Genomic DNA, 57,671 nt, shown 5'->3' with positions numbered 1-57,671 from the left:
ATCGCTCTCGACGGCATAGAATTCACCCAGGAATCCAAGGGTGTGACAGAGATCCGCAGAGCGATGGCTGAGTATTCCGATATCAAGGTGAAAACCTTGATCCTGGATAAAGCCGCAGGCATGAAAGTGGATATGGAAGCGCCGTTGCAGGCAATAGATTTTATGGAACTCCGGCTCCAGACCTCTCCCAATGAGCTGCAAAATCCGGCTGTAGTCGATTCAATCATAAAACTATATTACACCCCTGGCTTGGAACTGCGTTCCGGCATGAATCTTTCCCAGATTCGCGATGAAAAGCTCGACTTCATTAAAGCCTCTTATGGCAAAGGCACCAAGTGGTATCAGGATAATGTTAAGAATGCAGACCCCGCAATGCCTGACCTGAGAGCGCAGCTGAATATCATCCGCGATGCCTATGAACAAATCCGCATCCGCCATTACAACAACCTGATCGACTCTGCCTCCAACAGGGACAAACAACTGTACGAGTCTCATATAGTGGCGTATCAGCAGTACACTGAGCTTTTCACTAATACCTCGGAACTTCAGACTTTCATTGACAGTAACAGACAAACCGAAGTGCTGCTGGCCAGCATTTTGGCTGAAAAACGCAATGATGTTGAAAGCTATAGCAACGCCGCGATGAAGCTGACAAAATACAACGAAGATTATCAGGGAAACCCTGATTTCTTCAATAACGAAGGCCTCATCTACAAATACAATCAGCGGATATACTCGCTCTCCAAACCCGCTCCGAAAGATCAAGCTTCCCACACCCAGTACCGGACTTCAGCGCTCAGGTTCTACGATGTGTTGAAGGCCTCCCAGAATCCGGAAGCCAGAAAGGGGGCACCAGCCATTCTGATGGACCTGGCAGCGGTTGAAATGCACCATGGCCATCCGGAACAGGCCAAAGTACATTACAACACAATTCTGGCAAGTGGGATCGATATCGATCGGGCAACCAGCAGAAGCATCTACCTGAACCTGGCCAAGATAGAGGAGGATGCCGGCAACTTCAGTGAAGCGGAACGGATGTACATAGCCGCCAAAGGCTTCTCTGAAAATACCGCCGACGCCGCTGAGATCGAAAACTTCGTGAGATTGCAGATCCAGAACAATTATGAACAGGCCGAGAAGCAGGGTGACCATAAGACCGTTGCCACTGAGCTGATCCGTTTGGCGGACAAATTTACCAATGAGCCGTCCCGCAGCCAAGGTTACCTGTTCCTAGCCTCCGAAGCATACATCAAAGCCAGGCTCTACCCTGAAGCTATCGAACTGAAAACGGATCTGGCCGCTGTAAAACCCTCCATGAATGAGAAATATGCCCTCTATGAACAGAGCTGGAACATTGCCCAAAACCAGATTAAAGACCCCGTCAGAACCAGGAACCTGAAAAACGAATTCATTCAGCAGTTTCCAGAGAGCAACCTCGCCTTTGCCCTTAGGGTAAACCTCATTGAGGAAATGCGCAAGGACCCCGCCCAGCGTGGAAACGCGGCTGCGGCTTACATCGACCTGCACAAAGACGTGCGGGCCGGACGCATTGACAGCGGCGACATAAATCCGGAAGAGATATATCTCTGGGCTGTGGAGATCTACAGCAGTGAGAAGAATCAGGATAAAGTAGTGGAGACCCTTACCTACTTCACCCAAACCTACCCCAAACACAAAGAAACTCCCGGCTTCCTCACCATCCTGGCTGATTCTTACCTTGCCCGGCAGGATCAGCAGCGTTTTGAGTATTACGCGCGCGAACTATATCTGAATGACAAAACCAAATCCGAACGATATCTGACGGTTGCCAACCGCAAACTGGGAACACTGGCACAAGAATTTGATGCTGCTTACGCAGCCAAGAATTGGGACCTGGCCTTCCAGAAAAGGGACGAGTTCAAACGCCAGGAAGCTGAGTATCGAAAAGAAGGTCTGCCCGTGGAAAGCGCCAAAGCTTATGAAGCCTTTGCCTTCGCTGAATCCGAACACTCCATCCTGCAAGCACGCCAAGCCTTCCTGGATGGATTCGACCGCCAAATGAACAGCATCGAAAAAGGAAATTTCCTCACCGCATCAGCCAACAAACTGCTGCCCGTGAGTGCCGGCACCACCTGGCAAAAACACCTCTTCGGCGGAACCCAAAACCTGGTTCCATCCTTGCAAACCAAAGCCGAACTCGAGGTTGCAAAGATTGTTAAACTGCTTGATCAGCAGGAAGCTGACATCCTGGACAACGAACGTCGTCTTAGGGCGCTCAGCTTGATCTGCCAGATCAATGACCGTGCTGCAGAAGTTGTGGAAACCCAGATCAATAAATACATCCAGGTAGCCAATGAACTTGCTCCCTTCCGCGACCGCAAAAGGGTCAGCGAGCGTGAGTTTGACAAAATGGTCAACACTGATATCAAACCACATTCTCAACCCTATATAGATGTGTTTCACGCCAACTCGAGCCTGATCTACCAGGATATCTACAACAAGTATTTCACAGCCGGTTACTACGACAAGTACACCACCAAGGCCGAAGATAAACTTATCGAACGCAACCTGTTGCCGGAATACACAGAAATCCGGCACACACTGGACAAAACCTGGACCGCCAGACTGGAAAAACCCCAGGGTGGTTCTCAGAAGCTCAACGCATTCGGTTCCCTAACCCTGGATGACGGAAGAATGCTCTCGACTTATAGCGTTCCCTCCCGTCACGAACTAGTTTTGGAACGTGAGTTCGATTTTGAGGTCGCCCCCCTCTTTGCCTATGTTTATCTGGCTTATGAGCAGGACCCCAACATCGTTTTCAACGGCACCAAGATAGATCCGGTCTATATTCCCGTTTACAGGGAAGATTTTGGCACGGTCTTCGCGATCCGCATCGAAGGCGAGGGCTTGAAAAGTGGTAAGAACCTTTTCCGAGGCGTTTTCCCCAACACCGGTGTTTCGGAAGAGCCCATCCATTTCAGCACAAGTTTCTTCTTTGACGCGGCCGAAATGGTCACCACCAGCCCCACCGATGTGAAAACCCTGGTGTCAAATACAGACTGGATAGTGATCGGGAAAGACCCCGCAACAGGAGAGGAGATCAGTTCCTACGCCAGTTTGGCACCGAACTTCGATCTTCCCATGGACAGATCAACTTTCCTGCAAAATACCTCTGCGAAGCCAATCTGGATAGATGAGACGCAGGAAAACCAACAGACACTGGTAATATTTGAAAAGGAATTTGAATTGCAAGCAGGATTTGGGGAAGGTTATCTTGATTTTGTCGCCCCGGACAACGCCAAGCTGTTCCTGAATGGCCAGCCCCTGGGTCCTGTTTACGAACTGAACTACGATACTGAGCCTTTCCTGGTGTATCCGGTGAGGGCCGGTTTGCCCGTTGGCCTTCTGAAGCCCGGCTTGAACAAGCTGCGCATGGAAGTTAGGAACAATTCGCCCAACCGCGGCATGCTCGCCGAGCTGGGCATAACAGTATCCGCCAAGGAGTGAAGAGATGAAAAAGACTTTACTGATCAGCCTCCTGATCCTGCTGGGAACCTCCGTTTGCCTTGCGCAGGTGGACAGTGGCGAAACCGCTGTTGCGGAACCCCAGGAAACAGAATTGATAGAAGGACGCGACCTGCAGATCCAGATCAAGACCATGATGCCTGATATCAGCGTGGTCCAGGTCAAGACCGATACCTATGCTCCGGCGGCAAAATACGATTTCACGATCAGCCTGGCAGCGATTCAGGCTGAAAGCAAAAAACAACTTACAAATTGGAAACAAGAAATATTAACATGGCTAGAGGAGTCAAAATGAATGCCAAGCACATCGTTCTCGTAATCCTAACCCTGGTGATCAGCCTTGGGGCCCTGTCGGCGCAGGTAACACAGCTAACAGATATCAAAACAAGCCCCGTAAACCTTGCCACCATATTTGATGACAGCAATCAGGAAGGTTATTTCGGATACCTCATCCTGTTGGTTTTCATAATCGGTATCGTTTACGCGGTCGTCCGCTACATCCAGTTGTTCCATAAAGAAAAGATCAACGCCCAGAACCTGTACAAAAGCCTGAAAGGCTACATCAAGAACGACCAGATCGAAGAAGCCATCAAGATCACGGAAAAATTGAAGGACACCACCCTCGGCTTCATCTTCTTCAGCGGACTTTCCGTCTATAAGGACGTGCGCAAGACTGCCTCCAAAGAAGACATGAGCGACCAAGTGCAGAACGCACTCGACGAAGCCGTGCTGCAAAAAGTTTACAAACTCGACGCGGGCCTTTTCTGGTTCGACACCCTTGCCCAAGTTTGCACCTATCTCGGTCTGCTGGGAACCATTTGGGGATTGCTGGCAGCTTTCAACGCCCTCAGCCGTCCTGACGTGCTTGACAGCCAGAAGAACATCATGCTTTCTGCCGGCATCAAAACCGCCATCGGCACCACCGCCCTCGGTTTGATCGCCGCCATTCCGCTCACTCTGATCAAAGGTTGGCTGATGGGCAAAGCCCAAAAACTCATCAACGAGATCGACGAATATAGCGTTAAACTAATCAACTTCATCAATATCTCAGCTAAAGGATAAAATCATGGCATACCGTCCTTCAGCAAGAAGGAACCAGCATCCGGTCTCAGATCCGAAAATTCCGGATTTGGTGCCCCTCATGAACTTGTTTCTCACCGTCATCCCATTTCTATTGCTGATGCTGGTGATCACGCAGGTGGCGCTGGTGGCCTTCAACTTCTCTGCCGCCCCTCCCGGCCAGTCCGCGACGGTTGACGGCACGGAAGGCTTGAATAAGGATGTTCCGGAAGTAACCGTAATCATAACGGCCTCGCAGGATTCACTGCTCACCACCATACCTGGTTTCGAGATCAGGGAACCCGGACGCGACCCCGGTATCGTGAAATTGTCTCTTGGACAATATGACTATGTCATGCTCGATGCCGCCCTCAAGGCTGTCCGGGAAAGGTTTCCGGACCTGCTGGACATTAGTGTGGCCCCTTATGATGATGTGAAGTATGACGTCCTGATCAAAACCATAGATATCTGCCGGAGCAACAACTTTGCCAATGTTCACTACAAAGCCCCGCAGGTTCGCTACTACGTGATGGGGGGAAAATGAGCAACGTCATTAAGCCCAAAGACACGAACCGCCGGGTGCGGCGCAAGTTCAAAGAAGGAACTTCGCTGTCCATCATTTCACTGGTGGATATCCTCACCATCCTGCTGGTGTTCCTGCTCAAGAACGTATCCATGGAAGTGCAAAAACTGACCATGCCTAACAACATGACCTTCCCGGTCACCATGGAAAAGCGGGACTTGCTGGAAAACAAAGGTACCACCGTGGTTCAGATCTACCCTGACCGGATACTCCTTGGCGAACAGGGAATCTATTTTGGCAGCCTGGAAGAGTTTGCTTCTGATCCTGATAAACGCACCGAAATCCTCACTTACTTGCAAAGCACTGCCACGGAAATTGTTAAAACTCCCGATGCCGACGGTAATCCGACCACCACAGCCTTGCTCATACAGGCGGATAAAAGCATCCCCTGCTGGTATATAACGGAATTCGTGAGCTTGGGGACCAGTTCTTTCTACGAATACATCTATTTTGCCACCCTCCTGGAAACTGATTGGCTTGAAAAAAGTAAATCGAACACCAGTGGGTAAGGGAGGTATGATGGCAAAGACGATACTGAATATAAGCCTTAATTACCGGGGAAAACATCTGGATACCATCCGCCAGGGATTGGATTTTACCAACAAATGGTACATTGGAACAGATAAACACCTGTTCTGGCAAATCCTGGACGATTCGCAGAAGTTCCCAGTCAGGCATAAGCTTCTGATCAAGCGTGGAGAAGACTTCTATCTGCAACTGCCGGATGGCTCGAACCTGACTTGCAGCAAGGATGGCAATCCGCTGGATGCCAATGCCCTGCAGCAAAACGGCATCCTATCAGGCTCGCTGCTCAAGCTGCGCAACGACCTCAGCGGAACCGCGCAGTTAAACCCTGATTACGACATCCAGTTCGGTTATACCGAGCCTCGGATAACGGTTCTGCGCCCGGAAGAACAAGCTGTGGTGAACAACAGCCTGAAGCCGGCCCCGTTATCTTCTTCGGAACGCACGGAAACTGGACTCATCCTGCTCTTCTTGATTTTTGGCCTCGCTTTCGTGCTGATTTACGACCTCGTGATCAAGCCCAAAATGGACCAGGAAAAAACCCTCACGGAAACTCTGGCGGAACTGGAAAGAGTGCGCAGGATAGAGCCGCAGCTTGGTTTGACCCCTCCGGAAGCAACCATGCCGCAGACCCCACCAGAAGCGCAAGTCAGTGATACCCGTGGACAACAGCAACCCGGCGGAACGCAACCTGCCAGAGGTACCGGCCGGACCACCGGCGGAAGGCAAAGCCAGGGTGTGCCCGATAGAGGCCAGATCTTTGGCACCGGAAGACCCGGAGTAGGAACTCCCGGCCCCAGCAGGCCCCAAACTGCCTATGCCGTCACCGGCTTGCAGAATTTTATCACTGCCCGCCCGGGAGCCAGGGGTTCCGCAACCGGCACCGGCACAGGATCCGGAGCTTCGGGATCCTTCAATCCCCAGGCTTCGTCAGGTTTCTCCGGTTCCTTCGATCCCAACGCCACTTCAGGTTTCAACACCTCAACCTCTGATGTTGGCAGGGTTGCCACAACCCTACCCGGCGGACCCGGATTGACCACCCGGCCTAATGTGCCCACCCAGACTTTCACCGGTGACGCTTCCAGGTTGAAAACCCCTTCCACCGGCCAGTGGCCGGCCGTTCCTTCAGCCCGTGAAGAAACTGAAAGAGTTACCCAATCCGTTGTGAAAGCCCCGGAAATCTCCAAGCTCCCCACCCCGGAAGTGAAGATACCCAAGCCCGCTTCCTCCGTTCCGGACGCCGACATCATCTACAACCAGATCGCCTCCCGAAAAGGCCAGATCGAGCAATCCTACAAGAGAAACGTTGCCATTAAAAAGCAGACCGGTTCAATCACTGTTGTAATGGACATTGCAGAAAATGGCAGTGTTTCGGCCCGTGTAACTTCAAACAGCGCCACATTCACGCAGAGCTTCTTGAACGAGATCAAGAACATAGTGGAATCCTGGCGCTTCAACGTGACCAAACCCACAAAATACCAGTTCAAAATGAACCTCACTCAAGCCTAAGCATAAACGAGAACATATCACAACCCCGCTCCACCGGCGGGGTTTTTTCTGCCTTGGATTATGGATGTTTCTGATTTTCCGATTGGACCCTGCCTCGTCTCTAGCCCTTGATGAATGAAGCCAGAGACTGATAATACACAGGAATTCTGAGAATCGCTCTGGCTTCGCCGTTTGCTCCATCCCATATACATCCCGTTCACTTCTCGCTGACTTCCCGTTTAGGCAGCGGGAACTCAGCGGGAGGCGAAAAGGAGGCAAGTGAGCTGGGGCAAAGGGCGAATTTGCCAGGAACAGAAGCCACGCTGGCAGATTTCCATTGACACAAATGCCCCTGCCCTTAGCCTTTGACTATGTATTACTACACTGTGCATCTGCCCCTGGCCCTCACCCGGGCGTTCCATTACAGCTCCAAAGTGGAGATCACTCCCGGAGCCAGGGTCTTGGTGAGTTTCAACCGCAAGGACATGATCGGCATCTGTGGTGACCGGATGCAGGAACAGCCTTCAGACAAGATACGCTACAAGCCGGTGTTGGAGGTTCTGGACGACGAACCGGTGCTGGGGCCGCGGCTGCTGGAGCTGGCGAAGTTCATGGCGGAATACTATGCCTGTTCCCTGGGCAGCGCTTGTTTCGCGATGTTGCCGGCCTGGCTGGTGCCGGATATTGATGCTGAGGTGAAATGGCTGGCGGCCGATTTTCCTGAGCCTTTCCGGGCGCTGCAACCCGCTTTGGGTGGAGGCGAAACCATAAAGGTCCCGGAACTGCGCAAACAGTTGAAAGGCGTGCCCGTGCTGCATCTAATCGAACAGGCGTCGGATCTGGGTCTGCTGGAGCTTAAACGCAAGCTGAGCTCCAGGGACAAACCCAAAACGGTCAATTTCGTCAGGCTGCTGGACCGCGAGCCCGACTTGGGGTTGTTCCCGCCCAAGCAAAAGGAAGCCCTGCAACTGATTCTGGCCATCCCCAAAGAGGAGTTTCCCCTCTCCGAAATCAGCGAAACCGTATCCTATTCGGTGGTGCGAGCGCTGCAGAAGAAAGGCTTGCTGAGCATCACCCCCAAAAAGGTGGAACGTGAGTTCTTCAGCTTCGACAGCAGTGCCGGGCCCAAGGTCGTAACACTAAATGCAGAGCAGCAGCTCGCGGTGCAGGAGATATCGAGGCAAGCTGAGAAATTCAGGGTTGATCTGCTTTACGGCATTACCGGCAGCGGCAAGACAGAGGTTTACATCCCTTTGATCCGTTCCTGCCTGCAAGAAGGCAAAGGAGTTATCTTCCTGATCCCGGAAATCGCGCTCACACCGCAGATGGTGGAGCGCTTCCAGGGCGAATTCGGTGCCACTCTCGCCATCTCCCACAGCCAATTGAGCGACCGTCAGCGCCTGAACCAGTGGCACAAGATAGCCGCAGGTGAATGCCGGATAGTGATCGGCGCCCGCAGCGCGGTTTTTGCCCCCATGCAGAGGTTGGGGCTCATCATCGTGGACGAGGAACACGAGCAATCTTACAAACAGGACAACAACCCCCGCTACAACGGACGCGACCTCGCCGTGATGCGGGCCAAGCTGGAAGGGGCAAAAATCGTGCTGGGCAGCGCCACCCCTTCGCTGGAATCCTGGCACAATCAGAACATCGGCAAATACACACTTCACACCCTCAAAAGCAGACCGCTGGACATCAAGCTGCCCGAGGTTCGCATCCTTTCGCTGCAGGAAGACTACCAGCAACAATTGCTTTCCGACGAACTTATCGCCGCCATCGGCACCCGCCTCGAGAAAAAGGAACAGGTGATCCTGTTCCAGAACCGACGCGGCTTTTCCTCTTATATGCAGTGCCTGAAATGCGGAGAGCTGATCAAATGCGCCAACTGCGACATCAGCATGTATTACCACCGCGACCGTGAGGAAATGAACTGCCACTACTGCGGAAACGCTTATCCCAGCCCACGCAAGTGTCCCAGCTGCGGCAGCTACACTTTTTCCTACGGCTCCCCCGGCACCCAAAAAGTGGAACAGCTTCTGCGAATTGTCTTTCCCCAGGCCAGGGTGTTGCGCCTGGATTCAGATTCTGCGCGCTGTCAGGACAGCTATAAAACCATGTACCGCCGCATGAAAGACCGCGACGTGGACATCCTTTTGGGCACGCAGATGATTTCTAAGGGCTTGGATTTTCCGGCAGTGACCCTGGTGGGAATCATCAGCGCTGACATCAGCCTAAACGTTCCGGATTTCCGTTCCGCGGAACGTACTTTCCAGCTCTGCACCCAGGTTGCGGGACGCTCCGGCCGGGCAGACAAGCGTGGCGAAGTGATTATCCAAACCTATAACCCCACCCATTACGCCATCGTGCACGCTGGAAATCAGGATTACCAGGCTTTCGCGGAAGAAGAGCTGGAACATCGCCGGCGCCTGAACTACCCGCCCTTCTACAGGCTGGCCAGAATCCTGTTCCAGTGTTCGGACGGGAATCTGCTCGAGCAGGAAATGGCTTTCCTGCAGGAAAAAGCCCTGCTGGCAGCAGCCTCTTTCGGGGCGAATGATCTCTATCTATTAGGTCCGGCACCTGCACCCTTTGCCAGAATTAACAAGCTCAACCGCTGGCATCTGATCCTCAAAGCCCGCACCCCTTCTATCCTGAAGCAAGCCCTGAAGCGGATCTCAGAGCTCTACACCCCGCCCGCGGCCATTCATTCCCATCCAGATGTGGACCCGCTAAACCTGATGTGATAACATCCGCCAATTTTTCCCTTGCCAAAATACTCAAGCGGCAAAAAGTGTGAAAAACAAAGGAGTTCCCCATGACCGATAAAGAAAAGAACGGCTGCAAATGCGGCGAAGATTGCCACGAACACGATGGACTTTGCGACTGCGAAAACGAAGAATGCGACTGCAACACCATCACCATCGAAATGGATGACGGCAGCAGCAAGGATTTCATCGTGCTGGATGTGCTCACCCACGAAGGCAAGCAGTACATAGCTTTGGCTGAGGTCGATTCCATGGAATACGACATCATGAGCTGGGAAGTGGATGGCGAAAACGTTGAACTGAGCGTGATCGAAGACGATGATGAGTTCGATGCCGTGGCAGCCAAATTCGAAGAATTGTTCAAAAGCGATAACGAAGAGCCCGAAGACTGATCTGAAACGGGCAAAGGGAACAATATACAAATAAACGCGTCAGGCGCATGAACAGGAGGTTGAAAAGTGCAGGCTAACCTAATACTAAAGGATTGCAGGCAACTTGTAACGCTGAGGGGAGGCGCTGAACCCCGCACCGGATCTGCGATGAGCGACCCCGGTATCATAGCTGACGGAGCTCTGGCCGTTAAAGACGGACGGATCCTTGCTGTGGGCACAACGGCTGAGATCATGGCCGCGTATTCCGCCCCGGAAGTGGTTTCCGCGGATGGCAAACTGGTTTTGCCCGGTTTCGTGGACTGCCACACCCATCCGGTTTTCGTGCACACCCGTGAGGACGAATTTGCCCTGCGCCTGGAAGGAAAATCCTATGTGGAGATATCCCTGGCCGGAGGCGGCATCCGGGGCACGATAAGAACCACCCGCGATGCTTCTGAGGACCTGCTCTTCGAGCTTGCCGCCAAAAGAATCCGCAAAATGATAGCGTTGGGCACCACCACCGTGGAAGCCAAAAGCGGATACGGCCTCGATACAGCCAGCGAACTGAAACAACTGCGCGTTGTCGCCCGGCTGAACAAGGAATTGCCCGTAACCGCTGTTCCCACCTTCATGGGCGCGCACGAATTTCCCGAGGAATTCAAAGATAACCATGCGGCTTATGTAAAAATCCTCTGCGAAGATATGATCCCCGCCGTGGCTGAGCAAGGCATAGCCCGGTTTTGCGACATCTTTACCGAAGCCCACGTTTTCGGCATTGAAGAGAGCAGGATCGTGCTCAATTGCGCCAGAGACCACGGTTTGTCGCTCAAAATGCACGCTGATGAGATCGAGCCCATCGGCGGAGCGGAACTCGCGGCTGAGCTGGGCTGCGTGTCAGCCGACCACCTGGGAGCCGCTTCCGACGCGGGTATCCAGGCCATGAAAGAATCCGGCGTGATCCCCGTTCTGCTGCCCGCCACGCTCTATTCGCTGGCCAGCAAGAAATATGCCCGTGGCCGCCACATGATCGATTGTGGCCTGCCGGTGGCCATCGCCACGGATTACAACCCCGGAAGCTGCAACTGCGACTCGCTGCCTTTCACCATGAGCCTGGCCTGCCTGCAGATGGGCCTGAATCCCGTGGAAGCGCTCTGCGCCTGCACCATCAATGCCGCCCACGCCCTTGGCCTGGGGGCAGAGACAGGCTCGCTGGAGCCGGGAAAACTGGCGGACTTCTGCATCTGGGACATCCCTTCCCTGAACTTCATTCCCTACCATCTGGGATCATCGTATATCACAGCAGTTTACGCCAGGGGAAAGCTGGTCCACACCTCTTCAGAATGAACGGCAATAGCGGCGAAAACGCTTACACCATCATAGAAACCCTGCACAAATCGAGGCAGTTTTGCGTCTATAAAGCCCGCAACTATTTCAGCGGCAGAATAGTAACCATCAAAACCAACGAACAGCGCTTCCGGAGCGACGCTGACCAGGTGAGCCAATTGCGCGACGAAGCGGAAACCGGCCTCCGGCTGAGACATCCAAACATACGTGAAACCATAGGTCTGTTTGAGGATGGCGGCACCGTTTACATGGTCAGCGAATACCTTGAGGGCGATCCTCTCAACGATATTCTGCGCATCCCGCGCGTGGACATCAGCTACAGCCAGGCCATCAAGTGGACCCAGCAGTTGCTGGACGCTCTTGAACACGCGCACAAACACCTTATCCTGCATCTGAACCTTAACCCCACCAACATCATCATCACATCGGACTATGACCTCAAGGTGCTGGGCTTCGGCAAATCGCCCCACGCGTGGAAAAATGCCGATCCCGAGCAGCACGCTTTCCATCCCGTGCTTTTCACCTCCCCGGAAGTTTTTTCGGAGAAAAATCCGGACGAACGCTCGGACATCTGGTCCGCCGCTGTGATTTCCTGGCTGCTGCTGCGGGGCAGACTGCCCTGGGAACTGGACCGTCGTGACAGCCCCTCCATCCAGAAAGAGCAAATATTAGCCCAATACCCGCTCAGTCCAGACCAGCCTGGAAGGCACATCCCCCCCTGGCTCTTCAGTATTCTCAACAAGGCTTTGCAGCCTAATCCCGCCAGGCGCTTTGCCAGTGCCGCGGAAATGAGGGAAGCGATCGCCAACCAAGAGGAAGTGGCTCTCGAAATTGACGGAGCCGGGCCTGCATCATCAAAACCAGGGGCAACCTTTCCTGGCGACAACCAATTCTCCCCGCTCGGCGTTCCCGCTATTAATTCTGAGCCTTCCCTGTCTGATACCCAGCCAGGAATCGGCAGACAGTCCCGGGGTGTTGACCCCGAGCCGGTCAAGCGTCCCGGAGATGTTACAGTTGAAGGTCCAGCCCATAAAATCCCCATTAAAAGCGAGGCTGCCTCTGCGGAAATCAAGAAACTGCAGAAAACCTTCCGTGTGCTGGGAATCATTTCAGCCTGCATCTTTGTTTACATTATCTTGAAATACTACGTGATCAGGGATGGGGCGATTTTCAGTCGCGCCCGGGATGGCGACTCTCCAGCACAGGTGGCCGACGCGAAGCAGAAGGTGGCAAACGAGCCACTGGAAATGATCTCAGTCCTGGGAGAAACAGCGGTCATCGGCAACAACGGCCCCGACGCCAAAAGCGACGAGTATCCGCTGCTGCAGGTGAAGCTGTCTTCGTTCATGATCTCACCCCGTGAAATCACGCGTGAACAGTGGGCCATGGCCAATCCCGGCTACAAGGTTTCCGGTAATGACAAGGACCTGCCCGTCACTGGCATCACCTTTGATGAGGTGGTGGCTTTCTGCAACGAAAAGAGCCGCCTTGACAATTTGGAGCCCTGCTATGAATATCTTGGCAACGGCGTGAGTTGCGATTTCAACGCCAGCGGATACCGCCTGCCTACTGAAGCGGAGTGGGAATACGTCGCCAAAGCCAGACGCACAGATGCTTTCACCCCTTACAGCGGTTCCTCTGTCGCGAATGTGGTGGCCTGGTATTCCGAAAACAGCGGTGGCAGCCTCCATCCCGTTGGCCAAAAACAACCCAACCAAATCGGAATCTACGACCTCAGCGGAAACGCGGCGGAATGGGTCTGGAACTGGTATTCGTCCTACGCGAGCGTAACGGACCTGGCTTTTGCCGGACCTGAACAGGGCACCGACAAAGTTATCCGCGGCGGTTCGTTCAAAGACCCCGCTGAAAATATCCGCGTCACCTCACGCGCCCACGGCAAACCCTATGCCAAAGCAGATCATATCGGCTTTCGCGTGGTGCGGAAAAAGTAAGTCTTTCATTCAAACCGGATAAGCAAAGTCCTTCGGTCCTCTTTCCGGTTGAGCGTCAGCATTCTCTTGATTTGATGGTGAGCCATAAGCCCACCCCAATATCCTGCCAGTCAGACCCTTAGCGCCTGCGTCCATCCCTCTCCCCCGCCCCTCGCCAAATCCTCGCATCAAATGCGGGCATCATGCGGGAGGCACATCCCAGGCACAGGATAGGGCCTTAACAGCCAGATTACATCCCTTCTCCTCAGCAACTTCACACCATCGCTATCGTCTATCGTTCCAAAGCGTTATCGACCCGATTTGAAAGAGAGCCAAAAGCAGTCTGCGCCAAACCCGGGTTGCAAATATGCCCGGCATTAGGCCGGGCTTGTGATATAGGGCCAGGTTCATCCGCAAGGATGCTTCAGAATCCGGTGGGAATTTTGCGCTTTTCGTAAAGCATGATAATGCGTTGCTGGAGCAGGTTGTCCAGAGGCAACACCATGTCTCGCAGAGCGTTAATCTTGATCCCGGCAGGATCGTAAGCCCTGGGTTCATTTGCGGAAGCTGCTTTCAGCAGTTGCTCCGCCGCGTCGTTCCAGTGGTTGATGTCCGCCGTGGCGGGTGAAATCCATCCCAGTTCGTAAAAGAGGCGCAGCAATTCGCCGCTGAGGTTGGAACGGGCGGGGTTTTTGAACCTGGTGATGCCTCCGTTGTTGCTCAGCGCTGTGCCCTCGATTTCCAGATATGAGGGGCCCGGAAGCAACAGGTCAGCTTCGGAATCGGGGTCCGCGAACTGCTGGATTTCAACCCTGAAGCCTGGACAGGTGGCCATAGATGTTTGAGCGCCCCAGGCAAGCAAAAAGTCCGTTTGTTCCGGCAGGCTAAAATCCGGTTGCGTCAGCAGCAAGCCGCGGTAGTTCTGGTAATCCGAGGTTTCCAACACGTTGCCCAGAGCCGGATCGACCTTGTGGGCGGCGTTTAGCACCCTGGCAACGCTTTGCTCGCTGATCCTGTTCAGGTTATAGACAAAGAGCTGGCGTGGCGATGGGCTGAGCGAGTCGATAGAGGAATGAACGCTATCCGCAAACATCAGAGCTTTGGAGCCGCAACTGGCCACGCTGACAAGCCTCTTGCCCTGACGCTGTTTTAGGCGCAGAATGGTGCGCAGGGTGTGGCTGATCTCTCCCACCACCACATATTCATCAAAGCGGTCGAGAATTTCGTAGGGCTCGAGATTGGGCTGCCAGGGCAGAAACTCACTGCTAAACAGGCGGTAACAGGGATCGGCGTGAAGGGCGGTGCCTGTGTTTTGAGCAACTCTTCGCAGGATCAGCATCTCTTCCAGGCAGATATGCGGCGAAAGCTCGAAGCGCCTGCTGTTTGCGGATTCGAACCTTTCACTCAGCAAATCCAGTGCTTCGCGCCAGGTCAGTTCCTTCCAGACGCCATTTTCCCATGCCAATGGCGTTTTCAGACGGTCAGCGCCATACAGGGCCTGCCAGCCGAAACGGCCTTTGAAGCAGAGATTGCGGTCGTTGAAGCCGGGCTTGCTGTCGTCAGTGCAAATCCGCACGGGGAGGCCGGACTGCGTTTCACAAAGGATTTGGCAGCCGGTTCCGCAAATGCCGCAGCTTTGCAGGGTGCTTTCTTTCGGCAGAGGATTCAGCTTGTAATTCAGATTCCTCTCCGTCAGCGCGCCCACCGGGCAAACGGCGATGCATTTGCCGCAACTTTCGCAGTTCGTCTGGGTTAGCGATTCGCCAAATTCCGGGGCCACCTCAGCCGTGTAACCGCGGTACATATAACCCAGCACCGCGGCGCCCTGGATCTCAGTGCAGGTGCGCACACAGCGGCCGCAATTAATGCACTTGTTGGCGTCGCGCACTATGTAAGGGTGGCTGTAATCGATGGGATGTTTGTTGATGCTGCCAGGGAAGTGGAGGGCGTCGACCCGGAAATCGGTGCAGTATTCACGCAGCTTGCAGGTTTCATTCACCTGGCAGCCGCATTCCAGGCAGCGCGCGGCTTCGGCTTTGGCCTCGTCTGCGTCAAAGCCGGTTTCCACCTCGTTGAAAGTGCTTTTAGCCTCATCCAAAGGTATCTCTGGCATCACTTTCCGCGCGATCATTTCGAATTGGGCGAATTCTTCCTGGGATATATCTTGCACCTTGTGGCCTTTCTTGGCGTCGAAGCGGAAGTGATCCGCTTTGATTTCCTCGCCCGCCAGATAGCGGTGGATGGCTTCCGCAGCCAGACGCCCGTCGGCTATGGCCTCGATGGCTGTAGCAGCCCCGCGGCGGAAATCGCCCCCGGCAAAAACGTTGGCCAAACCCGTGTGCATGGTGCTTTCGTCCACCATGACCGTTTGCCAGCGGCTGATGGGAAGTTCTTTTCCTTCCACACGGTTGGCTTCCTCAGCGAAGATATCAATCTCCGGCACTTGGGAGATGGCGGCAATGATGGAGTCGTAACTTTCGGTGAAAAACTCGCCGGTGGGTTCGGGACGCCTTCTTCCGCTGGCATCGGGTTCTCCGAGCCTCATCCTTTCGATCTTCACTTCACGCAGGGCACCGTTTTCACCGAAATACTCAACCGGGTTGCAGAGGTAGTGGAAAACCACACCTTCGTGTCCGGCAGCCTCTATTTCAAAGGGTTCGGCGGGCATTTCAACCTTGGTGCGGCGATAGATAACGCTCACCTCGCAACCGAGGCGAATGGCGGTGCGGGCACAGTCTATGGCGGTGTTTCCGCCACCAACGATGGCCACTTTTTTGCCCAGAACCGGGGTGTTCCCCAAGCTGTGGGCTTTGAGGAAATCCACGCCCAGATAACAGCCGGCGAGTTCTGAGCCCTTAACCGGCATGGGCACTGCTTTTTGGGCCCCGATGGCCAGATAGACGGCGTCGTAATCAATACTCAGCTTTTCCAGCTGTAGATCACGTCCCAATTGAACGTTGTATTCGATCTTCATGCCGTTGGCACACATCAGCTCGATCTCACGGTCCAGTATGTCTTTGGGCAGCCTGTACTCAGGAATCCCATAGCGCAGCCAGCCTCCAGCCGCGGGGGCTGATTCAAAGACCGTGACCTCATGGCCGAGGTTGGAAAGATAGAATCCGCAGGTGAGCCCTGAAGGCCCGGCTCCGATAATGGCGATCTTTTTACCCGTGGCTTCAGCCTTCTCGGGAACGTAGTTCCAGACGTCGCCGAGATCCTCATCCGCGGCAAAGCGTTTCAGCTGGCGGATGGCGATGGGTTCCTCAATGATCTGGCGGCGGCATTCCTTTTCGCAGAAAGCCGGGCAGACCCGTCCTATGGAAAGGGGCATGGGCAGGGTTTCTTTGATCACCTTCACGGCATCGTGATACTGGCCGTTGGCGATCAGCGAAACGTAACTCTGGATGTCCACATGGTCCGGGCAGGCGATCTTGCAGGGGGCTTCGCAATCGGCATAATGGTCCGAGATCAGCAGTTCCAGCGCCATCTTGCGGGCGGCGCGGATGTCCTCGCTGTCCGTGATGATCTCCATTCCGGGAAGCACTTTGGTGCCGCAGGAAGTCACAAATCCGCGGCGGCCCTTCACTTCAACTGCGCAGACCCAGCAGGAGCCGAATGGTTTCAGTTCTTCATCGTGGCAAAGGTTGGGTATCTCGATCCCGTTGCGGCGAGCCAGTTCCAGGATGGTGATCCCGGCTTCGGTCTGCACTTGGGTTCCGTTCAGCGTTACTTCAATCATCTGATTCACCTAGCCTTTGCTGATGGCATTAAACTTGCAGGCTTTGTAGCAGGAGCCGCATTTTATGCATTTGTCCTGATCTATCACATGCGGTTGTTTCACTGTCCCGGTTATGCATTGCGCTGGGCACTTGCGCGCGCAGGCTGTGCAGCCGATGCACTTTTCCGGTATTATCTCATAACGCAGCAAGGCTGTGCAAACGCCGGCGGGGCAGCGCTTTTCCTCAATGTGCGCCAGATATTCGTGTTTGAAATAGCGGAGGGTTGTGAGCACCGAATTTGGCCCCGTCTGGCCGAGGCCGCAGAGCGAAGCTTTGTTGATGTTCACGGAAAGTTCCTCCAGACGGTCGATATCTTCCAAAACCCCTTTGCCTTCCGTGATGCGGGTAAGTATTTCCAGCATGCGCCTGGTGCCAATGCGGCAGAAAGTGCATTTCCCACAGGATTCATTTTGGATGAAGCTCATGAAGAAATGAGCGATCTTAACCATGCAACTGGAGTCATTCATCACAACCAGACCACCGGAACCAACCATGGCCCCAACTGCCCCCAGAGAATCATAATCCAGAGACATATCAAGATGTTCGCGTGTGAGGCAACCACCGGAAGGACCGCCGATCTGAACCGCCTTGAAGGCTTCGTTATTGATCTTGCCATCCTTATCCAGCACTCCTCCACCGATCTCAAAGATGATCTGACGCAGAGTGGTGCCAAAGGGGACTTCTATCAAACCTGTATTGGCAACATGTCCCGTGAGCGCAAAAGTCTTGGTTCCCGGAGATTTGGCAACGCCAACTTTCCGGAAAGCCTCAACGCCTTCCCGCATCACCACCGGCACCAAAGCCAGAGTCTCAACGTTATTGATCACAGTTGGTTTGCCATAGAGACCGCTTTCAGCAGGGAAGGGCGGCTTGGGATTGGGCATGCCGCGCTTGCCTTCGATGGAAGCCAGCAGAGCCGTTTCCTCCCCACAGACGAAAGCTCCGGCACCTTCAACAACGCTGATACGGAAGCTCTTGCCGCTGCCAAAGACGTTGTCGCCCAGAATACCGAGCTCTTCCGCCACGCTGATAGCTTTGCGAATGCGGGTGCAGGCCAGAGGATACTCCATGCGCACATAGACATAGCCCTCATCGGCTCCAACTGCCGCCGCGGCTATCATCATGCCTTCCACCACACTGTGAGGGTTTCCTTCCAGTATGCTGCGATCCATAAAAGCGCCCGGGTCTCCCTCGTCACCGTTACAAACGATGTATTTTTTCTCATTCACCTGTCTGCGGGTAAGTTCCCACTTCAGGCCGGTGGAGAATCCACCACCGCCACGCCCACGCAAACCAGAATCCTGATAGAGTTTGCAGAGTTCTTCAGCGCTGTATTTCTGATAGGCGTCACGAGCAGCAAAATAACCACCGTGACTGATGTATTCGTTCACGTTTTCAGGGTCCAGGTGACCGCATTCTTTAAGCGCGGTGCGCTTTTGCCGGGTGTAAAAGGGAATGTCTCCCGCGCCCTTGCAGTGTCTGCCATCAGCGGGGTTGACATAGAGCAAACGGTCGATCAGCTTGCCCTGCACAATGGTCTGACCCACGATCTCATCGGCGTCTTCAGGTTTCACGTGAGCATAGAGGACGCCATCCGGCTCGACCGTGACCAGCGGACCAACCTGACAAAAGCCCTGGCAGCCGCTTCCCGAGATCAATACATCGTGATCGTGTTCATCATGGGCTTTCAGCTCGATGGATACATCCAGGGAGTGCATGGCAAGGCTGTCCTTCAGGGCACTGTAAATCTTCAGGGAACCATTGGCTATGCAACCTGTTCCGGCGCAGACAACTATGCGTTTCTTGTAGTGAGCAAGGGCTTCCTGATAGTCCTTTTTGATTTGATCCAAATTAAGCATTATCCATCTCTAATAAAGCATCTATAAGCTTGATCGCTCCCATCAGGCTTCCCTGTTGCGGAATTTTTCCAAGATTCCGGGTATGGCTTCCGGAGTGAGTTTGCCAAAGGTCTTGTCGTCTATCATGATCACCGGCGCCAGCGAGCAGCAGCCCAGGCAGGACACTTCCATCAGCGTGAACAGCATGTCGTCAGTGGTCAATTTGCCGTCCTCCAGCTTCAGGTTTTCGATCAACGCGTCCTTGATCCCGTCCGCTTCTGACACGTAGCAGGCTGTCCCCTTGCAAACCCGGATGATGTGTTTGCCCTGTGGTTCCAGGCGAAACATTGAGTAGAAGGTTACCACACCGCAGATTTCGGCAGCCGGCACTTTCATTCGTTCAGATATATATTTGAGTGCCGGTCGGGAGAGGTATCCCTCAAGTTCTTGTGCGGCTTGTAAAAAGGGTATGAGCGATCCCTTCCTGCCTTCGTATTCTTGCAACAACGCGTCCAGCCGGCTGAAGTCCTGTTCCATCGCGACTCCTTGACTTTGATTTCAGTGTCACGCCCAGCGGGACTGTCTTTCCGCGGGCACGAAATGAACACATTTACAGAGAGGCGGTCTTTGTCAAATAGAATGTGGAACAATTCTCAGATGCTTGCTCCATCTTCCTGTCAGACAGATGGTTCAGACCACCCAGGCTGTAGGCGGCTTATTTCAGCAGCAGCAGTTTGCGAACCTGGACATCCTTTCCCGCAGACGCTTTCAGGAAATATACCCCGCTGGGCAAGGCTTCGGCGTGGTCATTCCTTCCGTCCCACTCAAGCCATTGCTGACCCGCGGAGAGTTTCTGAGCGCTGAACTCGCGAACCTTCTCTCCCCGGAGGTTGTAAATGCTCAACCCCATCTCCGCCGGCTCTTTCAGTTGCAGGCCAATCCTGGTCTTTTCGCTGAAAGGATTGGGCGCGATGGCGTCCAGGCTGAAAACCGCCACCGGCAGTTGCGGATCGCTGACGGCGGTGTTCCAATATTCGAAGGCCAGCGTTCCGGAGAGCAAAACAGCGTTGCCGTGCCGGTGCGAATTATCCAGCAGGGCATACCAGTTCTGGCCCGCGGGAATGTCAAAAACCGCGTTGCCGGAAGCAACCGGGCCCGTATAAGAGTAGGCGCTGCAGAAATTGCCCAAATCCAGGAAGATGGCGTTGTCAGCGTCAACCACCAAAAAGGAAACGGTGGAGGGCTCATACACATGTTGGTAATATCTGGCCGGTGCGCCCAGAACATCGATATCGTCCCAAAGCGTTCTGCCGGTAACAAAATAGCCCAGGCTCTGGAAATCCACCGTGAAACGGTAATCCTGCTCCGGATCAGGCGGTGTGGCCAACGCCTCGATCGTTGGCTGGGGCATCGGCGCGGCGATCTGGAACTGGTAATTATAGGTTTCGCCGTTCACCGTGTTTGCCACCAGTTGTGTGTAGGTTCCAGGAATGGCAGGATATTGCCCGAACATGGTTTCCGTCCGGGCACGGTAATCACGGTTTTCGCCCACTTTGAAGCTCACCATGCCGTTGTTGTCAGTATAGGCCTCACAATCGAAGCGGGGCGAGGACTCAAAGATGGCCAGAACCACCCTTGCGGCGTCCACCGGCTGCATGTCTTGATCCACCACCTGAATGTTGATGGTGGCCACGCCTTCCGAATACCGCTCCGTGACCGGCGAGAACAAGCCGTCGGACCTTTCCTCGAACACGCTGCCAAACACCCTGCCCCATCCGTTTTCATACACCAGCGGGTTATTCAGATAGCCGTTCACCGGCTCCCAGGAAACCCAGCCGTCTTCCCAAAACTCGTTCCAGGTGTGGTCGGTGGAGACGGAACTGATATTGGTGCAGGGGATAAGGGCCGTCCGTGCCACGGCGGAACTGAAGTCGGCGTATTCGCCGCAGCGTCCAAATCGTTTGGCGAAAATGCGCACCGGCTGATGCGGGCGCTCGTTGTTTGAGGTGAAACTCATGTTCTGGTTTATCCACCAAGTGATGGCGCGGATGGCGTCTCCGGGTGATCCGTCGCGGTTGAACACGCTCAGGCACTGTGTCAGGGTATCGCAAAGCACCGGATGGACATCGTCGTCGAAGTCGTAAAAATATGAGCGCCAGAATTTTCCCCCATTCCAGGGAGCTGCGATATTGTTGGAATGGGTGCTGTTGTTTTCCACAATGTTGGGATCGATATAGGCCTGGATTTCGTCAGTTATCTTGGGATTCACCAGATACCAGTAATAGATCTCCCTGGGGACGGTTACCTGCTGAAATTGGCCATTAGCGTCCTTTTTCCAGTAGCGGGCGGTGGAATAGTAATCCCCGCCGGTGGCGGCGGAACCCACATCCACTATTTCCACATAGGGCAGTTGGGAGGCAACGGAATAGATCCACTCGGCGTTTTCGGTGAACAGTTCCGGGTAAGCGAAACTGGAGTTCAGATACTGGGGCGAGGCTGTCGCCACGCAGAAAGCGATCTCGTCCACGATGGGGTCCGGCGCGTTGATTATCAGGGTGGAGAAATGCATCCGGGGATAATAGTCAAGCTGCAGCAGCGTTTTGTGCAGTTCAGCCTGGATCCAGGTCGGAGCCTTGGCCACGGCTTGTCTGTAATGCGATTCGTTAACCACACTCCCGCCCGTGAAATAGGGATTGGCAAACTGTTCCTTGTTGTCAAAATAGATGCCAAACTGCTCTCCGGCCGGAAGCACAAAACCCAGCGACATTTCCAGCAGTGGGCACCAGTTCTCGCGGAGCCCGCACCCCGGATTAGCAGGCGCTGGAGCGGGGATAGTCAAAACCGCTTCCGGCTGAACCACAACCACCGCGTCCTCGATAACTATTTCCCGGCTGGTGAGGCCGCGCGGAGCAGCACTCAGAGCGGCCAGGGCGAAAACCAAAAGAATCAGGGCAGGCTTTTTCATCGAATCACCTCGATCAAAATACTCTTATGCTCATAATTATTTCCCGCCCAATGCTGTCAATGAAAAAGGGTTTGAACCAACTTAATGCCTCCTTAGCGCCCGAACCTATCCCTCTCACTCGCCCCTCGCCAAATCCCCGCATCAGATGCGGCCATCATGCGGGAGGCACATCTGGAGCCCAATACAGGGCGTTAACGGCGAGATGGTATAGCTTCAATCCTCCATGGGGAACCATACCGCTTCACTTCCTCGCTATGGCATACAGCTATCAGGGCTAACCCACCATAAATGAAGTTGAGATTTCTGTTTTTATATAAGGAAAACTATGATAAAAAGCATGTTTTACAACATTTCACTTGACATATTTCGGGTCTTGAAGCTGAATGGATTTGGAAAAGGAGTGAGCCATGAACAAGATCATATTGGCCCTTTTAGCCAGCCTTACGTTTACCTGCTTCCTGGGAGCCCAGACCGCCCAGCAGCCCGATGGTTGGGGCACGGTAGCCGCTCCCTATCGCATTGCCAACCTAAACAACCTTTACTGGATCGCGGAAGATCCCGCCCGCTGGAATCTAATCTACCGGCAAACCCAAGATATCGACGCCGCCGAGACCTCCTCCTGGTTTGGCGGGCAGGGCTGGCCCGGCATCGGATACGGCCTGACGCCTTTTACAGGGCACTATTACGGAAACCAGCACACGATCTCCAACCTGCAGGGAAAATACGGCCTGTTTGGCAACCTCATCTCCGCCACCGTCACCGATCTGGAGATCGAAAACGGATCGATCACCACCTCAGCCGGCAGTGCTGCGTTGCTGGCCTATAGCGCCCGGGAAAGCTACATCAGCAACTGCCAGATAAGCGGAATTGTCACCGGTTCCGGACATCTCCAAGGCGGGCTGATCGGAATAGCCTACCCAGGCACAACGATCTATAATTGCGGCTCCACCGCCACGGTTATCGGTACAGCACAGATCCAGCCAGGATTTTATTCACCCGCCCACAGCATGGGCGGCTTGGTTGGCATTTTGGAAAGCAGAGCTGTCCTCGACTGGTGTTATGCCGGAGGCCAGGTCAGCGGAAACGGGGCCGCGAACGTCGGAGGCTTGGTAGGGATGCTGTCGGGTACGATGAGCAATTGCTACAGTACCGGTTCCCTGACGGGTAACGGATATTTTTTGGGAGCCCTGGTCGGTAGATGTAACAATCTGGGGGATTATACTATCACCAATAGCTACTATGACCTTGATGACTACACGATCAACAATGAACATCAGATAACTATAGGCGCGTTGCCGGCGGCTCTTTTCAGTCAATGGCTGTCCTCAAACAGGAGTTTGGATATAAATGACTTTCTAACTCTGGAGAACGGCCGTTACCTGATCCAAGACGAAGAGGACATTTTCCCGCTTATGGCCTTTGGCCAGAATGCCGGCTTTCACTACAGGCTGACCGCCGATCTTGACCTCAGCAGTTTGCCCGGCTATTTCATCCCCCTGCTGAAAGGTGATTTTGACGGCGGCGGCCACAGCATCGCGAATCTGAACATCAGCTCCGGCGCCAGGACCTGCGTGGGTTTCTTTGGCATTGTGCACGACGCTGTGGTGCAGGACCTTCAGATAAGCGGCTGCGATATCACCGGCGGCATGCAGACCGGTGCCATGGCCGGGATGGGCACCTACTATTCAAGATTCAGAAACTGCCAGGCCAGCGGAACCATCCACGGCGGCAACATGCTGATCATCGATTCCGCCGTGGGCGGCCTGATCGGATACGCGGTACTCGCCGTGGTGGATTCCTGCCAGAGTTCCGTGAATATATCCGTGTCGGGAAACACCGTTTACAAGGCTGGCGGCTTGATCGGTATGGCAGAATACAGCGATATCTTGGGCAGCTATTACCAAGGAACGATTGCCAACCTGGGCATCCACGTGGGCGGTACTTCACCCGCGACTGGAGGTTTGGTTGGGTATGCCGACGCGACAGAGATCGTGGCCTGCCACACCCAGGCTGAAGTTTCCGGAGAACTCAGGGTGGGAGGCTTGGTTGGCAAAAACAACAGCCTGATCACCCGCTGCCACAGCTCCGGAACTGTTCAGGGGACCAACGAAGCCGGAGGCCTAGTGGGCTTGAATTATGAAGATGGCGAGATCTCCAAGTGCTGTAGCGACGCGGCTGTTTCTGGCTCAACCCAGTTGGGCGGGCTGGTGGGAGTCACATACGGATCGATAGACAACAGCTACGCCCGCGGAGCGGTGAGCGGAACGAACCAAGTGGGAGGTTTGCTGGGCGCGATCACGGGATATTATTACTCATGGGGTAGCTTGAGTAAAAGCTACAGCACTGGAGCGGTGAGTGGTAGTGGTGCCCAAGTGGGTGGCTTGGTGGGATCCACTTGGAATTCCGGCTACAGCGGTGGAGGCTACTGGGACATCCAGACCTCCGGGCAATCCACTAGCATCGTGGGAACAGGCAGAACCACTGAACAGATGATCTTTCCCCATTCCGCGGACACCTATGTGGGTTGGAACTTCGATAGTATTTGGGCCCCCGACTACCTGCACCAGCGCAACGATGGCTATCCCTACCTGCGTGACACGATACCCGGTTCTCCAGCAGACGATCCCACGGCAATCACTCTAGCCCTAAGGCTCGGCATAAGCCCCAATCCCTTCCGTGGCAACGCCCAACTTCGCTTCAGCCTACCCCAAAGCGGCGACTGCTGCTTGGAAATCTTCAATCTCCGAGGCCAGAAACTACGCTCTTTCCAGTTTCAGGGCATCAAGCAAGGTGACCACGGCGTGGACTGGGATGGGCGCGATGAAAGCGGACGCAAGCTCTCCTCCGGCATCTATCTAATACGCGCCCGATCAGGCGGGGAGAGCAAACTGGCTAGGGCGGTCCTGCTAAGATAAGGTGTCAGGAACAACTTTGGGACACAGGTCAGTCCTATAAGCAAGATCAAACGCTATTCGTAGCGGAGGGCGTCGATGAGGTTCAGGTTCGCTGCTTTGCGGGCAGGATACCAGCCAAAAAAGATGCCGATGACGCAGGAAAAGCCGACGGAGAGCAGGATCGACCAGGAGGTCACCACGATGCTCCAGCCCATGGTTTTGCCCAGGATCACTGCCAGTCCCCAGCCCAGGACGATGCCGATGAGCCCGCCGAGGATGCTGATGGTGATGGCTTCAATGATGAATTGGAGCAATACGTCGCGCTTTCCGGCGCCCACGGCCATGCGGATGCCGATTTCCTTGATCCTTTCAGTAACCGAGACCAGCATTATGTTCATAATGCCGATCCCGCCCACGAGCAGCGAAATCCCGGCGATGCTGGCCAGAAGCACGGTCATGGTGTTGGAAACGCTGTTGGCGGCCTCAGCCACGTCGGTTTGGGAACTCACCATGAAATCTGCGGCGGTGGTGCCGCTGTGGCGGGCTTGCATGAGGTTGGAGATATCTTCCTGAACAATGGGGATGCGTTCTTGCGAAACGGCGGAAACGATGATGGTAAGGAAGCGCCAGCGGTGTCCGATGAGTCGGGTGGAGGTTGTGGTAAAAGGAGCTAGGACAATGTCGTCCTGATCGTTGCCCATTGTGCCCTGGCCCTTGGATTTGAGCACGCCTTTCACGGTGAAGGGGATGTTGCGGATGCGCATTATCTTGCCCACTGGGTCCTCACCCACGAACAGGTTGTCAGCCACGGTTTTGCCCAGCACACAGACCTTGGCGCCGCTCTCCACCTCGGAGGGGTAGAAGAAGTCGCCCGATTCCATCTTCATATCGCGGATCAGGAAATAATCCACGTCCACACCCATGATGCGTCCGCGCCAGTTGTTGTTGCCGTATTTAAGCTGGCCGAAAGTATTGTAAACCGGTGAGGCGTAAAGAACTCCGTCCACTTTGTCGAGGATGGCGTCCACGTCCTCCTCTTCGAGGGTGTTGCCGGAGCCGGCAGCCTGGCGCGCAGTGCTTTGGGTGTTCGTGAAATTGGACATCACGGAGACCACATTGGTGCCCATGGTGCTGATCTGGTCGTCCACCACCTTTTTGGCGCCCTGGCCGATGGCGATCATGGTAATCACGGCAGCCACGCCGATGATGATGCCCAGCATGGTCAGAAAGGTGCGGGTTTTATTGCGGGTTAGGGATTTAAGGGCGATGCGGAGAATTCCGAAAACAGACATCAGGCCACCTCCTCGCTGTCATCTAGGCGGGGCAGCTTCTTCAGGTCTTCAGTGGCATTGCGGGGATCGGGATTGGGCAAATCGGAGATGATGCGCCCGTCGCGGAAAGTGATGATCCGGGTCGCGTATTGGGAGATGTCGAATTCGTGGGTCACCAAGATAATGGTTTTGCCCTCGGCGTGCAGTTTCTGAAAAAATTCCATCACTTCCACGCTGGTGCGGGTGTCCAGATTGCCCGTGGGCTCATCCGCGAGCAGGAACACGGGGTCGTTGACGATGGCGCGGGCGATGGCGACGCGCTGCTGCTGTCCGCCGGAAAGCTGGTTAGGGAAATGGCGAGCTCGGTCATGTAAGCCCACAGTTTCGAGAGCTTTGAGGGCCATGGCGCGGCGGTCTTTGGCATGGATGTTTTTGGAATAGAGTAGGGGAAGTTCCACATTCTCCAGCGCCGTGGTGCGGGGCAAGAGGTAAAAACTCTGGAACACATAACCGATCTTGCGGTTGCGCACCTGAGTGATCTCGGCATCATTCATGGCGTGAACGTCGTAGCCGTCCAGGATGTAGGTTCCGGAGCTGGGTTTGTCCAAGCAGCCGATCAGGTTCATGAAGGTGGTCTTGCCGGAGCCGCTGGCGCCCATGATGGCGATGAATTCACCGGACTGAACGTCCAGATCGATCCCGCGCAGGGCGTGAACCTGGATTTCGCCCATGGTGTAGGTTTTGGTGATTCCGCGCGCGCTGAGCAGGGTTCTTGCCGTCATGCTCAGAACCTTGGCCCCATGCCGGGCCTGCCCTGTTGGAGGGCGCTGTTAACCTTGGCCTGGGAGGGGTCTTTGTAGTTCACGCCGGTGATGATCTTCGTATCCGGATCAAGGGGGCTGAGCACCTCCACAAAAGCGCCGTCGGAAACTCCGGTGCGCACCATAATCAATTCCGGCGTCTTGTCTTTCAGCACCCAGATCAGGGCGGAGCCGCCGTTGCGGCCATTGCCTCCGCCACGATTCACTCCACCGGGCATTCCGCCGGGGGGCATACCGCCGGGGAACCCACGTGGAGGACGTCCGGAAGGGGCTTTGGCGCTGTCCGGCCTCGGATTGTCGCGGGATGGAGCCCTGCCGCCGGGAGCGGAGACCATCACCTTTTCCATAGCTGCTTTGCGGGCATTGGGAATCAGGTCATCCTCCCATTTGAGGCCAAAAAGCTCCCACACCTCCTTGCTGGGGGTGAAGCGGGTGGCGGTTTCAGGGATGCGGATCACGTTTTCCTTGGACTGAGTGATGATGGTCACGTTGGTTGTCATGCCGGGAAGCAGCTTGTGGTCGGGGTTGGCGGCATCGATGATCACGCTGTAGCTGACTACGTTTTGCTCGGTTTCGGATTTCAGCCGGATCTGCTGCACAGAGCCGGTGAACATCTGGCCGGCATGGGCATCCACGGAGAATTCCACCGGCAGACCCACGGAGATTTTGCCGATGTCAGCCTCGTCCACACTAGCCGTGATCTCCATCTGATCCAGGTTGTTGGCAATGGTGAAGAGGGTGGGCGAGTTCATGCTGGCAGCCACTGTCTGCCCTTCCGAAACCTCGCGGGAAACGATCACGCCGTCGATGGGCGAGGTGATGGTGGCGTTTTTGAGGTTCTTCTCAGCGGTTTGCAGCCTTAGCAGGGCGGTGGCCAGATTGAGTTTGGCCTGGTCGAGGCTGTATTTGTCTTTCTGCAGTTCATAGGATGAGATCATGTCGCGGCTGAAGAGAGTCTCGCTATTGTTGTATTCCATGCTCGCTTCGTCACGGGAAACGCGGGCCTTGTTCACTTCAGCTTGGGCGGATTCCACGCTGGCGGCCAGGATTTCTGTATCCAGCCGGGCCAGCACTTCGCCTTTTCTCACCTTGTCATTGAAATCCTTGTAAAGGGTTTTGATGGTTCCGGATACCTCGGTGCCCACCTCCACCAGAACGGTGGGATTGAGGGAGCCGGTGGCGGTAACGACTTCACGGATGGTGCCTTTTGAGGGGCTGTCAATCTTCCATTCGGGTCGGTTGCTGCTTTTGCGGAGCTGGATGAAAACGATCGCCGCCGCGATGAGCAGCAGCGCGATGATGACGTATTTAAGGTATTTTTTCATGGTGTAACCTTTATTACCACTTGCCCTGGATCTTTTGGGAAAGCAGGTTGTTGATGGCTTCCTGGCGGGCAAGGATTTGGTAGCGGTTGTTGTTGTAGGCGATTTCGGAATTGATGAATTCCACGCGGGTCTTGTCCAGTTCCAAAAGCTCGATCAGGCCCAGGCGGAAGCGTTCTTCGGCAATGCGGATCTGGCTTTCGCTCTGAGCCAGTTTTTCGCTGTAAAGCTCGTCCAGGCGGGTCAGGTAGGCCAGTTCCTGGCTGAGGGTGGCATACTGCTGGTTGATCTCATCGATCTGCTGACGAATCTCCAGTTCAGCCAGGCGCTGGGCAAGGTCGCCGCGTTTATTGGTCTGGCCCTGTTTGAACTGGTTCCAGAGCGAGTAGCTGAAGTTCAGGCCCAGGGTGTGGTTGGTGCCGTAGGTATCGAAGTCGAAGTTTTCTCCACCCACGCTGCGGCTGAAGTTGTAGGCCAGGCTCACGCGGGGAAAGTAGTTCAGGAAGTTCTGGGTGAGGCCCAGTTCCCCACGTTTGAGGTCAGCCTTGAGCAGTTTCACCTGGTTGCTCTGTTCAGGGCTGGTCTGAGGCAGGACATAGTTCATATCCGGAGCCAGTTCTGCCAGTTCATAGCCGGCGTCGTCCATCCGGGCGAGGCTGAAGAGCTGGGCGCGCTTGGTGGCGATGGTGTTTTCCAGTTGCAGGATGGAGATGCGGGCGTTCATCACGGCAATTTCGCTTTCCTTGAGGTCGAAGCTGGTGTTCTTGCCCAGTTGGTTCAACACTTGGGCTTGTTCCCACACGCGGGTCTGGATTTCCAGGTTCTTCTGCAACGATGAAAGCTGGCGCTGGGTGCTCAACACGTCCAGATAAGCTGTGAAAACGCCGTAGGCATAGGCGCTGGCGCTGCTTTGACGGGTCAGTTCAGCCTTCTCCGCATCCAGCTTGGCGTATCTGTAGTTGAACCAGGCGTCATCGTTGAGGCTGATCGTTTTGCTGATGGAAAATCCGGCCTGACTGCTCAGGTCAGAAGCCGCGGGGGTGTTTGGATGGTAGAAATTATTGGTGATGCCAAAACTCACGCCAGCCTCGGGCAGCAGGTTCCAAGTGGCGCTGCTGAGGTTGGAGCGGCTGGTTTCGTAGGCAAGCTCGCCGCGCAGCATGCCGTAGCTATTCACCAAGCCGTGCTCAACCAGTTCGTCCAAGGTGTATTGCTGCGCCAGCAGGGCCAGCGGAAGCAACAGCAGGAGGGTCCAAATTGCTTTCATTATCTTCATATATCCTTCAAAATAAAGGTGTCCAGTTGCATCAGGCAGGATAGCCTTCTTATTCTTTACCTATTTCAGAGGCTTTCCCTGCATTATTTATTGGGTGAAACAATCTCTGGATGCACTTTTTTTCAAAGCCGCGATACAGACAAGGAAAATTTCTTGCCGGGAAAGCTATGCTAATTTCTTTGGCATCCAAAGACAAAAATCAAGCTAAGGAGAAATTATGCCCTGCAATCTTAGAAACCGCCATTTTCTGACCCTGATGGACTTTTCGCCGCAGGAGATCGGATTTCTGCTGGACCTCGCGCTGAACCTGAAAAAAGCCAAATACGCGGGAACCGAGCAGCAACGCCTCAAAGGCAAAAACATCGCCCTTATCTTTGAAAAGGACAGCACCCGCACCCGCTGTGCCTTTGAAGTGGCCGCTCTCGACCAGGGCGCGCACGTTACATATCTGGGCCCCACCGGCAGCCAGATGGGCAAAAAAGAATCCGTCGCAGACACCGCCCGGGTTCTTGGCCGCATGTATGATGGAATCGAATACCGCGGCTTCGGCCAGGAAATCGTGGAAGAACTGGCAAAATACGCCGGCGTGCCTGTCTGGAACGGCCTTACCGACCAAGACCACCCCACCCAGGTGCTGGCTGATTTCCTCACCGCCATGGAGCATCTGAACAAGCCGCTGAACGAAATGACCTTCGTTTATGTTGGCGACGGACGCAACAACGTGGCCAACGCCCTGATGATCGGCGGCGCCAAAACCGGGATGGACTTCCGCATTGTGAGCCCCAAAGCCCTGTTCCCGGAAGCCTCTCTGCTGAAGAAATGCAAGGATGTGGCCAAAACCACCGGCGCAACCATCACCATCACCGACGACATCGCCAAAGGCGTGAAAAACGCCGATGTGATCTACACCGACGTCTGGGTCTCCATGGGCGAGCCGGACAGCGTTTGGGCCGAGCGCATCAAGCTGCTCAAACCCTATCAGGTGAATGCCGCCATGATGAAAAAGACCGGTAAGCCCACCACCCTTTTCATGCACTGCCTGCCGGCTTTTCACGACCTCAAGACCACCATAGGAAAACAAATCCATGACAAGTTCAAAATCAGCGCCATGGAAGTCACCGACGAAGTGTTCGAATCGCCCCAGTCCGTTGTCTTCGACGAGGCGGAAAACCGCATGCACACGATCAAGGCCGTGATGGTTGCCACCCTCGGCAGCTGATCACCTCCACCGTATAGAAACAAAGCCGGCGGATCGTTCTGCCGGCTTTATTTATTGATGGATGGCAAATCTATTTCACCAGGGCGATCCGGCGCTGTGCCGCAACTCCATCCTGGCTGGTGCGGATGATGTAAATCCCGCTGGAGACGGCGCTGCCAAAATCGTCCAGGCCGTCCCAGCTATGCACCACGGATTTGGGGCTGTAGCCAACAAAGAGGGATCTCACTTTCTGGCCGCGGAGGTTGTAAATCTCCACCAGCACAGGCCGAGTGTTGTTTTTTAGCTCCAGCCGGAAGCTGGTTTCGCCTTTGAAGGGGTTGGGATGGTTCGTCGAGATACTAATCCCGCCAGCAGGCGCCAAGCCGGGGTCTTCAGCAGGGCTGAAGGTTTCGCCGAAATACTCCGTCAGCACATAATCAATGAGGTTCCGGGCGTCATCCTGGTAGATGTTGTAGAGCGGGAAACTAACCACGCAGACCTTGCCGCTCTGGTTCAGGTTCAGCACCCCCACCGGCATGCCGGCCATCGCTCCCTGGGGCGTGTCGTCAGCGTAATCCGTGCCATAGTTGTAGATGGTGGCGCAACCGGGGCTGGCGCCGATGCTTTCAACGCGGATGATATGTCCGTTCATGACTGACAAGGTCTTTTCCGGGTCCACGCTCACAGCGGGAATCTGGCCTTGGGCCGGGATGGCGAAGCGAAAACGGGCTGCGTTGCCGGAGTAGTCAGCAGACGCGATCCCAATCACGTCGTAGATAAAGGAATCGCTGTTGAAATTGCCCGGATAGTTGACATTCAGCTCGAAAGCCAGCGAGGGGAAATACACGCTGAAGAAGACGTTGCCCCCGGCCTGAATGTACTGGTTCAGGGCATCCCGCGCGAAATAAGGATAATCCATGCTGGCCTGGTCATTCCCGTGCCAGATGATGGATGAGTAGATTCCGATATCGGCCAGGCGCAGGTTTTCATCCAGAGAATTGATGTCAAGCTCTGTGGTGGTAAAGTTCGCGCTGGCATAAGCGTAAAAATCGTCCGCCTGCTGATCGGTGGGCATGAAGGGATTCGTTCCGCCCATGTCCTCGGTTTCGTCAACGATGAGCACACCCTGGTCCAGAGTAACGGGACGGCTTTTCACAACCTGGGTGAAAGGACTGGCATTGCCGTCCTGGTCCACCGCGCAAAGGCTGTAATAGTAATAGCTTGGCGAACCCACCACATCGTTGTCCAGATATTCGCTTTCCGTGAGCAAACCGCCAATTTGCTGTCCCAGCTCGTCAGGCTGTGAAGAGCGGTAGAGCCTGTAGCCGGCGAAGTCATGCTCGCGGTTGTCGTCCCAATCCAGCAAGATGCTCTGATAAAGGGGCTGGTCAATGAAGTTTTGCGGCTGCAGCGGAACGGAGAGCGGCATCGCTGTGGTATAGACCAGATAGCTTTCGTTGCCAAAGTTATCCACGGAGCCCACCGCGAAATGATACAACTGGCCCTGGGTGAGGCCCTGTACCGACAGATAGTTGCTGGAAGTGGTGAGCGGCGCGCCCCAGTCGCCAAAAACCGTGCTGTAATAGACATTGTAGTAACTGATCAGGGGATCGTTCAAGTTTTCCCAGGTCAGCAGGATGGTGGATCCGTCGCCCCAATCCTGGGCGGAAAGGCCTACCGGGGAGGAAGGCATATCAGCAAAGGAGGCAGCGCAGGCCACGGAGGCCTTGATCACCTCGGCGCAGTAAGCGGGATTGAGGTTGGCCACGACGTCCTGGGAGGTGTGATACACTGGCGAGAACTCATCCTCGAAAAAGTAGATGACGTGAAAGCCGTTTTGCCAGAAGGGATGGCTGTCGCTGCTGCCGCTGTTCAAGCCTCCGTAATAGGTATCCAGGTCTGTGTACTGCTCCGTGATCAGGGCCGCGTAGGCGCTGTGGTCAATCGATCCGTCGTAGGGCATCAGACACACCTGCCAGGGCTGGGGCCCGCTTTGGTTGGCGATCATGTCATGATTGATCATCAGGCGGATGTTTTCGCCGGCCAGATTGGCCGTGTGGGCGTGGTGTTTTGAGCCCCAGAGGCCGAATTCCTCGGCGGCAAAGGTCACAAAGCGGATCGAGCTGCGGGGCTGGTAGCCGCTGGCCATCATCACCCGAGCCATTTCCAGGGCGGCCACGCTGCCGCTGGCGTTGTCATCGGCTCCGGGAGCGAAAAGGTAGGGGTCGCTGTTGTTCGAGATCGAATCGTGATGCCCGCCCACAACGATGTACTGGTTGGGGTAGGTCGTCCCCGGAATGGTGGCCACAACGTTGTATTGGATTGTGTTTTGCCACATGAATTGCTGCAGCACCGCGTCTGTCACCCCGTAGCTGATGAATTTCTGCTGGATCCACTGCGCCACCTGGAGGCGGTTGTCTGCCCGCGCGTAGCGGGTTTGGAAGTCCTGCAGGCTCTGGATGGTGCTCTGCACGGAAGCGGCGTTCACCAGGGCGACCATCTGGTCAATGTCCGTCCTCGCGGCCCTCGGGGAAGCGGCAGGCAAAGCCGTCTGGGAGAAGCGCATAGGCTCCAGGCCCAGCCGGGTGAAGGGATGGGTAATCTGTTCCCGCAGTTGGATTTCGTCCAGCGGGCTCTCGAAAAGGTAGGCGTCGGCCAGTTCAAGCAGCAGCCTGCCCCCAGCGCCAAGCTCAGGCCGGCTTTGGCCGGGTATTTTTCCCACCAGATATAGCTTTTGGGCTGTGTCAAGTTCAGCCAGCCTGTAATCCTGATATTTGCCTTCCGGCACCAGGGCGATGGCCTGGTCAGCGTCGTAATGCAGGATGGCGCAGCCCTCTTCCGAAAGCCGGCGCATAGCCTGGTTCAGGCTTTCCTCCTGGAACGGGGAGCGGATCAGCCTCACCGGAATCCCGGCCACGTATTGGTTTGCCCAAAGGCCCAGGCAAAGCGGCAACAGCGCCGCGAGGATCAGATATCTCTTCATCGTGTCTCCATTATCTCCACAGCTTGAAAGCCACGGACATTCCCAGATTATGCAAAGTCCGTTCCAGTCAAGGTTTTTGTTCCGAATTCGGCAATTCTGTTCCGGCCACTATTTTTTCTTGTGATTCACCCTGCCTGCCTTATTATTTCCTTTGAAAACACTCAAGGAGTTTCCCATGAAAAGAGCGACGCTCATTTTGGCCATCCTGCTTCTCGCGCTGGGCGCTTTGTTCGCCCAAAGCGGCGATGATTACGATATGGAAATGGTGACCACCCAGGCGCCCGAACAGCCGGTTTCGGTCTATTTCGGAATCTACGTGGACGACCTGGATTATCCCACAGCCCACGAACTCGGCTACAAATACCTTTACGGCATCCTCGTGACCGGAGTCTCCAAAGGCTCCCCGGCCGACAAGGCGGGCCTGAAAGAGAACGACATCATGATGGAGATAGACAGCAAACCGGTTACCAATATGGAGGAATTCGACCGCCAGCGCTCAATGATGAGGCCCGGCCAGAAAATCAACCTCCGCGTTTGGCGAAACGTGGAAATAACGGACCTCGAACTGGTGCTGGAGCCGCGCCCAGAAGAGGGAAAGCGGTTCGGCAGCGTGATTCGCAAAGACGCTTATCTTGAAGACCCCACAGACAGACCCAGCCGCAAAAAGGACCTCGGCTGGGGCGGAGGAGGCTGGGTGCCCTACTATACCATCCTGCCCATGGAACACGTGAACGGCTTGCTCAACAGCATCGGCGACAACGAAACCCAGAACAACGATTTCGGATTCAATCCCATCAGCAGCAAAGGTATTTTCATGAATGGCGGCGCCGGCAAAGGCAACATCGGCAAAGGCTTCTTCTTAGGCGGAGTTGGCGCCGGCTACGAGTTCAGCGATGTCGATCCAGTCACCCACGCCTCCGTGAGATACGAAGCCTCCTTCGGCGGCCTCACCCTGGACAAGCGCTTCCTGATCACCGACGGTTTCGCTGCCTCGCTGGGCGCGATGTTTGGAGCGGGTGGACACACTGTCTATTATACCCAGACCCAATCTGAGTTCACCTGGCCCCAAATCTTCACCGAAAACAATTTCACCGCCACCCTCAAGCGCGAATACTTCATCATCCAGCCCCGGGCGGAACTGATCCTCAACCTCATTCCCTGGCTCTCACTCCGCGCCGAAGTGGGCTATTTCTGCGGAATCCCCACCTACAATGGCTGGAAGGTCCATTCCGATGCCGGCGACGATATCACCATCTCCGGCTCGCCCGATACCAAATTCCGCGGCCTCAGCTTCAGCATCGGCCCCTGGTTCGGTTTCTAACCGCTGTTTGATAATCATCCAAATCCCGGCTGCCTCTGGCTCCGGGATTCTTTTTTGCCGACAGTCAGGCCCTTTGCCCCTGCCCTTCCGCCTCCCTTTCGCCTCCCGTAGAGTTCCCGTGGCTCATACGGGAAGTCAGCGGGAAGTGAATGGGATGTGAATTGGAAGGGGCAAACGGCGAAGCCAGCGGGCAGCCCAGCAAAACCCGGAAAAGCCCGGTTTGCCAGTTCTTTAATAGTGGGTAACGGATCGCGGGGCGGCAGAAGAAACAGGAAATTTGGCCTGAAACTTGCAGAAAAAAGGAAATCAGAGCGGAAATAAGTTGACAAAAATGGACTTCCGCTTGCCAATGGACTGATTAAAGCACCAGAGAGGAAAGATGGCCCGCCTGTTCAGCAAGGATTACCATGAAAAATCGGCTTCGTGGTATTTCAACCATGCCGTGATCGCCCTTGACCGGGGCGACCTGCAATACTGGAAATCCATCGACGAGAACGGCCTGTATCATCTGCATTTCATCGCTTCCGGGGAGCGCCGCGATTTTTTCGCCACCCAGCTTGACATCGTTTACGACCCCGTTTCCCAAACCGTGGCCAGCCACCACTGCCACGAGTGCCGGGATGAGGAAAGCTGCCGCCACTACCTCTCGGTGCTGCGTTACGCCTATCTTTACCTGAAAACCGACATCTTCGACAGCCCCGCCGTGGAAACCTGCGACGGCAGTGTGTTGAGGGGCAGTGAGTTCTGGCGGGGGGAGCATGACCGCGCCGTGATCGAGGTGGAGCGGCTTTATGACCCGGAATCCGACAAAGCGCGCTTCTACCATTCCGCCTACGGTCGGCTGGACCTGCCGAAGCTGCTGCAAATAGAGAGCGGAGGGCGTCCCGAGGGAATTTCCAACCGGAAACTGGAGGAATACCGGGCCCAACTTGAGGTGCTGTCCGATTCCGAGCTGGCTTTCTTCCGCTATCTGAACGCGCACAAGGCCGCCTACAGCGCCAAGGCGAAATTCTGGTCGCTCTATAAAAAAGACCTGGCCCCGGCCTTGGTGCTGATGCAGGATTTGGATGGGCGGCTGACGGTGCGCGAGACCGGGGAACCGCTAAAATTCAACTCCCAGCCCTATCCCCTCAGCCTGAGGGTGGAGCCGGCCGGCAAGAAAAACTACCGCGTCATCCCGGTTATCCTGGATGAACTTTCAGTGGTCTATCCCGGCTTTCCCACCTGGCTGCTTTTCCGCAACGAGGCACGCCCCGTCTTTCTGCCTCTGGGCAACGAAACCCTGGAGCAACTATTCAGCCATGAACTGCTGCTCAGCGCCAAGGACCTGATCTACTGGCGCACCGTGGTCAACCGCGAACTGCGCAAACAGGACATTTACCTGGATTTCGACCCCTCCATCGACCTCCCTCAGATAGTTTCCGGCGAACCGCGCGTCCGCCTGAAAGTGGAAAAGTTGGGCGACAATGTTGCCCTCTCCGGCCGGTTGATCTATCCCTCGCCGCGCTCTGGGGAGGAGGAACAGCCTTTGGAGATACCGCTGGCTGTGACCTGCTTCTCGGCGCCATTGGTGCGCAGCGACTATATTGACGCCGGTGGGGGCGGCAACGCCTGGTTTTACCTGCCGCCGGAGATTTTCAACCGGGTGAGCCAGATCTCGGCCAGAATCCCCGGGTCGGGGCAGGGCCGCCTGGAACGCCAGTCCCAACTGGTTTTCAGCGACGGAGAAGAACTAACCAGGCTGCGCCAGAGCCTCTTTGAACTGGAATCTGAGGCCCTGGACATCGAAATCGCGCCGGAACTGCGGGGCGAATTCATCCAGAAAGTGGGGCTGCAGGTGGAAATCCGGGCCAGGCGCAGCGAAGAGATCGACTGGTTCGAATATGAAGTTTCCTACCGCTACCGGGACCTAAACTTTACCCATGAGGAACTGAGGCGCTTCTTCAAATCTGAAGAGGATTTCCTCCATACCGCTGACGGACGCATTATCTTCATTTCCAATCCTGAGGTCTTCCGCGAAACCGAGCGTCTGCTGTCGCGCAGCGAAAAACTGGCGGACGAGGTTTACCGCTCCCGGCTGGTGAACCTGCCCTATTACCAGCGCTACATGCTGGAAAACCCGGCTTTCCGCATGTTGGGCGACGAATGGCTGGACAGCTTTTCCCGCGACCTCGTGCGCGGCCATCTTGAAGGCCAGATGGTTCTTCCAACTTATCTGCAAACCATCCTCCGCGGCTACCAGAAAGCGGGAGTGGCCTGGATCCGGATGCTGCAGCACTACCGCCTGGGGGGAATCCTCGCCGACGAAATGGGCCTGGGAAAAACCATCCAGGCGCTGGCCCTCATCCACTGGGCCCCGGAGGACAGCCAAAGCCTGGTGGTCTGTCCCAAAACGCTGCTCTACAACTGGGCGGCGGAGATAGAGAAGTTCCACACCAACATCCCCTACCTGATCGTGGAAGGCGGCAAGGCCGAACGGCTGGAGCTGCTGCGCGACCCGAACGCGAAGCTCTTCATCATCTCTTACACGGTGGTGCTGAACGACATCGCGGCCCTCAAGGAAAAAGAATTTGAATGGATAATCCTGGACGAGGCGCAGAACATCAAAAACGTTGCCGCCAAACGCACCTACGCCATCAAAAAGCTCTCCGCCCGCCACAGACTGGCCCTCACCGGCACCCCGGTGGAAAACAACCTCACCGAACTCTGGTCTATCTACGACTTCCTCATCCCGGGTTATCTGGGCAGCCTCAAGCGCTTCAAACAGGAATTCTTGGAAGAGCCCGAAACAGGCGCCGTGAAGCTCAAACGCGCGGTGGCGCCCTTCCTGCTGCGCCGCACCAAGAAAGAGGTGCTGCTGGAACTTCCGGACAAACAGGAACAAGTTTCCTGGTGCCGGATGCACCCCGTGCAGGAAAAGCTCTACCTCCAAATCATCGACATGGTGCAGAAAAAGCTGCTCAACGCCCCGGAGAGCGCCAACCTCAACTTCGTGCACATCCTGGCCGCGCTGATGAAGCTGCGCCAGATCTGCAACCACCCCCACCTGGCCAACCCGGACATCCTGCCGGAACTGGAAGCCTCAGCCAAACTGGAACACCTTTTGGAACTGGTTACAGACGCCCTGGCAAGCGGACACAAGATCCTGGTTTTCTCCCAGTTCGTGAAGATGCTGAAGATCATCCGCCGCGTCTTCGATGCCCAGGGTCTGCGCTATGCCTACATGGACGGCCATACCAAAAACCGCATGGACGAGGTGAGGCGCTTTGAGACAGACCCGGAGCTCAAACTCTTCCTCATCAGCCTCAAAACCGGCGGCACCGGCATCAACCTCACCTCCGCCGATACCGTTATCCTCTACGACCCCTGGTGGAATCCAATGGTTGAAAACCAGGCGGTGGACCGCACCCACCGCATTGGCCAGACCCGCAAGGTGCAGGTCTTTCGCCTGATCACCAAAGGAAGCGTGGAGGAAAAGATAATGAACCTGCAACAGCACAAACTGCAGCTTTTCGACGAGGTGGTTTCCGAATCCCAGAACGTGCTCTCCTCCCTCAGCCGGGAGGAAATCAGCGCGCTATTCAGCTATTGAGCGGAAATATAAGTTTTGGCCCATGTTTAAAAAAGAGTGGGTCGCCCAGTTCGAAGAGAGCTTTTTTCTCATCTGCCGGAGAGAGGGATTTTCCGGTTCAATCAATTCTATCAATTCATCAATTCCCTTTATACGGCCCCCGTGATGGACAGAGCATACCAATCAGGACAATAATTAAGAGTAACTACATATATACCATATAAATACCTATATAACTACTAATACCTACTAAATTAGTATATATTATATCTATATAGTATATTTATCCATATCTTAGCTATCCTGTATCCAGGTCCTGGACGGGAAGCTTGAAAAGGGGCCGTGGAAAGGGAATTGATGAATTGATAGAATTGATTGAATGCATATCCGGACCGGTAGCGACCATGACGGTCGGGGTGAAAGGACTGAACCATTCGCTGGAACAGAGCAACGCAGGAGTATCCACCGGCAAAAAAACCCTCTCTTAAGTTAATCCTATGCCGGATGGCAAAAGAAAGAAATTGACAGATTCCTTGGGTCCAATGAATTTGATAGATTAATTTGAATGATGTGGAAGAGATTCGTCCCACAAACGGAAACTGTGGCGCTTACAGGTCCTATCATTCGGTGGAGCAAGGTGTTGCGCGGCACGCCAGATGACAGGCTCAAAACTTTAGCCTGTTTCGGAACTGAACTTGCGTCATGATGCCATATATTAAGGAATACAAGTTTAAAACATTGATACAAAGCTAAGGAGAGAACATGAAGAAAACTTTCATCATGCTCATAATCCTGGGATTGGCGGCGTTTCTGGCCGCGTCCCAAGGATCGATCAAACTGGGAAACTTTCCCACCACTGCTGAGCTTACCCGCAGCAGCGGGGACGGCCTGAGCGTCCGCTACAGCATTGAAAAACTGGACTACCAGGAAGTTCAGACCAAGGAAGGTGTTTTTACAGACCTCAGTGTAGACCAATACACTTCCACCAATAACACCGGGCTGCCCAAGCTGCCCCTGATGCGCCAGATCATCAGCGTTCCGGAAGGAGCGCAGGTGGTCCCAAGCTTCACCAGCTTGTTGAGGAAGAGCTTCATACTGGCGGATGAGGGTGTGAACTATCCCGTTTTTCCACGCCAGGAATCCGTTTCCAAAAGTGCTGACCTGACCAAGATTCCCTTTGAAGTGAACCGAGATTTTTATAACCGCGATGCCTGGACCACCGACGCCCCGATCAGCGTGACCGAATTGGGCCACATGCGCGGCTACAGACTGTTCGCTCTCGATTTTGTGCCCGTGCGCTACAACCCCGCCCGGGGCGAAATCGAGGTGATCTACAGCGCCGAAGTGCAAGTCCAGTTCATCAATCCGGACCACATCGCCACCGATGAGCTGCGCGCCCGCACCTATTCCCCTGCGTTTGAGGGCCCCCTGCGCAGCGTATTGCTCAATCCCGAACCCCAAAGAATGTCTTTGAACCGCTATCCGATGAGCTATCTGATCATCACCCCTGCCAACTTCGTGAACGCCATGCAGCCTTTTGTGAACTGGAAAAAGCAGGAGGGATTCAACGTTATCCTGGCCACCACCGCCGAGACCGGCAGCACAGCCAGCGCCATCAAAACCTATATCCAGAACATCTGGAACGCAGCCACCGCCGAAAACCCGGCCCCCACCTACCTGCTGATCGTGGGCGATACGCCTCAGGTGCCGTCCAATTCCGGCTCCACTGGCAGCCACGTGACCGACCTCACCTATGTGCGTCTGCAGGGCTCGGATTATATGCCCGAGATGTATTTTGGCCGCTTTTCCGCCACCACCGAGGCCGAGGTGACTAACCAGGTGAACAAGACCCTCATGCACGAAATGTACACCATGCCCAGCGACGCTTATCTGGGAGAAGTGGTGATGATCGCCGGCGCAGACAGCTACTGGGCTCCCACCCATGCCAATGGCCAGGTCAACTATGGCACCACCAACTATTTCAACCCCACCCACGGAATAACCTCCCACACCTATCTTTACCCGGCTTCCCAAACCTCCGACGCAGCCATCGTGGCGAATGTTTCCAACGGCGTGGGCTATGTCAACTACACAGCCCACGGCAGCGAGACCTCCTGGGCCGACCCCACTTTCACCATCTCCGATATCAACAACTTGCAGAATGTGAATAAAAGCGCTTTCGTGGTGGGCAACTGCTGCCTCACCAGCGCGTTCGACATCGGCATCTGCTTCGCCGAAGCATGGCTGCGTGCCCCGAACAAGGGCGGTGTGATCTATATCGGCGGTACCAACAGCACCTATTGGAATGAAGACTACTATTGGGGCGTGGGCTTCAAAACCAATCCGAACGGGCAAGCCCCGGCTTACGACGCCAACAAACTGGGCTATTATGACGCCTTGTTCCACGACCACAACGAAGCCTTCACGGATTGGGGCAGCACCGCCGCCTCCGCCATGTCAATGGGCAACATGGCCGTGGTGCAGTCCAACAGCAACCGCATCAACTATTATTGGGAAGTGTACTCCGTGATGGGCGATCCCAGCCTCATTCCCTATCTGGGGATTCCCGCCCAAAACAGCTTTGAGGCTCCGCAAACGATGTTCCTGGGCCTCGGCACTTTGGATGTGGTCGCCGATCCCTACAGCTATGTGGCCATCTCCATGAACAACGAGCTGCACGGCGTAGGACTTACCGATGCCTCCGGAATGTTAACCTTGAACTTCACCCCCTTCACCGAACCCGGCACCGCACAGATCGTGCTCACGCGCTCCCTGCGCAAGCCGATGATAGCTAACGTGCAGGTGGTTCCGAACAGTGGTCCCTACGTAACCGTAAGCCCCATCACCGTTAACGACCCCAACGCCAACGGCATCGCCGAAGCTGGCGAGACCATCAGCCTGGACCTTACTTTCAACAACGTGGGCATCCAGCAGGCCTCCAACCTCACCGCCACCCTCAGTAGCACCTGCGAGTACGTGAGCATCCTGGAAGCCACTGAAAGCCTGCCCGACATTCCCGCCAACGGGACCACCAGCCAGACAGACCTGTTCAGCGTGCTGATCCATAATGCCATTCCGGACCAGACAAGCGTTCCGTTCGACATAACTGTTTCAGACGGAACCAACCAGTGGGTCACCAGCCGCAGCATCACTGTGAACGCTCCCCACCTGCAATTCGGCAATCCCATCCTCTTCGACCCGGACGGCGATGGCTTCCTGGAGCCAGGAGAAGACATCTCCATCAGTGTGGATATAGTTAACAACGGCCACATGCCCACCGACAGCGGCACCCTCACCCTCGTTGTAAACCATCCCGAGGTTAGCCTCAGCGCCACCAGCTTCACCCTGCCGCCCATGGCAGTGGGTGTGACAATTCCCATCAACTTCACCGCCTCCCTGAGCCCGCAGGTGCAAAACGGCGAAATGATTCCGCTCGGCCTTTCCATCTCCGCCGGCGCACAGAACATCAACCACTGCATCCTGCTCACCATCGGCGTAACAGGCGAAGGCTTCGAAAGCGGCGATTTCAGCACCTATCCCTGGACAAACACCAGCACCGTGCCCTGGACCATCCAGTCCGGCTCTACAAACGCCCACAGCGGCCTCTACGGAGCCAAATCAGGCGCGATCTCCCACAGCAGCAGCACCGAACTATCCCTCACCATGAACGTTGGTACCGCTGGTAACATCAGCTTCTGGCGTAAGGTTTCCTCCGAAAATGGCTGGGATTTCCTCCGTTTCAGCATAAACAATGAAGAGCTCGGTTCCTGGAGTGGAAACCAAGACTGGTTGCAAGTGAGTTATCCTGTTTCCGCTGGCACCCATACCTTCAAATGGGTCTATAGCAAGGATGTTTCCGTGAGTTCCGGCAGCGACTGCGCCTGGATCGACGACATCGTATTCCCCAGCGCCGGCAGCGGTGAAGTGGCCATGATCTATGTTCCCCAGACCGAGATCAAGTTCCTGAATGTTCAGCCCAATGACCAACTCGCGGCTGACTTCGTGATCAACAACCTTGGCACAGTGCCCCTGAGCGGGACCATCAGCTATCCATCCTGCATGGGCCTGTTGCACAATGGCAGCGCTGTGGCAAACGATTCCGCCTACAGCATCCCCGTGGGCCAAAGCCACACCTACACGCTCACCTACACAGTGCCCAATCCCGCTGTCAACCTCGATTTGGAGATGATAATCACTTCCAACGACACCACCACCCCCGCTGTGATCATCCCCGTGCGCGTTGAGGCTGGTACAGCCAATAACGATCCCGGCTCCATACCATTGGTCACCGAGCTGGAAGGCAATTATCCCAACCCCTTCAACCCTGAAACCACCATCAGCTTCTCCACCAAAGAAGCCGGTCCCGTGCGCGTTCGCGTGTTCAATGTCAAGGGCCAGCTGGTGCGCGATCTTGTGGATGGAAATCTGCCTGCCGGTTATTACAGAGTGGTTTGGGACGGAAAGGACAGCAGCAACCGCGGCGTATCCAGCGGCATTTACATGTATCGCATGGACGCTCCCGGCTATAGCAAAACCCTGAAAATGATGTTAATGAAATAAACGTGTTACGCGGGCGGCGTTTTCAAAGCGCCGCCCGACTTTGATATTGAATATATCTCTGGCCGGGGCAACATAAGTCCGGCCTGATAAATTATAAATGGACCCATGGAGAAAAGATGAAACGCATTTTTCTGCTTATAACCCTGCTTATAGCGCTGGGAATGGCGTTGAGCGCGGAACAGGTGACGGTTGGGAGTATGCCCAACCAGATCCGCCTTACCCAGAGCACGCCTGACCATATGGTGATGGAACTGACTTTGGGGCAATTCGACGCCAAGCCTGTTACTATAAATGGCGCAACCTGGCACGAGCTGAGCCTGAAGAAAGAAGGCATCACCCTGGAAGCAGGCTTCCCTACCCTGCCCGTGCTGGCACGCAGCGTGATCATACCCAACACCGCCCTGATGCGGCTCAGCCTGGTGGATAGTGAATATGTGGAGCTGCAGATGCCGGTGGCCCCTTCCAAAGGCAACCTCACCCGCGATATTGATCCGGATTCGGTGCCCTACACCTTTGGCGATGTCTATTTTGGCGACCAGCCCTGGCCCACGGAAAACGCCTACCTCACCGAACCTTTCATTTTAAGGGATTACCGCGGCATCACGGTGCGCTTCCAACCCTTTGTATATTTTCCCGCAACGCAAACTCTGCGGGTTTACACCAAGCTGAGCGTGGCCATCGATGCTTCCGGCACCGACCTTACCAATTCCCTGCCCGTGGCAAAAAGCTCCCACGCGAACGAATTTGCCGGCATCTACCGGAATATGTTCCTCAATTTCAACGAAGCCAAATATCCTGACCTGGCTGAATCCGGACGCATCCTGGCTATCAAGCACTCAATGTTCGATACTGTGATGCAGCCCTGGGTGGATTGGAAACGCCAGAACGGCTACCGGGTGGATGTGGTGGACGTGACGGTTGCCGGCCCCACCGCCAACCAGATCAAGACTTATATCCAAAACCAGTATGACCTCAACGACGGCCTGATGTTCGTTCAGATTTTCGGTGACGCGCCCCAGGTGCCGTCCCTTTCATCCGGTGGCGGCGGTTCCGACCCCTCCTATGCTTTGCTGGCGGGAGCTGATAATTATCCGGATATCTATGTGGGCAGGTTCTCCGCCCAAAACGAAGCCGAAATGCAAACCCAGGTACAGCGCACCGTCTATTATGAACGGGATATCCAAGCCGGCAGCGACTGGATCCAGCGTGCCATGGGCATCGCCTCCAACGAAGGCGGCGGCGGCCAGGGCGACATGGGCGAAAGCGACCAGCAGCACATGGAAAACATTCGCACCGATCTATTGAACTATGGCTATGTAAGCGTGGATCAGATGTATCAAACCATGGGGGCGACTGCCACCCAAGTGGCCACCAATGTCAACGCTGGACGCGGATTCATCAACTATGTGGGCCACGGGTCAGAGACTACCTGGGTCACCACCGGGTTCAGCAACAACCACGTGAACGCCCTCACCAACGATAACATGCTGCCCTTCATCGTCAGCGTGGCCTGCGTGAATGGCAACTTCGTTAGCCAGACCTGCTTCGCCGAAGCCTGGTTGCGTTCTGTGAACGAGAACACGAACGCTCCTGCCGGGGCCATAGGTATGTATGCCAGCAGCGTCAACCAAAGCTGGGCACCCCCGATGCGCGCCCAGGACGAGGTTACTGACCTCCTGATCGCGGAAGCGAAAGAGACCATGGGCGGATTGTTTTACAACGGCTCCTCCAAGATGATAGAGGTTTACGGCACCAACGGGTTCAGCGAGTATAAATGCTGGCACATCTTTGGCGACGCCTCCTTGATGGTGCGCAGCAAGAATCCCGAAACCCTCACGGCCACTTACAGTCCCGTGCTCTTCCTTGGCATGAGCAGCTTCCTGGTGGAAACGATTCCCGGCGCAAGAGTAACCCTGTCCGCTGCCGGGACTGTCTATGCCACCGGCATCGCGGACCTTACCGGTTCCCTGACCCTGAACATGGCCAATCCGCCTCTGCAGCCGATGGACCTCACTCTCACCATCACAGCCTTCAATAAAGTCACCCATCTTGGCACAGTGCAAGTGCTTCCGGCCAGCGGACCCTACCTGATCGTGGCTGACATGGTTGTCTCTGACGACAACAACAACATCCCTGAATACGGCGAAACCATAACCGTGAATGTGACTCTGGACAACGTGGGCACAGACACCGCCACCGGTGTGAACGTGGCCATCAGCACCGATGACCAGTATCTCACCGTGCTGAGCAACAGCGAAGCAATCGCGGACATCGGCCCCAGCTCCAGCGGCAGCACCGTCACCGGATTCAGCATTCAGGTGGCTGGCAACGTTCCAGACCAGCATGTGGCTCAGATTCACATCGTGGCCACCGCCGGCACCGAAACCTATGAATACAACCGCAGTTTCACCCTCAACGCCCCAGCCTTCACCTGGGGGGGGATAGTGATCGAGGATTTTCTGGGCAACAACAACGGCATGATCGATCCCGGCGAAAGCGTGACCCTCAAATTCCCCTACACCAACACCGGCCACGCCCAAGCCAATGAAATCACCACTGCCATGGTAATCGACGGAGCAATGAACGTCTCCGAGCCTATGCAGACTACCTGCGCGGCCCTGCCCGCGGGCGGCGAAAGCTACATTGAGTATTTCGTGACCTTCAGTTCCCAGATTCCCAGCGGCTCCACTGTCAATATCAACACCATGCTCTTTTCCGGAGAGATAGTCTCCACCAATGCCTACGTTGTCAACGCCGGCATCGTTGCCGAAAACTTCGAAACCAATTTCTCAGCCTTCGACTGGACTTTCACCGGTGGCGACTGGACCATTGAATCCGGCAGCTATAACGGAACGAACGCCGCACGCAGCGCCACCATCTCTCACAACCAGAGCACCTCGATGAGCGTGACCCTAAACTGCCCTGCCGTTGGCACCGTTTCCTTCTGGAAAAAGGTTTCCAGCGAACAGAACTACGATTTCCTCAAGTTCTACATCAACAACCAGTTGAAGAACCAGTGGTCCGGCAGCAACGATATCTGGAGCCAGGTCACCTATGACGTCCAACCCGGCATGAACATCTTCACCTGGGAATACGCGAAAGACGGCTACAGTTCTGCGGGAAGCGACTGCGCCTGGATTGACGACATTGTCTTCCCCTCAACCGGAGGCGTCACCGGAGCGCCGGCCATCAGTCTGGATGCCACCAGCGTGGATTTCGGAAGTGTGACCATCGGGGAAACGGCCTCTTTGCCTTTCACAGTTCACAACAACGGCGATGCCGTTCTGATCGGCTCCATGGAACTGAGTGCGCCCTTTGCTGTCCAACAGGGCAACGGCGCGCCCGCCAACTTCATCTACATTGTTGTGCCGGCCCAATCCTTCCTCACCGTGAACCTTAGCTTCACGCCGCTGAACGAAACCGCCCAAAACGTGACCCTGCTGATAAATACGGACGACCCGGCCAATCCCACCCTCAGCGTGGAATTGCTGGGAGTTGGACAGCCCCTGGCCTCCAACGATCAGATTAGCCCCGTGGTAACAGAACTGAAGGGAAATTATCCCAACCCCTTCAACCCCAGCACCACCATCGCTTACAGCGTCAAGGATGCCACACCCGTTCTCATCGGCATCTACAATATCAAGGGACAGCTTGTCCGCACCCTGGTGGATGAACCAAAAGCCGCCGGCAATCATCTGGTGGTCTTCGACGGCCTGGACAACAACCGCCAACCCCTGTCCAGCGGAGTTTATTTCTACCGCATGCAGGCAGGCGACTACAGCAAATCCCAGAAAATGATCATGATGAAATAGAGCGAATAGCTTCAGGATTAGTGCCACACGGCATCCTGACAGAGCAGAATGCGTTGAATGAAAAGCAGCCCCGGGAATTCCCCGGGGCGTTTTTTTATGGATTTTCGCTGAATCTGTTGATATTCTTCAACACCATGCCATCTTACTGTCCTCCATCACATTATGCCCTTTTCAAATCGGATGGGTTTTCCGGGGCAAGCATACGATATCGGGTGTGCAAAATGGCTGGATAGCAGCGATGCTTTCTGGCAATTAAGGCTCTGGGCGAGAACGCTCAGAGCCTGAATAACAGGGCATTTCAGCGGGTACACATTACCACCCCTCCGGGCTAGCCTACCCGGCTCGAAAAGAGGTTTTATAAGTTCGGACATGAATTAATTTCATATATTTCTCTTTGCTGTAAAAGACACGAAAATGGAGAGATAATCCTTGACATCAAGTTAGCCTCTGAAAGTTACTGTACCCATATTTAGCTGTGTTATTTATTAATGCAGCATCAAAAATGCGGGAGCAAGAAGACGAAAATAAGCTTCGGCATGCGTTACGGACCCATCGATGGGGAAACGCGGATTTAGATTGCAAATGAAATTAACCAAAATATTAAAGCCATTTTAAGGAGGCTCTTTTGCATAAGAATGTTATATGTATTTTGTGGCTCGTTCTGTTGTTGGGAATGTTTTCCGCGGCAGCGGCTGCCACGCATCCGGAAGGTATCGCTTACCAGAAGGAAGCGATACCCTCATACCCAGACCCAGACGACAAAAATAGCAGGGCCGTCCTCGCCCTTTACGACTTTGAAGACAACTTCGGCTTTGAGACGGTGATCAACTACGGCAATGGAAACAATAATTGGGGATGGTACTGGGAACCAGGAAGCAGTCAGACAAACAGTATCATGATGTATGAGTATGATCAAAACTATGCCGCAGATACATGGGCTTTCACTGTCAAGTTTTACTGCTTGGCAGGCCAAACCTACTGGGTGGGTTTTGACCAACGCGTAGCCAGTGCTTATTATCCGGAAAGATTGAAAGTTACAGTGGGCACAGCTCAGACAAAGGCGTCCCAAACCACTACCTTATGGAATAACAACAACCTGACCAATACAACCTGGACCGCCCGGACTTCCAGCAATTTTGTGCCCACTACTACCGGCTTCTATTATTTTGCCTTCAACTGCTATTCTGCTGCTGACCAATTTCGTCTGATGGTAGACAATGTAACGATCAACGGCCCCGCCATGCAATGCTATTCCGTGCAGAGCGGATACTGGAGCGATCCGAACACCTGGAGTACCGGTATAGTGCCTACTTCTGCAGATGATGTGGTGATCCAGAATGGCCACACAATTATTGTGGACAGCGACCGCGTGACCTACGATCCACCCTATGACGGCCTCTACGATTACGAATCGCAGGCCGGCGCCAATTCCCTGACCGTGCAAGCCGGAGGCGCGCTGATCATTGATTCCGAAGCTGTGCTGGGGGTGGTCACCGATGTAACAAACAGCGGAACCATCACCTGGAACGCCGGCTCCAGCAGTAGCGAAGGTTATTCCACCCTACTCTTTGTAGGAGGCGACTTTACTAACAACAGCACCGGCACCATAAACTGCTCTGCTGCTAATTGTGACCTGTATTTCAACGGCGATGCTGCCCAGACTTTTACCAACAACGGTTCGGTAACCGGCTTGATCACCAATCTGGAAATTGAAAACATCTATGGTGTTACTCTGGCCGGCAGCAACCAAATCCCGGTTCGCAGGATAAACCTCTTCACAGGCCAGGTGTCCAACGCTTCCCAGCTTACCCTGGGCAGCAACGGAACCTCCGCCGTGGTGCAGGTCGGCAATGTGGAGCAGGATAATCCTGCAGGCAGTTTCGACGAGATTCCCACCTACGCCGATGGCTGCTTTATCCAGCTGCTTTACGCCTCTGGCAACAGCAATTACTCCACCGGATTTGAAGTTCCGGCTGATGGTGTTATAGACTTCATGCTGGTTTACATGAATTCCGGCACGCAATACACTCTGACCCTGACCCAGAATATATACATCTCTGGCTATTTTGACAACAATACAATGGAAGACGAGGTACTATTCCAGTCAGGCAGGCTGTATTTCAATGGCTATGCCCTGGTTTACAATGCCGAATGGTTCAATATATCCGGGCAGGGAACGGATTACGTGGACGATTTTGCCGTGGAGATCGATAAAGTCACCCAGTACGATGTGGATGGCACAGGCAACGGATACACTTTCAACACCACCTGGGTAACCTATGGCACCCAGTCCGGCGGTGTGGACCTTACCTTCTACAATCCAACCGAGTGGACTTCCGCGGTTCCCACGGTTGATGTGTATTACAGCGAGGACGGCGGCGTCACCTGGACCCTCTATGAGTCTGACGCCACTGTGACCAATGGCTATGTGACTTTGACCAACGTGAATGCCCTGGGCTCCACCACCAATAACAGGATCTGGGCTTTCTACAACATAGAGGGACCTGTACCTGTAGAACTGTCCTCTTTCACAGCCAGCATTTCAGCCACGAACTTCGTGAACCTGATGTGGATAACCCAATCCGAGACCGGGGTTTCCGGCTTCTACGTGTTGCGCAACACTACGGATGACTTGGCCACCGCGTTGACCCTCAGTGAGCTGATTCCCGCCACCAACACGGCCCAGCAGCAGACTTATATGTACACTGACAACGAACTATATGAGGACGGAACCTACTGGTACTGGCTGCAAAACCTGGACCTCGACGGCACGGTGGATTTCCATGGACCCATCTCCGTGGCCTGGACAAGCGGCGGTTCCGATATTCCCAACATCCCGCTGGTGACCGAACTGCGTGCCGTATATCCCAACCCCTTCAATCCCAGAGCTTACATTCCCTTCAGCCTGAAGGAAAGCGCCACAGTTAACTTCGAGATCTACAACAGCCGCGGGCAACTGGTGCGCCGCATCCCCATCGGCGATAAAGCCGCAGGCCACCACCAAACTGAGTGGGACGGCCGCGACGACCAGGGCCGCGACTGCGGCACCGGAGTGTATCATATTCACATGACCGCCGGCACGGAAAGCTTCTTCCGCAAGGCGGTGCTGCTGAAATAAAGTCCCCCCTGAATAATCCTGAACCCCGGATGCCAATATCCGGGGTTTTTTATTGCCCTACATTCCATATCCCAGACCGGAGCGGGCTGGAACCCAGGATAGCGTTAGGCTTTTGTTACAATAAGACTCTCTTCCAAACCAAACTGGTAATCTTTGATTGATCGAGCCCATAGGGCGGCCCACTCCGTTAAAAAGGGAACCTAAAATAAGATAAGTACCCCCTTCAGACTGTTTCCGGTTGGGAATCCGCATCCACTTGTTTTGAAAAAAAGCCAAAATTGCTTATCCACCTCAATGTATCCCGTTAGTCAGGCCCTTAGCGCTCGTTCCTTTCCCCCTCTCACGCCCCTCGTTAAATCCTCGCATCAAATGCGGGTATTGTGCGGGAGGCGCATCCGGAATCCTTAAAAGGGCCTTAACGGCCAGCCGGCATCGCTTCTTCGAACCATGTTTTTCCAACCCCAAATGAACTTGAAAAGCCTTTTGGCCCGGGCGACCAAGAATCTTCGCGGAATGAAGGTGGAAAACCTCAAGAAAGACAGCTCACCGGGTTGACAAAGAACAAAAAACGTCGGAACCGGTGGAGAAATAGAGTCTGACACGGTTCAGGCCATTACTGCGCCGCGCAGATACATCCCCTGTCACGCAAGAGTTTCATTGCCAGGGCGTTGCATGGATCCGCAGAAATGTGTTGACAGAAAAGCCGGTGCTCCAGATTTTGAACATATGTTCATTAAACGAGAAGACAATGGGTAGAAACAGAATTCTTAGACAGGTTTTAGCCACACCAGCGGTGAAGGGTTTTCGGCCCTTTGGCCGGATCGGGGGAAAGCGCCCGAAGATAATCATGCTGCTGGATGAGTATGAAGCGATCCGGCTGCTGGACCACGAAAACCTCACCCAGGAGGAGGCCGCGGAGGCCATGAACGTTTCGAGGCCCACGCTTACCCGCATCTACGACCGGGCGCGGCGGAAATTCGCCTCGGCGCTGGTGGAGGGCGCCCTCTTGCTGATCGAAGGCGGCGACATCCGGCTGAAACAACATGACTGGCTTTGCGAGGATTGCGGAGCCTTCACGGAAAGCGCCACGCCGCATGTTTTTCACTGCCCAGTCTGCACATCGCCTCATCTCATATCTCTCGGCGATTGTTACCAAAATCAATGCCATAAGTGCAAAAAATGCCACCGAGGAGGTAGAAATGCCCGGATTTGACGGAACAGGACCCAGGGGCTCAGGCCGGCCCGGACGCGGTTTGGGATGCCGCAACAGATTTGGCCAGGGACAAGCCGGCAAAAACTCTCTTCCAAAACAAGGATATGTTTACGAATATGCCCTGGAAGAGCTTAAAGAACGCAAGCAGGCTTTGGAAGAAGAAATCCGCTGGATCGATGACAGGATCGGCGAACTGGAAAAAGAAAGCTGAAAACGCCCACCAAATATGTGATGGTAAAATCACGGAAGCCGCTATCAGCAAAATGAAAAACTGAAAAAACAATAAAGGAAGCAAGAAATGAAAATAGCCATACCATTAACCAATGGAGAACTGAGCTCGCATTTCGGACATTGCGAGAAATTCGCCATCTACACCATCGACAACAAAGAGATCCTGAAAGAGGAAATTGTAGATCCACCAGCGCACGAACCGGGCTCGCATCCGGCTTTTCTGCACAAACTTGGCTGCAATGTGGTGATTGCCGGGGGCATGGGCTTCAAGGCCCAGGAACTGATGAGCCAAAACGGCATCACCGTGGTGGTGGGTGTTCCAAACCTGCCGCTGAAGGAACTGGTGGATCGATATCTGCAAGGGAATCTGGAATCCGGCCAAAACAGGTGTGACCATTGATGATAATCGCCATTGCCAGCGGCAAGGGTGGAACAGGGAAAACCACCCTGGCGGTGAATCTGGCTCTGCGGGCATCTGAAACACGAAATGTGGTGCTGGCCGATCTGGATGTGGAGGAGCCAAACAGTTCCATCTTCATCAGTGGAAACAAGCTTATAGAACAACAGCTTTTCCGTTCGGTTCCCAACTGGGAAAAAGAAGCCTGCACGCTTTGTGGCAAATGCGCTGAGGTGTGCCAGTTCCACGCTGTGGTCAAATTGGGGGAAACCATCATGGTGTTGCCCAAGCTTTGCCATTCATGCTTTGCCTGCAGTGAACTCTGTCCCGTGAACGCCCTTCCCATGCGGAATACACCGCTAGGCTGGATGCGCGTATTTGAGCAGGGTAAGCTTTTTTTCCTGGAAAGCAAGCTTGACGTCGGAGAAGAAATGTCTGCGCCCATGATCAAACAGACCATCGCCTACATGAACGACAAGCTGCCGGAGCCAGAATATCAGTTTCGCGATTGCCCTCCCGGAACGTCATGCCCGGTTATCGCCGCCACCGGCGACGCGGACCTTGTTCTGCTGGTGACCGAGCCCACACCCTTTGGCCTTCACGACCTTGAGCTGGCTGTGGAGGCGATGCGCCAACTGGATAAAAGAATGGCTGTGGTGATCAACCGCTGGGGGATCGGCAACGATAAAGTGTTACGCTTTTGTGAGACTGAACGGCTTCCTGTCTGGGCTATCTTCCCCAATCAATGCAAGATAGCGGAATTGTATTCCCGAGGTGAGCTCATCTATCCCAAAGTGCAGGAATTCCGGGAAGGCCTGGACTCCATTCTGGATAAACTGGATTTGATGAAAAGGGAGGCCGAATGAAAGAGATAGTCATAATCTCCGGCAAAGGCGGCACAGGAAAAACCTCTGTCGCTGCGGCCTTGGCCACGATCGCTTCCCAGACAGTGATGGCGGATTGTGACGTTGACGCGGCTGATCTGCATCTGATCTTGAAACCGGAAACGCGGAAGAGCGAAGCTTTTTTCAGCGGGGTCAAGGCTGTGATCGATCCCAATAAATGCAGCTCCTGCGGGCTCTGCCAGGATATTTGCCGCTTTGACGCCGTGTGCCATCAGGGATCAGTTTACAGGATCGACCCGCTGGACTGTGAAGGTTGTGGTTACTGCCATCACATCTGCCCTGTGGACGCGATCGACCTGCAGGAACAACAGGTTGGCTACTGCTACATCTCCGATACCAAATATGATTGCCAGTTGGTTCACGCCAAGCTGGAGGCTGGGGCAGACAACTCTGGCAAACTGGTGGCCAAGGTGAAGAAAGACGCCAAAGAGATTGCCCGGAAAACAGGCATGAATTATATTTTGGTGGATGGTTCCCCCGGTATCGGCTGTCCGGTGATCTCTTCACTATCGGGAGCGGACTTTGTGTTGCTGGTAACCGAACCTACACTGTCCGGACTGGGAGACATGCAGCGTGTAAATCAGCTTGTCGAGCAGTTCAAAATCCCGACAGGATGCCTTATCAACAAGTCGGATATCAATCCCGAGGTCACTGAAAAGATCAGGGCTTATATCCAAGGAAAAGACATCCTGCAGGTGGATGAGATCCCCTACGATGAAGAATTTTCCCAAGCCATCACACTCGGCCAGAGCTTGGTGGAATTCAACCCAGCCAAATGGCAGCCCAGGTTCACCAAGATCTGGCAAACAATAATCAAGGAGTTACAATGAAAATAGCTTTCACCAGCGCAGGCACGAACTGGGACGCGCAAATCGATCCCAGGTTCGGGCGAGCGGATTTCATCATCTTCTATGATGAGGAAAAAGATGAGATCAGCAGCTTTGACAACCGGAATATAATCAAAGTCGCTCACGGAGCCGGGCCGCAGACCGCGCAAAATTTATTTGAGTTCAAACCACAGGTGCTGATCACGGGAAACGGTCCCGGAGGCAATGCCGCCGCCATCCTGAGCCAGATGGATTTGAGAATCTTCACAGGAGCAGGGGGAATGACTGTTCGCGAGGCCTATGAGGCTTACAAGAACGGCAAACTGCCTCAGAGCGATTGAGACACTCTGCCTCTTACCAACAGCGGAAGAGGCTGAATTGGAAACTAAACATTAACTGATTAAGGAGAATAAAATGCCTAATTATGATGGAACAGGACCCTTCAGGGATGGACGCCCAGGAAGAGGGTTGGGGCCTTGTGGACGCTTTGGCAAGGCCATTGGCAGAGGTCCAGGCTTTGGCCGCGGACGCTGTTTTGGCCGGGGCCGGCAAAACAGGTTCAGGGGTGGCTCGAAACACTGGCAAAATGCAGCCCCCTGGCAGGAGAGCGGAACTCATCCGTATAACAAAGCCATCCTGGAAGCTGAAAAACAGAATTTGGAAGAGCAGCTCAAATGGCTGAATGAGCAGATTGCGAAGTTTGAGGACGAGAACAAATGACGGAGGAGACAAAAGAAAAGCAAGCCGAAGTCGATCTGAGTGGCATCAAACACAGGATCATGGTCATGAGCGGCAAAGGCGGGGTGGGAAAATCGACCATCGCCGTGAATCTGGCTTATGGCCTGGCCTTGGCAGGAAAACAAGTGGGCCTGTTGGATGCAGACCTGCATGGGCCTTCGGTGGCCAAAATGACCGGAAGCGAAAGCTCCAGAGCTTCTGTAAATACAGAGGGAAAGATTTTGCCAGTGCGGCTGCACGACAATTTCCATGCCCTCTCCACCGCCTATCTGATCGATAATGCCGATTCCGCCCTCATCTGGAGAGGGCCCATGAAAATGAGCGCTTTGAAAGACATGATCCAAAACACGGAGTGGGGCGAGTTGGATTATCTGGTCATTGACTGCCCTCCTGGCACCGGAGATGAGCCGCTTTCCGTGGTCCAACTGCTGGGCCGGGTGGATGGCGCTGTGGTGGTGAGTTCGGCACAGGATGTGGCTTTGCTGGATGTTCGCAAAAATCTGGACTTTGCTCAAAAACTGGGAGTGCCGGTGCTGGGATTGGTCGAAAACATGTCCTGGGTCGCCTGCCCCCACTGCGGTGAAAAAGTGGAACTGTTCAGCGGTGACGGAATCGCCAACGCGTTGATGGATTATAATGTGGACCTGCTGGCTAGGCTGCCTTTCGACAGCAATATCACCGCCAGTTGTGACGGAGGCAGGCCTTTCATCTATGATTTTGGCAAAACCGAATCTGCCAGCATACTGCAAGATTTTGTCCAGGGTGTGATCGCCAAAGCCGAAGGTTGACGTAAAACATATCTTGCCTGGAAGAACATTCTGGGTATCATGTCAATAGTATGTTATCAAATCAACCAAAGGAGTATACAATGGAAAACGAAAGACATGGAATACCGCTTCTGGGCGACAAATTCCCCCAAATGAAGGTTGTCACCACCCGCGGCATGATGACCCTGCCGGACGATATGAGAGGAAAATGGTTCGTGCTGTTCAGCCACCCGGCTGACTTCACCCCCGTTTGCACCACAGAGTTCGTGGCCTTTCAGCAGCGCTATGAAAAGTTCAAAGCCCTCAACTGCGAATTGATCGGCATGAGCGTGGACCAGGTGTTTTCGCACATCAAGTGGGAAGAATGGATCAAGGAAAAATTCGGCGTGGAAATCCAGTTCCCCATCATCGCCGACACCGGTGCCGTGGCCAATAAGCTTGGCCTGATCCATCCCGGCAAAGACACAAACACAGTTCGCGCTGTTTTCATAGTCGACGCCGAGGGTACCATCCGCATCATGCTTTACTATCCCCAGGAACTTGGCCGTAACATGGACGAGATCCTAAGGGCTGTGGAAGCCATGCAGGTTTCCGACAAGAACAAGGTTGCCATGCCAGCCAACTGGCCCAAAGGCGAATTGTTCGGTGACAGCGTGATCATCCCGCCTCCCAAAGACGTGCACGGCGCCAGGGAGAGAATGGAAGGGGCCAAAACCGGTGACTACGAATGCCTGGCTTGGTGGCTCTGCCATAAGAAGCTGAGTTAGCTTCCCTACAAACAATCAACCATCCCGTCCCGCTTTCTGCAGGACGGGTTTTCTTTTTTTGCCAGGTTTTCTTACCCTTCCCTCATCCACTCTTCGTACTGGAAAAGTGGTCACAGGCGTTTCTTCAGCGTATCCGGTCCCGCGTCGATTCAAGCCCGCCAAAACCTGGGCACAAAAAAGTCCCGGTTTGCACCGGGACTTATATTTGGTATCGAAATACGGGTTATTTAATGATGACCATTCTCTTGGTGGCGTTGGCAGAAGGAGTGCTCAGCTTGTAGAGGTAGATACCGCTGCTGCAGGCATTGTCATTGCTGTCCTTGCCGTTCCAGGTGATGGTGTGGGAACCCGGGGTGACATTGTAAACCTTCACGACTTTGCCCTGAAGGTTGTAGATGGTCACGGTTCCGTTTTCGCCTTCTTTCAACTCAACATCGATGTTTGTGCTGGTGTTGGCGCGGAAGGGGTTCGGATAGGCATTCTTGAGGGCGGTGGCTTCCGGATAGATCGGAGGCACTTCGCCTTCGACTTTGATGCCGACAGGACCAAAGAACATGCTGGAATTGGCATCCACGCTCTCCAGCCAGTAGTAATAGGTGCCGCCAATCTCAACTTCATTGTCCACAACTGTGTAATTGTGCTGCTGACTGGTGTTGCTGGCAGGAACCATGGTCGGTGTGATCAGCACTGCATTGATCTCGGACAAAGACTCATTTCGGTAAACACGGTATCCAAGCATGTTGCTTTCGGACTGAGTTACCCAATTGATCTGTACGTCATTCAGAGCTGTAAGGGTTGCTGTGAAGCTGCTCAACTCGACTGGGGTAGTTTCAGGCGGACGAAGGTTGAATGAAATAACATGGACTAAATCACTACCTTCAGGCCAGAAGGAGCTGCTCGCGTTAACCGCTTGTGACAGAGGTTCCCATACCATTCCAGGAGGCGGTGCTCCAAGACTCCAAATCCCATACAATTCTGCCGCTGTAGCTCTGGTGATATCAACTACGTTGGGCGTGGGGGCTGTGTTTCCTACGTCAGTAGCACCCAGATAAATGTCATAGATGTCCGGCACATTTGTAATGATCCTTACTTTGTAAGCACCAAACAAACCGCCGCACGCTAACGCTGCAATTACTGCTAACAATACAAATTTTTTCATACCTTTTTCTCCTTTTCAGGTTGCATCGAGCATGCCAGGCGTCTGTGCAACCCGTATCAATCCGCCTGACTGAAAACACGCTTGTTACAGCGTTTGTCCTCGTTTCACACAATATACATATAGGCCCGAACCAGCCGGGTCTGTTACTTTCTGGGATCAATCTAATCACAGTGCATATTCGTGTCAAGATTTTTTTTGACTCTTTGCAACGCCGTCTGTGGATTTTTTGCCATTTCGCCCCTTAACCTAATCCAGTATAAACATCAAAACATCAATCCAGCAATGAATTGCAACATAACCTGGCTGTCGTCATGCAAATGAGAACCAACAGGTATAATGGAATAGAAATCAACAGAAAAAAAGCAGTT

The 57,671-nt window shown here is 54.5% G+C and carries 36 protein-coding genes (1 of these 36 running past the window's edge); 26 read left to right on the top strand and 10 right to left on the bottom strand.

Features of this window, described 5'->3' with window-relative positions; translation table 11 throughout:
* The 10 genes from GX466_01410 to GX466_01365 form a co-directional block, all read left to right on the top strand.
* A protein-coding gene (locus GX466_01410) for a hypothetical protein (GenBank protein ID NLH92871.1) crosses the window boundary here: on the top strand, positions 1-3,486 show its 3' portion. Its footprint begins 2,346 nt before the window's first position; only the last 3,486 of its 5,832 coding nucleotides appear in the window; the start codon falls outside the window, past its left edge; its stop codon occupies positions 3,484-3,486.
* Positions 3,487-3,490: 4 nt separating this feature from the next.
* Positions 3,491-3,799: a hypothetical protein gene (locus tag GX466_01405; GenBank protein NLH92870.1), complete on the top strand. Its 309-nt coding sequence runs from the start codon at positions 3,491-3,493 to the stop codon at positions 3,797-3,799.
* Positions 3,796-4,566, top strand: coding sequence for a MotA/TolQ/ExbB proton channel family protein (locus GX466_01400; protein ID NLH92869.1), 771 nt, complete (start codon positions 3,796-3,798; stop codon positions 4,564-4,566). Before GX466_01405 ends, GX466_01400 begins: the two co-directional genes overlap by 4 nt.
* Before the next feature lie 79 nt (positions 4,567-4,645).
* Positions 4,646-5,107, top strand: a complete 462-nt coding sequence (locus GX466_01395) for a hypothetical protein (GenBank protein NLH92868.1) — start codon at positions 4,646-4,648, stop codon at positions 5,105-5,107.
* A complete protein-coding gene (locus tag GX466_01390; protein ID NLH92867.1) occupies positions 5,104-5,655 on the top strand; it encodes a biopolymer transporter ExbD in 552 nt (183 codons plus the stop codon). The genes GX466_01395 and GX466_01390 overlap by 4 nt, the downstream gene beginning before the upstream one ends.
* A gap of 10 nt (positions 5,656-5,665) precedes the next feature.
* Positions 5,666-7,180 carry a hypothetical protein gene (locus GX466_01385; protein NLH92866.1) on the top strand — a complete coding sequence of 505 codons (1,515 nt, stop codon included), beginning with the start codon at positions 5,666-5,668 and terminating at the stop codon, positions 7,178-7,180.
* A 350-nt stretch (positions 7,181-7,530) separates the two neighbouring features.
* Positions 7,531-9,903, top strand: coding sequence for a primosomal protein N' (gene priA / locus GX466_01380; GenBank protein ID NLH92865.1), 2,373 nt, complete (start codon positions 7,531-7,533; stop codon positions 9,901-9,903).
* Between the two features lie 71 nt (positions 9,904-9,974).
* Positions 9,975-10,316, top strand: coding sequence for a DUF1292 domain-containing protein (locus GX466_01375; GenBank protein ID NLH92864.1), 342 nt, complete (start codon positions 9,975-9,977; stop codon positions 10,314-10,316).
* A 66-nt stretch (positions 10,317-10,382) separates the two neighbouring features.
* Positions 10,383-11,639 (top strand): imidazolonepropionase, encoded by a 1,257-nt coding sequence (locus GX466_01370; GenBank protein ID NLH92863.1) that lies wholly within the window; start codon positions 10,383-10,385, stop codon positions 11,637-11,639.
* Positions 11,636-13,591 carry an SUMF1/EgtB/PvdO family nonheme iron enzyme gene (locus tag GX466_01365; GenBank protein ID NLH92862.1) on the top strand — a complete coding sequence of 652 codons (1,956 nt, stop codon included), beginning with the start codon at positions 11,636-11,638 and terminating at the stop codon, positions 13,589-13,591. Before GX466_01370 ends, GX466_01365 begins: the two co-directional genes overlap by 4 nt.
* A gap of 403 nt (positions 13,592-13,994) precedes the next feature.
* On the opposite strand, the gene GX466_01360 is transcribed toward GX466_01365, so the two are convergent.
* The 4 genes from GX466_01360 to GX466_01345 form a co-directional block, all read right to left on the bottom strand.
* A complete protein-coding gene (locus GX466_01360; protein ID NLH92861.1) occupies positions 13,995-17,309 on the bottom strand; it encodes an FAD-dependent oxidoreductase in 3,315 nt (1,104 codons plus the stop codon).
* A gap of 9 nt (positions 17,310-17,318) precedes the next feature.
* Positions 17,319-19,208, bottom strand: a complete 1,890-nt coding sequence (locus GX466_01355; protein NLH92860.1) for a 4Fe-4S binding protein — start codon at positions 19,206-19,208, stop codon at positions 17,319-17,321.
* Positions 19,209-19,250: 42 nt separating this feature from the next.
* Positions 19,251-19,724: an NADH-quinone oxidoreductase subunit NuoE gene (nuoE, locus tag GX466_01350; protein ID NLH92859.1), complete on the bottom strand. Its 474-nt coding sequence runs from the start codon at positions 19,722-19,724 to the stop codon at positions 19,251-19,253.
* Positions 19,725-19,902: 178 nt separating this feature from the next.
* The gene (locus GX466_01345; protein ID NLH92858.1) at positions 19,903-22,152 is read right to left on the bottom strand and encodes a T9SS type A sorting domain-containing protein; all 2,250 of its coding nucleotides are present in this window, start codon (positions 22,150-22,152) and stop codon (positions 19,903-19,905) included.
* A 407-nt stretch (positions 22,153-22,559) separates the two neighbouring features.
* Here GX466_01345 and GX466_01340 point away from each other — a divergent pair, with 407 nt between their 5' ends.
* On the top strand, positions 22,560-25,067 hold the full coding sequence (locus GX466_01340; GenBank protein ID NLH92857.1) for a hypothetical protein: 2,508 nt from the start codon (positions 22,560-22,562) through the stop codon (positions 25,065-25,067).
* A gap of 53 nt (positions 25,068-25,120) precedes the next feature.
* Here the strand turns inward: GX466_01340 and GX466_01335 are convergent, their stop codons facing one another.
* From GX466_01335 to GX466_01320, 4 genes are read right to left on the bottom strand one after another with little or no spacing between them, the layout of a single operon-like run.
* A complete protein-coding gene (locus GX466_01335) occupies positions 25,121-26,338 on the bottom strand; it encodes an FtsX-like permease family protein (GenBank protein ID NLH92856.1) in 1,218 nt (405 codons plus the stop codon).
* Positions 26,338-27,099, bottom strand: coding sequence for an ABC transporter ATP-binding protein (locus tag GX466_01330; protein NLH92855.1), 762 nt, complete (start codon positions 27,097-27,099; stop codon positions 26,338-26,340). Before GX466_01330 ends, GX466_01335 begins: the two co-directional genes overlap by 1 nt.
* Positions 27,100-27,101: 2 nt before the next feature.
* A complete protein-coding gene (locus tag GX466_01325; GenBank protein ID NLH92854.1) occupies positions 27,102-28,463 on the bottom strand; it encodes an efflux RND transporter periplasmic adaptor subunit in 1,362 nt (453 codons plus the stop codon).
* Positions 28,464-28,476: 13 nt separating this feature from the next.
* On the bottom strand, positions 28,477-29,727 hold the full coding sequence (locus tag GX466_01320; GenBank protein ID NLH92853.1) for a TolC family protein: 1,251 nt from the start codon (positions 29,725-29,727) through the stop codon (positions 28,477-28,479).
* Between the two features lie 226 nt (positions 29,728-29,953).
* Between GX466_01320 and argF the strand changes: the two genes are divergently transcribed.
* Positions 29,954-30,955 (top strand): ornithine carbamoyltransferase, encoded by a 1,002-nt coding sequence (gene argF / locus GX466_01315; protein NLH92852.1) that lies wholly within the window; start codon positions 29,954-29,956, stop codon positions 30,953-30,955.
* Positions 30,956-31,025: 70 nt separating this feature from the next.
* On the opposite strand, the gene GX466_01310 is transcribed toward argF, so the two are convergent.
* Positions 31,026-33,917, bottom strand: coding sequence for a M20/M25/M40 family metallo-hydrolase (locus GX466_01310; GenBank protein ID NLH92851.1), 2,892 nt, complete (start codon positions 33,915-33,917; stop codon positions 31,026-31,028).
* Between the two features lie 175 nt (positions 33,918-34,092).
* On the opposite strand from GX466_01310, the gene GX466_01305 reads away from it, so the two are divergent.
* The 14 genes from GX466_01305 to GX466_01240 all read left to right on the top strand — a co-directional run bounded on the left by GX466_01305 (position 34,093) and on the right by GX466_01240 (position 56,144).
* Positions 34,093-35,238: a PDZ domain-containing protein gene (locus GX466_01305; protein ID NLH92850.1), complete on the top strand. Its 1,146-nt coding sequence runs from the start codon at positions 34,093-34,095 to the stop codon at positions 35,236-35,238.
* 379 nt (positions 35,239-35,617) lie between these two features.
* Entirely contained in the window at positions 35,618-38,830 is a 3,213-nt protein-coding gene (locus GX466_01300) for a DEAD/DEAH box helicase (protein NLH92849.1), read from the top strand.
* A 741-nt stretch (positions 38,831-39,571) separates the two neighbouring features.
* Positions 39,572-43,369, top strand: a complete 3,798-nt coding sequence (locus GX466_01295; GenBank protein ID NLH92848.1) for a T9SS type A sorting domain-containing protein — start codon at positions 39,572-39,574, stop codon at positions 43,367-43,369.
* Between the two features lie 116 nt (positions 43,370-43,485).
* On the top strand, positions 43,486-47,181 hold the full coding sequence (locus tag GX466_01290) for a T9SS type A sorting domain-containing protein (protein NLH92847.1): 3,696 nt from the start codon (positions 43,486-43,488) through the stop codon (positions 47,179-47,181).
* Positions 47,182-47,806: 625 nt separating this feature from the next.
* On the top strand, positions 47,807-50,299 hold the full coding sequence (locus GX466_01285) for a T9SS type A sorting domain-containing protein (protein NLH92846.1): 2,493 nt from the start codon (positions 47,807-47,809) through the stop codon (positions 50,297-50,299).
* Positions 50,300-51,047: 748 nt separating this feature from the next.
* Positions 51,048-51,512: a DUF134 domain-containing protein gene (locus GX466_01280; protein ID NLH92845.1), complete on the top strand. Its 465-nt coding sequence runs from the start codon at positions 51,048-51,050 to the stop codon at positions 51,510-51,512.
* Complete coding sequence (locus GX466_01275; GenBank protein ID NLH92844.1) at positions 51,499-51,723, top strand: DUF5320 domain-containing protein; 225 nt, start codon at positions 51,499-51,501, stop codon at positions 51,721-51,723. Before GX466_01280 ends, GX466_01275 begins: the two co-directional genes overlap by 14 nt.
* Positions 51,724-51,810: 87 nt before the next feature.
* A complete protein-coding gene (locus tag GX466_01270) occupies positions 51,811-52,143 on the top strand; it encodes an ATPase (GenBank protein NLH92843.1) in 333 nt (110 codons plus the stop codon).
* Complete coding sequence (locus GX466_01265; GenBank protein ID NLH92842.1) at positions 52,143-53,006, top strand: P-loop NTPase; 864 nt, start codon at positions 52,143-52,145, stop codon at positions 53,004-53,006. The genes GX466_01270 and GX466_01265 overlap by 1 nt, the downstream gene beginning before the upstream one ends.
* A complete protein-coding gene (locus GX466_01260; GenBank protein ID NLH92841.1) occupies positions 53,003-53,875 on the top strand; it encodes a 4Fe-4S binding protein in 873 nt (290 codons plus the stop codon). The genes GX466_01265 and GX466_01260 overlap by 4 nt, the downstream gene beginning before the upstream one ends.
* The gene (locus GX466_01255) at positions 53,872-54,213 is read left to right on the top strand and encodes a dinitrogenase iron-molybdenum cofactor biosynthesis protein (GenBank protein ID NLH92840.1); all 342 of its coding nucleotides are present in this window, start codon (positions 53,872-53,874) and stop codon (positions 54,211-54,213) included. The genes GX466_01260 and GX466_01255 overlap by 4 nt, the downstream gene beginning before the upstream one ends.
* 73 nt (positions 54,214-54,286) lie before the next feature.
* Positions 54,287-54,592 carry a DUF5320 domain-containing protein gene (locus GX466_01250; GenBank protein ID NLH92839.1) on the top strand — a complete coding sequence of 102 codons (306 nt, stop codon included), beginning with the start codon at positions 54,287-54,289 and terminating at the stop codon, positions 54,590-54,592.
* On the top strand, positions 54,589-55,398 hold the full coding sequence (locus GX466_01245) for an Mrp/NBP35 family ATP-binding protein (protein NLH92838.1): 810 nt from the start codon (positions 54,589-54,591) through the stop codon (positions 55,396-55,398). The genes GX466_01250 and GX466_01245 overlap by 4 nt, the downstream gene beginning before the upstream one ends.
* Positions 55,399-55,478: 80 nt before the next feature.
* Positions 55,479-56,144, top strand: coding sequence for a peroxiredoxin (locus GX466_01240; GenBank protein NLH92837.1), 666 nt, complete (start codon positions 55,479-55,481; stop codon positions 56,142-56,144).
* 223 nt (positions 56,145-56,367) lie between these two features.
* Here the strand turns inward: GX466_01240 and GX466_01235 are convergent, their stop codons facing one another.
* Entirely contained in the window at positions 56,368-56,850 is a 483-nt protein-coding gene (locus GX466_01235) for a T9SS type A sorting domain-containing protein (protein ID NLH92836.1), read from the bottom strand.
* Positions 56,851-57,671 lie beyond the last annotated feature (821 nt).

The organism is Candidatus Cloacimonadota bacterium (assembly GCA_012516855.1).
Lineage (GTDB): Bacteria > Cloacimonadota > Cloacimonadia > Cloacimonadales > Cloacimonadaceae > Syntrophosphaera.
Note: the sequence above shows the minus strand (reverse complement) of the source record. Positions and strands in the feature narration are given on the sequence as shown.

Bases quoted from the DNA above. Each gene is read 5' to 3' on its own strand.
- GX466_01405 (NLH92870.1), top strand. From the start codon at position 3,491: ATGAAAAAGACTTTACTGATCAGCCTCCTGATCCTGCTGGGAACCTCC.
- GX466_01400 (NLH92869.1), top strand. From the start codon at position 3,796: ATGAATGCCAAGCACATCGTTCTCGTAATCCTAACCCTGGTGATCAGC.
- GX466_01395 (NLH92868.1), top strand. From the start codon at position 4,646: ATGAACTTGTTTCTCACCGTCATCCCATTTCTATTGCTGATGCTGGTG.
- GX466_01390 (NLH92867.1), top strand. From the start codon at position 5,104: ATGAGCAACGTCATTAAGCCCAAAGACACGAACCGCCGGGTGCGGCGC.
- GX466_01385 (NLH92866.1), top strand. From the start codon at position 5,666: ATGGCAAAGACGATACTGAATATAAGCCTTAATTACCGGGGAAAACAT.
- priA (NLH92865.1), top strand. From the start codon at position 7,531: ATGTATTACTACACTGTGCATCTGCCCCTGGCCCTCACCCGGGCGTTC.
- GX466_01375 (NLH92864.1), top strand. From the start codon at position 9,975: ATGACCGATAAAGAAAAGAACGGCTGCAAATGCGGCGAAGATTGCCAC.
- GX466_01365 (NLH92862.1), top strand. From the start codon at position 11,636: ATGAACGGCAATAGCGGCGAAAACGCTTACACCATCATAGAAACCCTG.
- GX466_01360 (NLH92861.1), bottom strand. From the start codon at position 17,309: ATGATTGAAGTAACGCTGAACGGAACCCAAGTGCAGACCGAAGCCGGG.
- GX466_01355 (NLH92860.1), bottom strand. From the start codon at position 19,208: ATGCTTAATTTGGATCAAATCAAAAAGGACTATCAGGAAGCCCTTGCT.
- nuoE (NLH92859.1), bottom strand. From the start codon at position 19,724: ATGGAACAGGACTTCAGCCGGCTGGACGCGTTGTTGCAAGAATACGAA.
- GX466_01345 (NLH92858.1), bottom strand. From the start codon at position 22,152: ATGAAAAAGCCTGCCCTGATTCTTTTGGTTTTCGCCCTGGCCGCTCTG.
- GX466_01340 (NLH92857.1), top strand. From the start codon at position 22,560: ATGAACAAGATCATATTGGCCCTTTTAGCCAGCCTTACGTTTACCTGC.
- GX466_01335 (NLH92856.1), bottom strand. From the start codon at position 26,338: ATGTCTGTTTTCGGAATTCTCCGCATCGCCCTTAAATCCCTAACCCGC.
- GX466_01330 (NLH92855.1), bottom strand. From the start codon at position 27,099: ATGACGGCAAGAACCCTGCTCAGCGCGCGCGGAATCACCAAAACCTAC.
- GX466_01325 (NLH92854.1), bottom strand. From the start codon at position 28,463: ATGAAAAAATACCTTAAATACGTCATCATCGCGCTGCTGCTCATCGCG.
- GX466_01320 (NLH92853.1), bottom strand. From the start codon at position 29,727: ATGAAAGCAATTTGGACCCTCCTGCTGTTGCTTCCGCTGGCCCTGCTG.
- argF (NLH92852.1), top strand. From the start codon at position 29,954: ATGCCCTGCAATCTTAGAAACCGCCATTTTCTGACCCTGATGGACTTT.
- GX466_01310 (NLH92851.1), bottom strand. From the start codon at position 33,917: ATGAAGAGATATCTGATCCTCGCGGCGCTGTTGCCGCTTTGCCTGGGC.
- GX466_01305 (NLH92850.1), top strand. From the start codon at position 34,093: ATGAAAAGAGCGACGCTCATTTTGGCCATCCTGCTTCTCGCGCTGGGC.
- GX466_01300 (NLH92849.1), top strand. From the start codon at position 35,618: ATGGCCCGCCTGTTCAGCAAGGATTACCATGAAAAATCGGCTTCGTGG.
- GX466_01295 (NLH92848.1), top strand. From the start codon at position 39,572: ATGAAGAAAACTTTCATCATGCTCATAATCCTGGGATTGGCGGCGTTT.
- GX466_01290 (NLH92847.1), top strand. From the start codon at position 43,486: ATGAAACGCATTTTTCTGCTTATAACCCTGCTTATAGCGCTGGGAATG.
- GX466_01280 (NLH92845.1), top strand. From the start codon at position 51,048: ATGGGTAGAAACAGAATTCTTAGACAGGTTTTAGCCACACCAGCGGTG.
- GX466_01275 (NLH92844.1), top strand. From the start codon at position 51,499: ATGCCCGGATTTGACGGAACAGGACCCAGGGGCTCAGGCCGGCCCGGA.
- GX466_01270 (NLH92843.1), top strand. From the start codon at position 51,811: ATGAAAATAGCCATACCATTAACCAATGGAGAACTGAGCTCGCATTTC.
- GX466_01265 (NLH92842.1), top strand. From the start codon at position 52,143: ATGATAATCGCCATTGCCAGCGGCAAGGGTGGAACAGGGAAAACCACC.
- GX466_01260 (NLH92841.1), top strand. From the start codon at position 53,003: ATGAAAGAGATAGTCATAATCTCCGGCAAAGGCGGCACAGGAAAAACC.
- GX466_01255 (NLH92840.1), top strand. From the start codon at position 53,872: ATGAAAATAGCTTTCACCAGCGCAGGCACGAACTGGGACGCGCAAATC.
- GX466_01250 (NLH92839.1), top strand. From the start codon at position 54,287: ATGCCTAATTATGATGGAACAGGACCCTTCAGGGATGGACGCCCAGGA.
- GX466_01245 (NLH92838.1), top strand. From the start codon at position 54,589: ATGACGGAGGAGACAAAAGAAAAGCAAGCCGAAGTCGATCTGAGTGGC.
- GX466_01240 (NLH92837.1), top strand. From the start codon at position 55,479: ATGGAAAACGAAAGACATGGAATACCGCTTCTGGGCGACAAATTCCCC.